Origin of the sequence: Rathayibacter sp. AY1A4 (genome assembly GCF_002930955.1) — a bacterium.
GTDB lineage: Bacteria > Actinomycetota > Actinomycetes > Actinomycetales > Microbacteriaceae > Rathayibacter.
Window position 1 is genome coordinate 1 of sequence record NZ_PSTN01000013.1, and the last position, 55,973, is coordinate 55,973.

Genomic DNA, 55,973 nt, shown 5'->3' on the forward strand with positions numbered 1-55,973 from the left:
GCAGAGCAGGCGAAGCAGCCGCGGTCCCTCAAGCGCCTCGGCGCGACGATCATGGACTTCGTGGTCAGCGTGTTCACGCCGATCATCCCGGCCATCGCGTACAGGGCGGTTGTTGCACCGGTGTCGGCATGATGGACCCGTGGACACTCTCGACGTCGTTGCGGCGGTCATCAGCGATCGCGGCCGTATTCTTGCCTGCCGTCGGCGGGCGGACAAGGCGGCGGGCGGGCTCTGGGAATTTCCCGGCGGCAAGCGAGAACCTGGCGAAACGGCTGAAGGCGCCCTCGCGAGGGAGATCCGCGAGGAGCTGAGCGTGGAGATCGAGGTCGGCCCCAAGCTGACGTCAGACGAAACGGAGGTCGGCGCTCTCTCCATTCGGTTGCACTGCTTCCGAGCCGTGGTTCGTGGCCCACGCCCCACGGAGAGCACCGACCACGACCAACTCCTCTGGCTCCTTCCGAGCGAACTCCCCGGACTGGAGTGGGCCCACCCCGATCTGCCGGCCGTTCGGCTTCTTTCCTCTACGGATCGATGAGGTCGAAGCCCTCGTCAGACCTGAACGCTGTGATGATCGAGAGGCTGCGGATGAGATCCAGCATGTCCTCTTCCGGGCGACCGGGAAGCAGGATGACGGGGACTGCCGCGTAGCCCTCGCGCTGCGCAAGATGGGCATAGTCGAGCACCTGCCCGATGGCCATGCGGACGAAGGACCGGGCGGTCGACTTCTTGGCTTCGACAATCCAGCCGCTCGATCGGACGTAGAGGTCCGGCTCGACCCGTGAGCTGCCAACCGGGAGGGTCAGACGACTGGGCGGCGTGCCGTTCTCGGTCAGCCAGAGCCCAAAGTCGGACTGCAGCTCGAACTCAATTCGGGAGACGACCCGGTCATCGAGAGGGCTGACATCCGCACCCGCGATGACGATGTCGGAGTGCTCGGGAGGCGTCCAGTCGCCGAGCGAGGCAGCGGACTCCTGCGTGCCACCATAGGTCGGCAGCCGAGTGATGTCCGCTGCGAGCGGCAGGAGAGTGAAGATGATGCCGCGTCGCTGCGTCCCTTCGGTGTCCGGGATGATCTCCCACCGGTAGGTCGGAGTCCCTGTCGTGAAGGCACCGATGTAGGTCACGCTCGTTCCCTGCACCGTGAAGAGCCGAAGCACCCGCCCATCCTGCGCCGCGTCCCGGAGAGCCCTGTTGCCGCGAAGAAAAACCTGGTCACCGACCTGCCCTTCTCCCGTGTATGAGTAGGACCCGTCCTCGCGAAGTCCCTCGAAGCGGTCGTAGCCGTATCGAGCTCCCTTCGCCGGATCGGTGAAGATGAAGATTTCACGGAGCGCTCGCGGCGTCACGATCCCCTGCTGCTGCTGCCCTCCGTAGGCGCGGTGAATATCACGCCGGAGGACCTGGTCGCCCACTTCCAAGGTGAACCGACGCTCGGTGGTGTCTCGTCGAAGCAGACGGGAGCGGACAGCCTCCGCCTGCGCTTCGGTCAGATCCCACCGAGATTCCTCAGCCGGAAGAGTTCCGTAGGAGGAGCGGAGGAGGCTTCGGATTCGACGCTGAGAAACGCCTAGTTCAAGTGAGAGTGTGGCGGGAGTAACGGGAGGCATCTCGCGAGACTAGAAATGCTCGGAGCACGTTCTGTCGAGATGCACTCGTGTTAGCGACAGAGTTACTCATTTTGCGTAAGTGCTGAACTTTGTGCCGCATGGGTCCCAGAAAAGAGGTCACGGAAGAGACCATTACTCACTATTGTCTTAGTTGAAAGCCGCTACTGCGGTCGCGTCTGCCGCTGTTGCGGCGTCGGGACGACCCTCCATCAGAGGAAAGAGGTTCTCCCCCTCACTCCCCGCACCCCGCCAGCACCGCCTCCGACGCCGCCCGGTCCCGGGCGCCGATCCCGAGCCCGTAGTCGCTGAGCACCGCCACGAACTGCTCCACGTACCCGCAGCGCAGCTCCGCGGCCGGTGGCAGCCACTCCCCCGGGCCGGCGTCGCTCTTCGCGCGGTTCGTCTGCTCGGAGGCGGCGACGAGGTTCGCGGGATCGTTCGCGAAGGCCAGGCGCTGGTCGTCCGTCCACGACCAGGCGCCGTGGTGCCACGCCCAGCCGAGGGCGACGACGTGGTCGATCTGCACCAGGCGGGAGGTGTCGGTCCCGGAGACGAAGGCGACCGAGGCGCCGTCGTAGGGGTCGATCAGGGTGCCGGTGAGCACCTTGCAGTCGCGGGTGCCGGGCTTGAACACGGGGGCGAGCAAGTCGCGGCCGAGGACGTCGTTGCGGGTGTCGCAGCCGTTGCGGTCGACGTCCGACCACGCCTGTCCGAAGAGGTCGCGGTCGTAGGGGACGGCGGCGGGGCCTTCGACCGAGGGGAGAGCGGCCAGCGTCGCGAGGGACGGAGCGGACGGCTCCGTTTCCGGAGCGGACGGCTCCGTTTCCGGAGTGGACGGCTCGACGTCCGCCGAGGGGCTGCTCGGCGCGGGAGCAGCCGGACTGCTCAACGCCGCAGAAGCACCGGCCGAGGAGGACACCCCCTCCGGTCCGCCTCCTCCCGCCGTGTCCGACAGCGCGACGGCGGCGACGGCGAGCGCCGCGGCCCCCAGCAGAGCGAGGATCATTCCGGCCCGTCGACGAGCGCGCCGGCGCACAGGGGCGACCGACCAGTGGCGCATGATCGACCCCTCCTGCGACGAGACCCGCGGTGCGGTCGACGCGACGCGCCTCCTCAGTATGCGGAGTGACCCGCTCCGGGCTCGACGGTCGGGCGGAGCGTCGGGAACGGGGGTGGCGGCCGCGCGGAGCGACGGCGTCGACGGCCGGGATCGAGCGTCGCGGAGGCCACCTCGTCGCGCCCACACCGTCGACCCGCGCCTGCTTGACTGCTCCCATGGAGATCTTCATCGGAGTGGTCGGCCTGCTCGGCGGGCTGGTCATCGCCGGGCTCGCGGTCGTCGCGGTGGTCATCGGACGGCGGCGGGCGGTGCCGGCGTCGCTGGTCGACGTCGAGGTGCGGCTGACGCACGCCGGGGACGACTGGTGGCGGGTGGGCGCGCGGGTGCGCAACTCCGGCCGGTCGCTCGTGCCGGTGACGAGCTACAGCGACGGGCGGCCGATCTCGGTCGATCTCGGCGGGGCCGTGTCGGCAGAGTGGTACGGGTCGGCTCCCCGGTCGGACGCGTGGCGGATCGATCCGGCGGTCGGGCTCCTCCTCGGACCCGTCGCGCTGGAGCGCGGGGCCGACCTGGGGGCGACGATCGTCGTGCGCGGGCGGCCGCAGGTGCGGATCGACGCGCCGCTGCGCTACGTGCCGGTGCGCGAGAACGTGATCGAGTCGCAGACGCCGGACGCCGCTCCGGTCTGGGGCGTGTCCGAGGCCGCGGCCGCTCCGGCAGCAGCGCCGGCGCCGGCTCCCCCCGCGCCGATCCGGCCGCGTCAGCAGCGTCCGATGGACGCCGACCCGAGCCGCGCCGAGCGTGAGAGCGTCCTCCGCGGCGGCTTCGGAGTGTGGGCGGCGATGATCGCGGGCGGCGCAGGAGCCGTCGGCGTCGCGATCGGGATCGCCCTCGAGCTGGCCGGCGTCGAGGCGTCGGGGCTGGGCGGCGCGGGCATCATCCTGATCGCGGCCGCCTTCCTCGGCCTGGTCGGCACCCTCGTGATCCGGCTGCTGCGCCGCTGGCTCGAGCCGCCCGCCCTCTGGCGGACGCCCGCGCAGCGCCTCCGCCGCCCCGGGACGATCACCGTCCTCATCCTGAGCTACGCCGGGCTGGCGCTGTTCTGCACCGAGTTCGCGGCACAGTCGGTGACGGGCGACACGACCTGGGTGGCCGGTGTCGCCGTGCTGATGCTGATCGCCGCACTGATCGGCATGGGACTCGTCGGGTTCCTCCGCCTGGTCGTCCTGCTCGGCGTGCGCCGCGCCTCCCGGGAGACCCCGTGACCCGAGAGGTCGTCGTCGTCGGAGCCGGCCTGGTCGGAGCGGCGACGGCCCGCGCCCTCACCGAGCGCGGCGATCGCGTGGTGCTCGTCGAGCAGTTCGAGCGGGGTCACGACCGCGGCTCGTCCCACGGCGAGACGCGCATCTTCCGCCGCGGCTACCTCGAGGACGACTACCGCGCCCTCACCGGACGGGCCGGGCGCGCCTGGGCACGGTTGGAGGCCGAAACCGGCCGCCGTTTGCTGCACCCTGTCGGCGCGATCGACCACGGCGACCCCGCCGTCCTGGCCGCCGTCGAGGCTGTCCTCCTGCGCGACGGGATCCCCGTAGTGCGGATCGGGGCGGACGAGGCGCAGCCGCGCTGGCCGGGACTCCGCTTCGAGACCGACGTCCTGCTGCACCCCGAGGGCGGACGCCTCGACGCGGCGGCCGCGATCGACGCGATGCTCGACTCCGCCCTCGGACGCGGCGCCGTCCTCCGGACGCGGACGCGAGTGCTGGGCATCGAGGAGCGCGCCGACGACGTGCGCGTGCTGACCTCGGACGGCGCCCTCGACGCCGACGCGGTCGTCGTGGCCGGCGGATCCTGGACGCCGCCCCTCGTGGAGGGTCTCGTCCGCGCGGCCGGTCGACGCCTCCCTCCGCTGCGCGTCACGCAGGAGCAGCCCGCGCACTTCGCGACGGACCTGCCCCTCGACTCCTGGCCGAGCTTCGCCCACCACCGCGCCGGCCTGCCCGTCGTCTACGGGCTCGCGACGCCCGGAGTCGGAGTGAAGGTGGGCGAGCACGGCACCGGAGTCGTCGTCGATCCGGACGAGCGCACCTTCGAGCCCGAGCCCCGAGCGCTCGCCCGCCTCGTCGGCTACGTCGCGGAGTGGATTCCGGGCGTGGACGCGGCGAGCGCCACTCCGATCAGCTGCCTCTACGACAGCACGCCCGACGAGGACTTCGTGCTCGACCGCGTGGGCCGCGTGACTCTGGCGACCGGGTTCTCGGGGCACGGCTTCAAGTTCGGTCCGGTCCTGGGCGAGCTGCTCGCGGACCTCGTCGCCGGCGGAGCGGCGCGGGAGCGGTTCCAGCTGCTGCCGGCGTGAGGGGCGGGTGCGTCCGGAGGAGCGGCTTCCGACCGGGGAGCAGCGGATGGCTTCCGACGCAGCAGCGTCTGCTCAGCGGCCTGCGGGGCCCGTCCCGCGCTGCTCGCGGCCGTCCGGGTCGAGGAGCACGGCGTCGTCCCAGCCGCTCGCCGCCTCCGTCGTGCTGGCCTTCGCCGGCTGGCGCCGCGCGACCGCGACGACGATCAGCGCTCCCAGCATCACCAGGGCGGCGGTCTGCAGCGGCGGCGCGACCATCGCGAGCGCCTGCCGCACGTAGAGCTCCGGCGGGACCGTGATCGAGTCGCCCTGGTACTGGTTCGGCAGCAGGAGGACCACGACCGGGAGCGCGAGCACGGCGGCCCAGAGGACGACGGTGACCGCGATGGCGGCGGCCCAGAGCAAGCGGACCCGCGTCATCAGCGGGGAGCCCTCAGCAGCGGGACCACGACCGCCAGGCCGAGCGCGATCAGGCCGACGGTGAGGAACGGTCCGATCGCGTTGTCGCTGAGCACGCGCAGGTACTGCTCGGGCCCGAAGGCGCTCTGCGACGGCGAGTAGTCGTACCAGCTGTGGGAGCTGTTCCAGAGGGCGAGGAGTCCGACGAGGACGCTCACGCCGCCGACGACCGCCAGGGCTCCGGCGATGCGGCGAGTGGAGACAGCGGGGCGGGGGTCGGCGTCGGTCGCGTCGTGACGGTCACCGGAGTCGGGTGCCGCGTCGCCGGGAGCGGAGTCGGGATCGGCGGGGAGCGGGACGGTCGGCTCGGTCGGGAGAGGGGCTGTCGGCTCCGCGGGTCGCGGCGCGGTCGGCTCCGCGGGTGTCGGGACGGCCCGCACCGCCGCTCTCGCGCGCTCAGGAGCGGTCCGTCGGCCGGAGACTCGGGAGCCGGTCGGGCCGCCGACCGATCGCACGTCCTCCTGATCAGAAGCGGACCCGCCACCTCGCCGGCCGGCCGATCGCCCGGTGCCCGAGGTCCCGCCCGACAGGAACGGGGAGCGGAGGCGCTCCTCGCCGCTGCCGCGCCGCTCGGCCTCGCGTCCGTCGTAGCCGCGCTGGAAGCCCGCGTGGTAGCGCGGGTCGGTGCCGCCCTCGTCCGTCCCGCCGCTCTCGCGTGGGGAGCCGTCCGCTCCGGTGCTCCGCGCCATGCCGTCCCCCGCTTCGTGCAGTCGGGCCATCATGTCGCACCTCGCCCGCTGCGGGGAGGTGCCGGGCGGAGCTCGGGGTGCGGTCGACAAAGGCGGGGGTTCAGCGCCCGGCCGCGGTGGTGCGCGACGGGAGGCTGACGATCCCCGCTCCGACCAGCAGCAGGCCGATCGTCACTTCCGTCAGCGCCGGCCAGCCACCGGCTCCGACGGCCAGGCCGAGGAGCCAGCCGCCGGCGGCCGAGCCCGCGTAGAAGGCGATCGTGTAGACCGCGCCGGCGTGCCCGCGGAGTGCCGGAGCCGCCCGCGCTCCCGTCCAGGCGGCGCCGGTCGCGTGCAGGGCGAAGAAGCCGGCCGTGAAGACGAGGAGTCCGGCGATCACCACGGCGACGTTCTCGGCGAGCATCACCAGCAGTCCGACGATCATCAGGGCGACGCCGATCCGCATGACGAGGCGGGGACCGATCCGCGGACCCCATCTCCCCGCCAGTCGGGAGGAGACGGTTCCCGCGAGGTAGGCGGCGAAGAGGAGGGAGACGAGCGCGGGCGCCAGCGCGAACGGCGGCGCCTCGAGCCGGAACGCCAGGTAGTTGTAGACCGCGACGAACACGCCGACCGCTAGGAACGTCTGCAGCGCGATCGCGACGAGCATCGGATCGCGGAGCACCTGCGCCGTCTTCCCTCGCCAGCCGCCGGGAGCCGCCTCGCGCGCGCCGCCGCCCCGGGGCGCGAGCACGGCGAAGACTATCGCCGCCGCCGCGCAGACGGCCGTCACGACGAGCAGGGCTCCGCGCCATCCGAGCACCGCCGCGAGCGGTCCGGCGAGCAGGCGTCCGGCCGCACCGCCGATCGTGGTCCCGGAGACGTAGGCGGTCGCGGCGGCCGTCGCTCCGGCGCCCCCGACCCGGTCGTGGATCGCCGCGACGGCGAGCGCCGGGACGGCACCCAGTGCCGCTCCCCCGAGGAAGCGCAGGACGAGCAGGAGCTCGAAGGTCGGGGCGACGCAGGCGAGCAGCGCCAGGACCACGGACGTGAGGACCGCGATCCGCATGGATTCGAGCCGTCCGATGCGCTCGGCCACCGAGGCCCACGGCAGCACCGAGAGCGCCAGCCCGAGGGTCGCGGCCGAGACCGTGAGCGCGGCGTCGGACGGGGCGAGGGCCCACTCCCGCGCGAGCTGCGGGAGGACGCTCTGCACGGCGTAGAGCTCGGCGAAGGTCGCGACTCCGGCGGCGAGGAGGGCGATGGTCAGCCGCCGCTGCGAGAAGGGCGCCGCTGCGCGCATCGGTCGGGTGCCTGCGGCGGCGCTCATGATTCCAACGGTAGACCGCCTCCGGGTGCATGACTAATGTCCTTTCTCGTGCTGTTCATGCGTTCTGGTCATGTCCGGATCTAGGGTGGTGGCGTGTCCGACGACTGGCCCGCGACCCTCCGCCTCCTGCCCCTGCTCGTCGCGATCGCCCAGACCGGGAGCGTGACGGCGGCGGCCGCCGAGCTCGGGATCCCGCAGCCGACCGCGAGCCGGTCGCTCGCCCGGCTGTCCGCCCTGGTCGGCACTCCCCTGGTCCGCCGGGAGGGCCGCGGGGTGGTGCTGACGGAGGCGGGGACCCGTCTCGCCGAGGCCGCTCAGGACGGCATGTCGGTGATCCGCACCGGGCTCGCGGAGGTGCGGCAGGCGGGCGACGTGGAGCACGGCCGGATCGACCTCGCCTTCCAGACGCTCCTCGGGGAGAGCTTCGTGCCGGATGTGATCCGCCGGTTCCGCCGCCGCTGGCCGCAGGTCGGCTTCGGGCTCCGTCACGGCTCCCGAGCCCTCTGCCTGAGGGCCGTGGCGGAGGGCGAGTCCGAGCTGGCGATCGTCGCGGATCCGCCCGATCTCCCCGGCACCACCACGACGACCCTCTACTCGGAGCCTCTCCTCGCGGTCGTGGACCCCCGTCATCCGCTCGCCTCGCGGCGCTCCGTCACGGTGGAGGACCTCCGCGGCCTCGACCTGATCATGCTGGCGCCCGGCTACGGCCTCCACGAGTCGGCCCGGCGCCTGCTCGCCGTGGACGGCCGTGACCCCGTGCCGGCGTTCGAGGTCGGCGACTACCGCGCCGCCCGGGGACTCGCGGCAGCCGGCCTCGGACTCACGATCCTGCCGCCGAGCCCGTCCTCGGTCGACGACGACGTCCGCGAGATCCCGATCGACGATCCGGGCGCGAGCCGTGAGATCGGTGTGCTCGCCCGCGACACCGGGAACCCGGTCGTCCCCGAGTTCCTGCGGGCCCTGCACGCCGCGGCGGCCGCCCGGCGCCGGTGACCGCTGCTCGGCTCTGCTGTCAAGCACAGGAAGCGGAGGCCCTTCGTGCAGCAAGCTTCGAGAGGATCCCCGCACCGCCAGCGACACCCCCTCCCCCCGCTCCTGCACCACGTCACCGAGGACGGCCCCGGTCATGATCCTTCTCCGCACCCACGCCAACCGCTGGACCGCGCGCGCCCGCCGCAGCGGCGTCGTCCTCGGCATCATCACCCTGGTCTCCGACCTCCCCCGCCCGGCCTACCGGACGGTCCGCCTCGATCCGGCAAGCGGCGAGCGCGTCCTGCTCCGCGACACCGCCGAGCTCGAGGAGGCCTTCGCCGTGCTCCTCGCCGGGCTCGAGCGCTCGCGCATCGCGGCCTCGGCACCCCCGGCCGAGTCGGCTCCCCCGTGCGCCCCGGTCGACGCGCCCGTCGCAGTCGAGGACGACCTCGAGGAAGCCGCCTGACCCGACGGCGTCCTTGCGGGGAGACCCTCACCGCGCATCAGGTGCCGAGCTCTCCGCCCGCCTCCTTCACACTCGACGTGTCGGATCGACGTGCCGTGACACCTCGACCGGCGGATCCGTCCTCGGCAGGTCCCGCGGACCGATGACCCGTCGGAGCCGGGCCGGCCTGCGCGACCGCAGGAGAGCCCGGCGCCAGCGCGGATCGGTGCGGGCTCGGAGGTGGGGGTCGAGCGGGCGGAAGCCTCCCGCGGTCCGCTCCTCGATCAGCACGATCGTCGCGGTCGCGAGGTGCAGTCTCCGGATCGGCTCCCTCTCGGGATGCGGATGCCCGGAGCGCGTGCGGAGCTGCTGCTCCAGCTGCTCCGGGTCGGCGGACCACCAGGTGCTGACGCCGACGCGTCCATCGGGGAGAGGGAAGCGCTCGGTGATGCGGTAGGGGAGGCCGTGCTCGGTCATGCAGTAGTGCCTTTCGAGGAGAGGGTCCGAGAGCCCGGGCCGCGCTGCAGCGGCCCGGGCTCCGGTTCACGAGGTGCGGGTCGAGCGACGGCGCAGCGCCGTCAGGGCGCCGCCGGCCAGGAGCAGAGCGCCGGCTCCGGCCGCGAGGGGCCCGGCCGCCGCTCCCGTCGAGGCGAGGACCGTCGGCACGAGTCCGACCGGAGGCACCGCCACCTGGGCGCAGCTGGCTCCGCCGTCGTCCGCGCACGGGTGCAGGACGGTCGTCGGATCGAAGCCCTCCGGGACCTCGGTCAGGCGCGCCCGGTTGGGGATGGTCCACGCGTCCACGCCGTCGGCGACCCGTCCGGTCACGGTGAACGTCGTCGACGCTCCCGGGGCCAGAGACAGGTTCTCGACAGTCAGGTCGGACGACGCCGGGCCGCCGTCCCGGGAGATCGTGACGTCGCTCAGGTGCGCGAGCTCGGGGATGTCGGTGAGGGTCACCCCGTCCGCCGGCCGAGCCCCCTCGTTGGCGACCACGATCCGGAACCCGGCACGCCCGCCGTGGTCGACCTGATTCCCGATCGCCGTCTTCTCGATGGAGAGCCTTCCCTGGACGGGCGGCACCGGGATCTCCGCGCAGGACGACGTCGCATCGTCAGCGCAGGCGTTCTCGACCGTCGGCGGGTCGAAGCCCTCGGGCTGGTGGGTGATCGAGACGCGGTTGGGCAGGGTCGCGGAGTCGTACCCGTCGGTGACCCGGCCGCTGACGTGCAGCGACACCTGGCCGCCGGCGGGGATGTCGAGACCCGTGACGGGCTCCGTGGCCGGCTGCGTTCCTCCGGCGCCGTTCTCGATGGTCGCCTCGAGCAGGTGGTCGAGCGTCGGGACGTCGGTCACGGTCACGTCCGTCGCGTCGACCGTTCCGGTGTTCGCCACGACGATGTCGAAGCCCGCCGTGCCGCCGTGCTCGGCGCTCGCCTGGGACGCGGTCTTCCGGATCAGGAGCGACCCCTCGCCGATGTCGTGCGGGACGGTGGCGCAGGGGTTCGCGTCGGTCCCCGTGCCGGACGAGGCGGGAGCGAAGGGCGCATCGGCGAGGCAGGCCGTGTTCGTCAGCGCGCGGTCCCCCTCGCCGGTCACGATCACGTCGAAGGTCAGCTCGGCCGTCGCCCCGACCGGCAGGCTGCCGGCCGCCCAGGAGATGCGGCCCGTCTCCGCGTCGATCGTGGCCGTGCCCTGCGAGGCGCGGAGGGAGTCGGCGTCGAGCTCGGCGTCGTCGAGCACGCCCTTGTCGAGGTAGTCGATGACGGCGGCGTCGGTGTAGTCCCCTGTCCCGTCCGAGGTCAGCGTCACCCGGTAGGGCACGCGGGCGCCGCGGAGCAGCGGAGTGGCGGAGTCGACCGACGAGGTCTTCGCGATGGTCACGTGCGGCGCGAGCGGATCGAGGCGTGCGACCGCGACCGCACCGTCCGAGCCGTAGGCCCAGGCGTCGATCGCCCGCAGGTCGCCGTAGGAGCCGTGCACCGAGTCGTTGGCGTTGGGGACGCGGCCCCGCCCGGAGTCGTCGCCCTCCCAGCGGTGCACCCCGCCGGACGAGTCGGTGCCGCCGTCGCCGGACGTCACCGCGGAGGTGCCGGAGTACCGCTCCGAGTTCGATCCGGCGAGGAGCGAGTCGTCCCAGTGGACCATCGACGGGTCGTCGCCGCCGCCGGTCGACCTCACGACGGACACGCCGCCGGCGGACGTCTCGGCGTCGACCCGCGTGAAGTGGAACTCGTTCGTGCGGCCGATGGAGGCGCGGAAGGTGACGTCGGGGTCGGTCACGTCGACCGTCCCGCCCTTCGCGTCCCGTCCGTCCCAGTCGACCGAGAAGGGACCGGTCGTCCCCGCGATCCGGGTGAGGTGCACGTCGCGCTCGCCGTCGTAGGAGCCGTCCCCGTCCGCATCGACGTCCACGACGACGGTGCCCGGCTGCGTCCCCAGGACGCCGGTCAGCGTGCCCGCGTCGGAGCCGGCGGTCGACCGGCGGAAGGCGAGGCCCTCGATCGTCGGCCCGCGGTAGGCCGGAGCGATCGACTCCGGCAGGTCGGACGACGGCGGGTCCAGGAAGAGCTTGTAGGTCTGCAGGCCGTCGATCCCGGAGCGTCCGGACGCCTGCACGTACTGAGCCCCGATCCCGCCCGCCTCGCTCGACTGCGGCATGGGGACCGAGAGGTAGGACGGATCGGACGACCCGACCTTCACGTTGCCCTTGTTCGTGGCCTGGACCGTCGAGGCGACCCCGTCGTAGCCGCGCAGCCCCAGCTCGTAGCGGGCGCCCGTCTCCGTGACGGCGTGGAGCGTGAAAGACGAGCGCCGCTCCTCGGGCGAGGAGTAGGACTCCTTCGCCCCGGACTGGATCGCATAGGAGTCGGACCACACCCGGCCCGCGACCGCCGCGCCCCGCGCGTCCTGGACGCCGATGCTCCAGACGAGGTTCACCGGCGCCGTCACGTCGTCGTCGGACACCCGGATCTGGAAGACGCCGGTCTCGTCCGCCACGAACGAGCCGCCGGCGGACACCGAGGGCGCCGCTCCGGGCGCGAAGTCCTGCTCGTCGAGGACGGCCCCGCCCGGAGCCGTCACCCGCGCGGTACCGCCGCCGGTCTCGCCCTCGCCGGCGCCCGAGCCCGCCTGGAGCGGGTGGAGGTCCACCCGGAGCGTCTCGCCCTTCTGGACCCAGGCCGAGACGGTCGTCACTCCGGCGTTCGTCGCGCCTCCCTGCAGGAGGGTGTTCTCGATCGTCGTGTGAGGACCGTCGGCGGCGAGGGCGGGCGGCGGCGCGAGGCCTCCGCCCAGCAGCCCGCTCACGAGCACGCAACCCACCGTCGTGCCGACCAGCGCTCGCGCCGTCCGCGCTCGGGGTCGTCCGCGCTCGTCCTGCCCCGACTGTTCCGTTCGACTCATCCGATGTCCTCTCCTCTGCCGACCGAGCGCACTGCGTCGGCGGCGACCGTTCAGCCCCACGGAAGGAGAGTATTGCTCGGTTCGACGTCACCGCGGCCGGGACGGCTGCATCCGTGGAGAACGGCGCGAGATGGGCGCTGTGGAGGAGGAAACGGCGCGCGAGAAGAGCCGAGCGGCGTGCTCGCGACGGGTGATCGCGGAGCCTGCGCGGAGTGACCGCGAGCGCGGGCGAGGACTGATCGCGGATGCGGGCGGAAGACGGTCGGCGCCATCGACGGCGCGAAGAGGCGTCCTGCGAGGCGGAGGACCGGCCGTTCCGCCGCCCCGCGCTCTCCGGGAGACCGACGCCGACGGCCACCGGAACGAGCGACCGTTAAAACGAGAACGGCCCGCCGAGGCGGGCCGTTCTGCTCTGTCTCAACCAGAGTGCGCCCGGAGGGATTCGAACCCCCAACCTTCTGATCCGTAGTCAGATGCTCTATCCGTTGAGCTACGGGCGCAGTCCATCGCGTGGGCCAGAGGCGCACGCAACGAGGTACGACTATACATGCCGGGAGCCCCCTCCGCGAATCGGCGGCGGCGGCGCAGACGGCTCCCTCTCGGGACGCCGCCGCAGCCACGAGGACCCAGGCTCCGTCGCGGTGTCCCGGAGCGCCTCGCAGAGCCTCCGACCGGCGGACGCCGCTGCTCCCCCTCACGGCGTACCGTGGGCTCATGGAGGCCGCCGCGATCGAGCTCGTGGGCTTCGTCGTCTCTCCGCTGCACCGCTACGAGGGCCGCCCCGCCGATGGCCCGATGCCGTCCGAGGGCAACGAGCAGCCCGAGCGGATCGAGATCCGCGCAGGCCTCGGCATCGTCGGCGATCGCTTCTTCGCCCAGCGCGCGCACCGCCCCGCGGCGATCACGCTCTTCGCGGTCGAGACCCTCGAGCACATCGCCGCCGAGCTCGGCGCAGGGCCCTTCGACCCCGCCGACACCCGCCGCAACATCATCGTCCGCGGCGCCGACGTCGATGCGCTCGCCGGCCGCACGTTCGCGATCGAGCAGGGCGGGGAGCAGATCGAGTTCCAGGGCGGACGACCAGCGAACCCCTGCGCCTGGATGGACGTCGTGCTCGCCCCCGGGGCGTTCCGGGCGATGCGGAGGCGCGGCGGCGTCCGGACCGCCCCCCTGACCAACGGCGTCCTCCACACCGGGCCGGCCCGTCTGATCCTCCACAGGTCGGACGACATGCTGATCTGAGCCCGGCGGCGAGCGCCTAGGCTCGCAGCGACCGACTCCCCCGATCGAAGGAGGCCCCGTGCTCCGCCCGAGCGACCTCCTCCCCACCCTCGCCACGACCCTCCGGCGCGGAGTCCGCGACGTCTTCGCGACCACGCGCTCCCGGGGGCGGGATCCGCACCGCCGCACCCGCAGCACCGACGTCTCGGTCCAGCGCGTGCACCACCGCGACGTCTGGGCGCGGGTGAGCACAGTGGGGCGCGACGGCGAGCGCACGTTCGTCCTCGTGCCGGGGATCGGAGTCGCGGCCACCTACTTCGAGCGCCTCGCGCCCGCGCTCAACGAGTTCGGCCCGGTTCACGCTCTCGACCTGCCGGGCTTCGGCGGCGTGCCGCACCCGATCGACGCGCGGCGCATGGACATCGGGGACTACGCCGAGCTAGTCGGCGCCGTCATCGACGAGCTCGGCCTCGACGATCCCGTCGTCCTCGGCCACTCGATGGGGACGCAGGTGGTGGCCGAGCTCGCCGCCCGCCGTCCGGAGCTGACCACCATCGTCCTGCTCGGACCCGTGATGAACCGGCACGAGCGCCGCCTCCCGACCGCCGCGCTCCGCTTCGCCCAGTCGAGCGTCCGCGAGCCCCTCAAGGTCGCGATCCTCGCCGCGGGCGCCTACCTCCTCTGCGGACCGCGCTGGTTCTCCCGCGTGCTGCCCGAGATGATGCACTACCGGATCGAGGAGACCGTCCCCCGGATCCGCGCGTCCGCCCTCGTCATCCGCGGCGAGTTCGACCGGCTCGTTCCGCGCGAGTGGGCGGAGGAGATCGCCCGGTCGATGCCACATGCGCGGGCCTGGGAGATCCCCGACGCCTCCCACTCCGTGATGCACGCGCACGCGGAGGAGGTCGCCCGCCTCTGCGTCGAGCACGCGCGGGCGCCGCAGCCCGACCGGGACGAGGCCGCCCTCCGTCGCTACCCCGACTCGGAGGTCGACCACTCCGAGGAGGACGCGCCCACCGAGGACCCGATCGGCGCTCTCCGGGGACGCATCACCGAGCTGGCCGGGATCCTCGTGGACGACGACTCCCTCATCGCCGAGGGCAAGACCCTCCACGCCGAGGCGAGCGATCCCGAGGCACTGCACCAGGTCGCTCCCGACCCGGGCGACGGCGAGCTCGTCGAGGGCGGCGGATCGAGGGAGGACGGCGAGCAGGACGGCTGACCACCGCAGGCCACCACGAGCCGCAGGTCGCGCGGCGTGAGACGCCGAGCGCTCGCGAGAGCAGACCTCCCGCCGACGTCACTCGGCGCCCGCCCGTCAGGACTCCGCGCCGACGATCTCCTCGCGGATGCGCCGCAGGTCCTCGGCGAGCGCCCCCAGCAGGATCCAGTGCTGCGGGTGCGGAGTCGCGATCACGAGCGGCGCGGTGAGAGCGGGCAGCTCGTCGGTGATCGCCTCCGGCTCGGGAACGTCGACCGAGGACTGCACGAGGAGCCGCAGATCGTGGGCGGCCCGGTGCAGCTGGACGGCGATGTCGGCGATCGTCGGCTCCCCGACGAGCTCGTCGTCGTAGAGGTCGTGCACGGTCCGCGTCATGCCGCGGACCCGGGTCACGATGCGCCCCAGCCGCGGGACGACGGAGTCGAGGGCCAGTAGCCGGTCGCGGTGGGCGGAGCGGCGCGGGTTGAGGCGGAGGGACTCCTCGCCGGTCGCGATCGCCTCCTCCGCCTTGCTCTGCATGGTCTGCAGCAGCCGGGCGTTGATGAGCAGCTCGTCGAGCCGGCGTCGCGGGACGGGGGCCTGGAGGGCGTCGCCGAGGTCGTCGAGGGCGGCGGCGAGCTGAGCGGTGAGGTCTCCGATCGCCCGCTCGGCCGGCGCCAGCACGACCGGAGGGACGATGAGCACGTTGATGACGACTCCCACCGCCGCGCCGAGGAGGGTCTCGAGGATGCGGTCGAGCGCGTAGTTCGGCGTGACCGCGCCCACCGAGAGCACGAGCATCGCGCTGATCGGGATCTGCACCGCGGAGGCGGGGGTCAGGCGCACGGCCCACCCGACGGCGATCGCGGCCACGATCGCGAGGAGAACGATGATGCTCTCGCCGCCGAGCACCGTGCCGATCACTGATCCGACGATCACGCCGATGATGACGCCGACCGAGCGCTCGAGGGCCTTGGAGAACGACTGGTTGATGCTCGGCGCGACGACGAGGAGCGCGGCGATCGCGCCGAAGACGGGCAGCGTCCCCGGGAAGACGACGCCGGCGAGGAGCCAGGTGACGACCGTGGCCGCCGCCGTCTTGACCAGCTGCAGCACCGGCGGCCGCGTCGGCACGGTGAAGCTCGAGGTCAGGCGCATGGGACCACGGTAGCGAGCGCCCGCAGCCTCGCAGTCCCCACGCGGGTCACCGGCTCGCGGCCGCCTCGACGCTCGCGAGCACCGCGCGGAGCGAGCGCGACGCCTCCGCCCGCAGATCGGCGGGCACCCCCGAGAGCAGCGCCCGCTCGGCGTCGAGCACCTCGGGGAAGGCCCGGTCGACCAGCTCCTCCCCCTCGCGAGTCAGCGTGATGAGCGAGCCGCGCCCGTCCGCCGGGTTCGCGGCGCGCCGCACCAGGCCCCGCCGCTCCAGCGAGTGCACGCGCTTGGTGATCGCGGGAGCGGAGGCGAGGGCGATCGTCCGGAGGGTCGTCGGCGACTGCGGAGCGCCGGCGCGACGCAGCGTGGAGAGCACGTCGAACTCGCCGCGGGTCAGCCCGTGGGCGGCGAGCAGCTCCTCCGTCGCCCGCACGATCAGCGCGGAGGCGCGGATCACCCGCCCGACGACGTCGACGGCGGAGGTGTCGAGCTCGGGCCGCAGCACCGCCCAGCCCGCCCTGATCTCGTCGACCGCGTCGCCCGGCTGGCTTTCAGACTGATTCACACGTAAAGTATATCTGCTTCATCCGTGAAACACTTCTCCGGCCGCCGCCGCTCGGACCCCGATCAGAGGACCCGATGGCCGCCACCCCCGTTCTGCCCCACCCACGCGAGCTCCTCGCCTTCGGCCCGCACGCCGGCGCCCATCGCGTCGCCCTGCGCGCCGGCGTCTCGATCGCCGTCCCGCTGCTCGTCCTCTGGGCGCTCGGCCGCACCGATCTCGCCCTCTATGCAACCTTCGGCGCCTTCACGGCCCTCTACGGACGCCAGCACACGCACCGGCCGCGCCTGCTGATGCAGCTGTCGGCAGCCGCGTTCCTCGTCACCACCGTGACCCTCGGCACCGTCGTCTCCCTCTCTCCTCACCGCGACTGGCTGATCATCCCCGTCGTGGTCGCCGTGACCGTCGCGGCCGCCTATCTCAGCGACGCCCTGCACTGGCATCCGCCCGGCCCGCTGTTCCCGGTGTTCGCCGTCACGGCGTGCGCGTCCGTCCCGTCCGAGCCCTCGCGGATCCCGCTCGCCGTCGCTCTCGCCGCGGGCTCCGCCGCCTTCTCGCTCGTCGTCGGCCTGAGCGGTCTCGCGCTCCCCCGCGCACGCCGCCTCGCCCCGACGCCGTGGCGCACCTCGTTCCGCGCGGCGGCGGCCCGTCCGGCGACGCGCGCCGCCCTGCTCCGCTTCGGGGCCGTCGTCCTGGTGGCAGGCACCGTCCCGACCGCGACGGGCCTGGGCCACCCCTACTGGGCGATGGTCTCCGCCGTCGCAGCCGTCTCGGGAGCGGACGCGGGCGCCCGGCTCGTGCGCGCGGGCCACCGGATGCTCGGCACGATCGTCGGAGTGCTGATCGCGGCCGCGCTCCTGGCCCTGCCGCTCTCCCCGCTCGCCGTGATCGTGGTGGTGGTGCTCCTCCAGATGACCGCCGAGCTCGTCGTCGGCCGCAACTACGGCCTGACCCTCGCCTTCGTCACTCCGCTCGCGATCCTCATGGTCGAGCTCGCGCATCCCGTCGACGAGCTCGTGCTGCTGCGCGACCGGGCGCTCGAGACCGCGCTGGGCGTGCTCGTCGGAGTCGTGGCGACGCTCCTGACCCACGCCGCCTCGCAGCGCTCGCGCTCCCGCTCCTAGGCTCAGGAGGATGGACCGCACGATCCCCGCTGTGCTCGCCGAGATCACGGCGGCCGTCGCCGAGGTGCGCGACGTCGCACGGTCGCAGCAGGACGGCGCGCGGGCCCGCGTCGCGGACCGGCTCGACGAGCTGTTCGCCGGAGCGACGACCCGCCGAGACGTCCGGGCGGCGGCCGCCGACGCGCTCGGGCTCTGGGGCGGGGCGGGCTCCTTCTCGGACGTCGGCTCGGCCGAGGCCGACCACGCGATCAGGCGCCTGTACCGGGCCCTGCGCGCCGGCCGCTCCTGGCTGCTCCACACCGGCTGACCCGCACGTCGCGACCGCCGCACGACGCCGGGAACGACGAAGGCCCCCTGCTTCCGTGGAAGCGGGGGGCCTTCTCGTTGGCGGTACCGGTGGGATTTGAACCCACGGTGGACGCAAGCCCACACATGTTTTCGAGACATGCTCCTTCGGCCGCTCGGACACGGTACCGGGGTCGAGTGTACGCGACGGCCGGAAGTCGCGCCAATCGAGCGGACGGGCCGCCGTCAGGCGGGGAGGAGGAAGCCGAGCACGCGGTCCCACTCCGGGATCGCGAGCAGGTGGCCGCGGCCGGGCACGACCTCGAGGCGGGAGTCGGGCAGCCGTGCGGCGTACCACTCGGCGTGGCGGCGGCCGGCGACCGCGTCCTCGGCGCCGTAGAGGAGGAGCGCGGGCGGCTCGGCGGACTCGACGGCGAAGCCCCACTCCTGCACGCCGTAGCCGATGAGATCAGCGGCCATGCCGAGGGCGCCCTGGGCGACGGCGCGCTCGAGCATGCGCGAGAGGCGCTCGCGGACGCCGGGGGTCTCGAGCACCGCGGTGTCGGCGTCGCCGGAGCCGAGCATCCCGAGCAGGGCGTCCGGGGCGGGGGTCGGGCCGAAGGCGCCCTCGAGCGTGCGGGTGAGCGAGCGGACGGCCTCGTCGAGCGGGAGGTCGGCCAGGCGGGCGAGCTCGGCGCGGTTCTCGTCGCCGACCCATGGCACGGCGTCGTCGGGAGCGGGCGTGCCGATCACGGCGACGCGCTCCACGAGGCCGGGGTAGTTCGCGGCGAGCGCGAGGGCCACGCGGCCTCCCGCCGACCAGCCGGCGACGCTGACGGAGGCGATGCCGACGGTCGCGAGGTACTCGGCGATGTCGGCGGCGGCCTGCTCGGGGCTGGCGCCGACGCCCGCTCCGGCGGGGTCGAGGTCGGTCAGGAGGGAGGAGGCGCCGTAGCCCGGGCGGTCGAACGAGAGCAGGCGCACCCCGTGGCGCGCGGTCGCCTCCGGGTCGGGGTCGAAGTCCGAGGAGCCGGGAGCGGGATGCGCCAGGACGACGACCCGCTCGGAGCCCTCGGGGCCGGACCAGCTGACTCCGAGCGGGCGGCCGGACTTGAGGACGTGCACTGTCGAGGGCATGTCCCACAGTCTCCCGCAGACGTCCGACGCCGACGGAGCGGCGCTCGGGAGTCGTTCTCCGAGGCGCGATCCTCCGCCTCCGCCCCTCCACGACGACGCTCCTCCACAGACGGCTTCCACGAGACCTCTCCCCCGGCCTGGCGCGCCCCGCTCGCGGCGTCGGTGGTCGACGGTACTGTCGAAGACACGTTCGAACGAGCGGCGGTGTCGGGGGTCCCCCGTAGCGTCGCGCTCGTCCCCCTCCTCCGCCCCGAAAGGACCTCATGGCCTCCTCGAAGACGCGCACCGCCCCGTACCGCTGCTCGGAGTGCGGATGGACGACCGCGAAGTGGGTGGGCCGCTGCGGCGAGTGCCAGCAGTGGGGCTCCGTCATCGAGAGCACCGAGCGCACCGGCCTCGTCCGCGCGGTCGCCGCTGTGGCTCCGGCCGCCGGCCGCATCGCGCGGCCCATCACCGAGATCGAGACCACGTCGGCGGCGCACCGCCCCACCGGCGTAAGCGAGCTCGACCGCGTGCTCGGCGGCGGGATCGTCTCCGGCGCGGTCGTGCTGCTCTCGGGAGAGCCCGGCGTGGGCAAGTCGACCCTCCTGCTCGAGGTCGCGAGCCGCGCCGCGGCCGAGGGCCAGCGGGTCCTCTACGTCAGCGCGGAGGAGTCGGCCGCGCAGGTGCGCATGCGGGCCGAGCGCACCGGCGCGATGCACGACAGCCTCTTCCTCGCGGCCGAGACCGACCTCGCCACCGTGCTCGGCCAGATCGACGAGGTCCGGCCGGACCTGCTCATCGTCGACTCGGTGCAGACGGTCGCGAGCGACACCGTCGACGGCCTGCCCGGCGGTCCCAGCCAGGTCCGCGAGGTCGCCGCGACCCTCATCCGCGTCTGCAAGGAGCGGGCGCTCCCCCTCGTGCTCGTCGGACACGTCACGAAGGACGGCTCCATCGCGGGGCCGCGCCTGCTCGAGCACCTGGTCGACGTGGTCTGCCACTTCGAGGGCGACCGGCAGACGGCGCTGCGCTTCGTCCGCTCGCTCAAGAACCGCTTCGGCCCGACGGACGAGGTCGGCTGCTTCGAGATGACCGCCGAGGGCATCGCCGAGATCCCCGACCCGAGCGGTCTGTTCCTCAGCCGCACCCGCTTCCCCACCCCGGGCATCTGCGTCACGGTCGCGATGGAGGGACGCCGCGCGCTCCCCGTCGAGATCCAGGCGCTCGTGATCGCGAACGACGGCGAGCACCCCCGCCGCGTCACGAACGGAGTCGACGCGTCCCGGGTCGCGATGATCCTCGCGGTCCTCGAGCGGCAGGCGGGCATCCCCCTGCGGCGCTGCGACGTCTACGTGTCGACCGTCGGCGGCGTGAAGCTCATGGAGCCGGCGGCGGACCTGGCGATCGCGGTCGCCATCGCCTCCGCCCACGCCTACACGCCGCTGCGGCCCGGGATCGCCGCGTTCGGCGAGATCAGCCTCTCGGGAGACATCCGGCCCGCCTCAGGAGCGAAGCAGCGCGCCTCCGAAGCGACACGACTCGGGCACTCCTCGCACCTCGACTCCAGCGCCTTCACCCTCTCGAGCGCGATCACCCACGCGCTCGTCCCCGTTCCCGAGCGCATCCGTCCGGAGCGGGTTCCCACGCACTGACGGCCGCGTCCCCGGCCCGCTGCACAGGCACCCGTCCACCGCTCGGAGCCGCGGGTGCCCCCGTCCACCGCATCGTCGAGCATCGACACCGGAGGCGAACACCGGCTCCGTGGGCACTTCCCGACGGCTCCCCGCGACCACCGCACGCGTCCGATCCGCCGCGGCCGCCCGTCGCAGCCTGCCCCTAGACGCCGCCCGCGCCGCCGCTCGAGGAGCTCGACGAGGATCCGACGTAGCTCGACGTCGACGACGAGAACGAGGACACGCTGCCGGCGAAGGCCGCCGCGTGGAAGCCGTTCGGTCCGGAGTACCAGACCGGCTCCTCGCCGGTGCGCTCGTAGGCCGATGCGAGCTCCGCCGACCACTCCTTCTCGAGACCGAAGAGCACGGCCCACGGCAGCAGGCGCTCCGTCACCTCGACCACCTCGACCGGTCCGACCGTGCGCCGGTCCGCCCCGCGTGGTGACTGCAGCATCGCGATCCGGTCGGCCTCGGCCAGGCGGATGTACAGCTCGAGCCCGCGCAGATGGTCGCACAACTCCGCGCCCGCGGCCGTCAGCGGCACCCTCGAGACCAGGATCGTCCCGACGACGGCCGCAACGATCGCGACGAGCATCAGCACGAGCGGGAGCGCTCCGCCGAAGGAGCGGGTCATCAGGAGGATCGCGCCCAGGAAAGCGGCCATGACACCCAGCAGCAGCGGGACGATCACGAGCACGCTGCCGCCGATCGTCCCGGCCTTCTTCAGTCCCGCCTCGGTCACCCTGTTGCCCAGCGCGGTCTGGAACTGTCCGACGGCCTTGCCGAACTCCTTGTCCTTGCCCGAGAGCTCACGCACCGTCCCCGGCACCCGGCCGAGGGCGATGTCGAGGAACTCGCGGTCGTCGGAGGCGAGGGGCCGCGGGCGTCCCGCGCGTCGCGTCGGCGTCGTCGCGGGGTCCAGCACCCGCACCGCGTACTCCTGCTTCCGCCCCTCCCCCGTCTCCTCGATGCGCACGAGACCGCGGACGGCGGCGTCCAGGAGTCCGGCCGCGGGGGCCTTCGACGTCTTCCGCAGCAGCGCGGCGGAGAGGAACAGCCCCTCCGCGGGCGGGTCGTACTCGGCGACGACGGTCGGGCGGCCGGGAGCGTCGCGGAGCACGGTCCGGCGGCGGTGCACGGCGAGCGCGAGGCCGATCAGGACCGCGGCGAGGCCGCCCAGCTGCACCCAGGACCAGCCGGAGGCGAGGTAGCGGTCGTCCCGCGGCGTGAAGGTCCCGGGAGCGAAGCCGATCGCCACGGTCACGTTCTCCCCCGGAGCCAGCGACTCCCCCGATGCCGTGACGACCGCGCCGTCGCGGCCGATGGGACAGGGGGTCGTCGAGCCCTCCGGTCCCCGGTAGCAGCTGACGGTCCCCGTCGCGGCGGAGGCCAGCGACCCGGCGAGCTCGACGCGCACGTCGTAGCGGTCGAAGGACTGGCGCCAGCCCGTGCCGTTGACGTCCCAGTAGAACTCGTCCTCGCCGCTGCGCGTGCCGGATCCAGGCAGGGTCGTGTTGTGCTGCGTGTAGGTGAAGACGTAGGTCTGGCTGCCGCTGACGAACTCGTCCGCCGCGCTGGTGACCAGGAGGAAGCCGTCCTCGCGCTCGGTGTCGACCGGCCGCGCCTCCCCGTCGCCGTCGGTGACGGACACCAGGTCGACGTCGGTCGGGTGCCCCTCGTAATCGAGCGGGATCGCGCGCTGCATGCCGCGGTTCTGCGACGGCGGGAACTCGGCGACGAAGGTCTCGACAGTGGTCAGCGTCGAGCGGCCCTCCTCGTCGCGGTCGAGACGGAAGTCGGCCGAGTACTCCGAGAACCGGAAGCCGTCCACATCCGCGCGCACGACACCCGCGACGGGCTGCGCAGCCGCGACGGGCTGCGGAGCCGCGACAGGGTGCGGAGCCGCCACGGCCTGCGCCGCCGCTCCGCCGACCAGCAGCGGGACCGCGAGGGCCACGGCCGCCGCGCGCCGCGCGACCACCCCCGCCCGGCCGGTCGAGGCGGACAGGATCGTGCCGAGCAGCCCCCACATGCCTGCGATGCTACGCGCCGACGCACGCCCGGCACGTCCCCCGGGCGGACTACTGGAGCAGGAACTGCGTGGGCGAGCCCGAGGGGATGCCGGCGACCGACACCGACAGGTTGTAGGCGGCGCCGCCCGCCTCGACCGCCTCGCGTCCGCCGGAGCAGGTGTCGGCGGAGGAGCGGGTGCGGTCCCACGTCAGCGCGCTGCCCATCACCGAGCGGCCCGCCTGGAGGAGCACCGGCAGATCGGCCGCGCCGGTCTGGCAGTCGGTCGAGGTCCAGATCTGCTCGGAGCCGCTCGTGATCGTGAAGACCTGCTTGCTCGTGCCCGCGTCGATCACGCAGTCGGTGCTCGAGATGTTGGCCAGCGAGAGCGAGAGCTGCGGATCCTCGCCGGGCGCGTAGCTCGTGGCGTCCGTGACCGCGGTGACGGCGACGGAGTCGGCCGTGCAGGCGGGTGCGGCGCCGGGCGTCGCACCGGGCGAGGTGGTCGGGTAGAGCGTCGGCAGCACGACGGTCGGCGTGGGGCTCGACGCGGCGTCGGAGCCGGTCATCCGCGGGAGCAGCGACAGCACCACCGCCAGGCCCGCGACGATGACGACCAGCGCGAGCAGCACTCCGGCGCGGCGTCGCCGGTAGACCCGGGAGGGCAGGCGGCGAGGCGGCGGAGTCACCGGGACAGGCTACGACGTGGCGGCGGTCAGAGCGTCTTCAGCATGCGGGTGTTGCCGAGCGTGTTCGGCTTCACCCGGGCGAGGTCGAGGAACTCGGCGACTCCCTCGTCGGGAGAGCGGAGCAGCTCGGCGTAGACCTCGGGGTCGACGACCTTCTCGCCGATCGGCTCGAAGCCGTGACGGGTGAAGAAGTCGACCTCGAAGGTGAGGCAGAACAGGCGCTTCAGGCCGAGCTCGCGCGCGTCGTTCTCGAGGCGCTCCAGGATGTGGTGGCCCACACCCCTCCCGAGCCAGTCCTGCGCGACCGCGAGGGTGCGCACCTCCGCGATGTCGTCCCACATCACATGCAGCGCACCGCAGCCGATCGCCGTCCCGTGGCCGTCCTCGGCGATGCGGAACTCCTGCACGGCGCCGTAGAGCACCACGCGGTCCTTGCCCAGGAGGATGCGCTCGTTCACGAGCGGCTCGCTGAGCTCCTGGATGAAGGGGACATCGCTCGTGCGCGCGCGGCGCACCGGGTACTTCCAATCGGCCATTCGACAAGCCTAGGCCGCACCGGGCGCGGGATCCTGCGAGCAGGCGCCCACCCCCCGGACGACGACGTGCCCGCCCCCTCGCGAGAGGGGACGGGCACGGGGTCGTTCGGCAGCCAGCTACGACATCAGGTCGGGCGTCGCCGGGCCGGCCGTGGCCGCTCCGGTGGACGCGCCGGCGCTGATCGAGATCAGACGCGGGGTCGTGGTGAAGACGAACCTGTTGTCGGCGAAGTCCACGTGGATGTGGTCTCCGGCGCCGAGCTCGCCGTGCAGGATCCGCTCGGACAGCTGGTCCTCGATCTCGCGCTGGATCGCCCGGCGCAGGGGGCGCGCACCTAGGGCCGGGTCGAACCCGACCTCGATCAGGCGCTCCTTGGCCGGCTGCGTCAGCTCCACCGTCATGTCGCGGTCGAGCAGACGGTCGCCCAGGCGCTTGATGAAGAGGTCGACGATCTGGAGCAGCTCGGGCTTCGACAGCTGCGGGAAGACGATGACGTCGTCCACGCGGTTGAGGAACTCGGGCTTGAAGTGCTTCTTGAGCTCCTCGTTGACCTTGCCGCGCATGCGGTCGTAGCCGGTGGCGTTGTCGCCCTCGATCTGGAACCCGACGGGACCACCGGCGATGTCACGAGCACCGAGGTTGGTGGTCATGATGATGACGGTGTTCTTGAAGTCGACGACACGGCCCTGGCCGTCGGTCAGTCGACCCTCCTCCAGGATCTGGAGGAGCGAGTTGAAGATGTCCGGGTGCGCCTTCTCGATCTCGTCGAAGAGGACCACGCTGAACGGCTTGCGGCGCACCTTCTCGGTGAGCTGGCCGCCCTCCTCGAAGCCGACGAACCCGGGAGGGGCGCCGAACAGCCGCGAGACGGTGTGCTTCTCGCCGTACTCCGACATGTCGAGCGAGATCATCGCGTTCTCGTCGTCGAAGAGGAACTCGGCGAGCGCCTTGGCCAGCTCGGTCTTCCCGACGCCCGTGGGGCCGGCGAAGATGAACGAGCCCGAGGGGCGCTTGGGGTCCTTGAGGCCCGCGCGGGTGCGGCGGATCGTCCGCGAGAGTGCCGCGATGGCCTCCTCCTGGCCGATGACGCGCTGGTGCAGGGCCTTCTCCATGAAGACGAGCCGCGAGGACTCCTCCTCCGTGAGCTTGAAGACCGGGATGCCCGTCGCCTGGGCGAGGACCTCGGCGATCAGGCCCTCGTCGACCACGCCGGTGGCCTTGACGTCGCCCGACTTCCACTGCTTCTCGAGGCGCAGGCGCTCACCGAGCAGCTGCTTCTCCTCGTCGCGGAGCGACGCGGCCTTCTCGAAGTCCTGGTCCTCGATCGCGGCCTCCTTGGCGGAGCGGACCACGGCGATGCGGTCGTCGAAGTCGCGCAGCTCCGGCGGCGCCGAGAGGATCGAGAGGCGCAGGCGTGCGCCTGCCTCGTCGATAAGGTCGATCGCCTTGTCGGGGAGGAAGCGGTCGCTGATGTAGCGGTCGGCCAGGTTGGCCGCCGAGACGATCGCGCCGTCGGTGATGGACACCTTGTGGTGCGCCTCGTAGCGGTCGCGCAGGCCCTTGAGGATGTTGATCGTGTGGGGCAGCGACGGCTCCGCGACCTGGATCGGCTGGAAGCGGCGCTCGAGAGCGGCGTCCTTCTCGAAGTGCTTGCGGTACTCGTCGAGCGTGGTCGCGCCGATGGTCTGCAGCTCGCCGCGGGCGAGCAGCGGCTTGAGGATCGAGGCGGCGTCGATCGCGCCCTCAGCGGCCCCTGCGCCGACGAGGGTGTGGATCTCGTCGATGAAGGTGATGATGTCGCCGCGGGTGCGGATCTCCTTCGTGACCTTCTTCAGGCGCTCCTCGAAGTCGCCGCGGTAGCGGGATCCGGCGATGAGCGAGCCGAGGTCGAGCGTGTAGAGCTGCTTGTCCTTCAGCGTCTCGGGCACGTCGCCGCGCACGATCGCCTGGGCGAGGCCCTCGACGACGGCGGTCTTGCCGACGCCGGGCTCGCCGATCAGGACGGGGTTGTTCTTGGAGCGGCGGGAGAGGATCTGCATGACCCGCTCGATCTCCTTCTCGCGCCCGATGACCGGGTCGAGCTTGTTGTCGCGCGCCGCCTGGGTGAGGTTGCGTCCGAACTGGTCGAGGATCTGCGATCCCCCCTGAGGCTGCTGCTGCTCACCGCCCACGGCGACCTGCTCCTTGCCCTGGTAGCCGGAGAGCAGCTGGATGACCTGCTGGCGCACGCGGTTCAGGTCGGCACCGAGCTTGACCAGCACCTGAGCGGCGACGCCCTCGCCCTCGCGGATGAGGCCGAGCAGGATGTGCTCGGTCCCGATGTAGTTGTGGCCGAGCTGCAGCGCTTCGCGCAGGGACAGCTCGAGGACCTTCTTCGCCCGAGGCGTGAAGGGGATGTGGCCGGTCGGCTGCTGCTGCCCCTGGCCGATGATGTCCTGCACCTGCTCGCGCACAGCGTCGAGCGAGATCCCGAGGGACTCGAGCGCCTTGGCGGCCACTCCCTCGCCCTCGTGGATCAGGCCGAGCAGGATGTGCTCCGTGCCGATGTAGTTGTGATTGAGCATCTTGGCCTCTTCCTGGGCCAGGACGACGACGCGCCGCGCGCGATCGGTGAATCTCTCGAACATGCTGTCACTCCCTACAGAACCCGCAGGGGTGGGCTCCGATACGTCGACTGTAACCAGCGCTCCCCCCGGTGAGCAGGCCTGTTCGCCCTGGGCGTGCACGCGATCCGGAGGGGTGCGGGCGGCGGTCCCGTCCACCGGTCCATGCGAAGGCATACACTTCCCGCATGAGCAACCTGGAGGAGCATCCCGACGAGCTCCCCGTCGCCGCGGAGCCGGTCCCTCGCGAGTCCGGCGCGGTCGAGATCCTGGAGGCGCGACTCGTCCCGCTCGGCGGTCCGCGCGCGATCGAGGTGCGCCGCACCCTCCCCCAGCGCTCGCGCTCGACGATCGGCGCATGGTGCTTCGCCGACCACTACGGCCCGGTGCGGCTCGGCGAGGAGGCCGGGATGGACGTCCCGCCGCATCCGCACACCGGCCTGCAGACCGTGAGCTGGCTCTTCGAGGGCGAGATCGAGCACCGCGACAGCGTCGGCAGCCTCGCCGTGGTGCGCCCGGGCGAGCTCAACCTGATGACGGCCGGACGCGGCATCTCGCACTCGGAGGTCTCGACCGGGGGCGCGCCCGTCCTGCACGGGGTGCAGCTCTGGGTCGCGCTGCCCGAGGAGGCACGGCTCGTCGATCCGTTCTTCGAGCACCACCGCGGCGTTCCCGTGGAGCTGCCCGGCGCGCTGGTGCGCGTCTTCGTCGGAGGGATGCTGGGCGCGTCGGTGCCCGCGAGCACCTTCACTCCGCTGGTCGCGGCGCAGATCGACCTCGAGCCGGGTGCCCGGGTCGAGCTGCCGGTCGAGGAGTCGTGGGAGTACGGCGTGCTCGTCGACGCCGGCCCCGTGGCGGTCGAGGGTGCGGACGTCCCGCGCTCGGACCTCGCCTACCTGGCGCCCGGCCGCTCGCACCTGGTGCTGACGGCCGGGGACGCGGGAGCCCGCGTGGTGCTGCTCGGCGGCGAGCCGTTCGCCGAGGAGCTGGTGATGTGGTGGAACTTCGTCGGCCGCAGCCACGACGACGTGGCGGCCGCCCGCGAGCGCTGGCAGTCCGACGTGATCGCCTGGGCGGATCCCGCGGGACCGTTCGGCACCGTCGACGGGTACGGCGGACGCGCGCTCCCCGCGCCCGTGCTGCCGACCGTGCGCCTCAAGCCGCGCCGCCGGGCCTGAGCCGAGACCGTCAGGCCGAGGCGCTCCGAGGCGGGGCCCACGACTCGGGAGCGCGGGAGTCGCGATGATCCCGCTCGACCACCGCGACTCCCGCGCTCTCACCGGCGCGTCAGGACGCGTCCGACTCCTTCTTCGCGGCGGCCTTCGCCGCGGCCTCGCGATCGGTGGCCTCGGCCGTCTCGCGGAAGGCGCGGCGCGGGTCCTGCAGCGCGCTCATCGGCGAGAGGTCGCGCGGAGTGACGGCGTCGACGAGCCAGCCCGTGATGATCCGCCACTTGCGGTCCAGGGTCGGCATCGCCGCTCCGTGGTAGGCGCGGTGGGCGAGCCAGGCGGGGAGGCCGCGCAGCTTCACGCCCTTGATCAGGCCCGCGCCCTTGCCGATGCCGTACTCGGCGACGGTCCCGACGGAGGCGTGGCGGTACTCCTCCACGGTGCCTCCGGTGAGGTCGGCGATGATGTTGCGCGCCAGGAGCTTGGCCTGCCGAACCGCGTTCTGCGCGTTCGGCGGGTAGTACGCGGGCTGCTTCTCGCTGGTGAGGTCCGGCACCTGCGCGCCGTCGCCGGCCGCCCAGGCGCCGCCCACCGGCTCGCCGTCCTCGCGGATGACCCGCAGGCGCGCATCCGCCATGACGTGGCCCTTCGGCCCGCGGGGCGCGTCGGTCGCGTCGAGGATCGGGTTCGGCTTCACGCCGGCGGTCCACACGATCGTGGCCGTCGGGATGCGCTCGCCCGAGGAGAGCTCCACGACGCCGTCCTCGCAGGAGGGCATCGTCGTCTTCAGGTGCACGTGCACGCCGCGCGAGCGGAGGTGGTCGAGCGTCCACCTCGAGAGCTCGGGACCGACCTCGGGGGCGACCCGGTCCAGCGCCTCGACGAGGTGCCAGGTCACGTCGCCCATCGAGAGGGAGGGCTGTGCGGCGAGGGTCTTGCGGCTGAGGTCGAGCAGCTCGCTCAGCGCCTCGACGCCGGTGTAGCCGCCGCCGACGAAGACGAAGGTGAGCAGGCGCCGGCGCTCGGCGGGATCGGTGGTGAGCGCCGCCTTCGCGATGTTCTCGATGACGCGGTCGCGCAGGTGCGCCGCCTCCTCCACCGTCTTGAAGCCGATGCCGTGCTCGGCGAGGCCCGGCGTGGGGAACGTGCGGGTGACGGCTCCGAGCGCGAAGACGACCTGGTCGAACTCGATCGTGCGGGTGGAGCCGTCCATCGCGGCGACGGTGGCGCTGCGCTCGGCGAGGCTCACGCCGGTGATCGCGCCGCGGATCACGCGGGTGCGCTTGAGCGCGGAGACCAGCGGCACCGTGACGTGGCGCGGCTGGACGTGCCCGCCGGCGACCTCGGGCAGCAGCGGCTGGTAGGTCATGTAGGGGTTCGGCTCGACGACGGTGACGTCGATCGGCGCCTCCCCCCGTCTCTTCTCGAGGCCCCAGGCCGTGTACAGGCCGACGTAGCCGCCGCCGAGGATGAGGATGCGCGTCGTACGGGATGCCGTCATGTCCGTTCCCTTCTCGAACCCGGCGCCGGGCAGGCGGAACCGGATGGTGCTGAGGACGCTCCGACGCTACGCGGGGCGCGGCGGCCCGCACAGGGCCTTGCGCGACGAGCCGGGGCCGCGCATCCTCCGCCTGCGGGCGGACGGGAGCCGCGCTACTGCAGCGCCGAGGTGAGCCGCGCCAGGTTGTCGAGCAGGGTCGAGCGGAGCGGCTGCTGCCGCCACTCGCGGAGGGTCAGCTCGCGGGAGTGCTCGCGGTAGTCCTGCTGCACCTGGCGCAGGTCCTCGACGAACTCCGAGCCGCGCACCATCAGCGAGACCTCGAGGTTGAGCGTGAAGGAGCGCATGTCCATGTTGCTCGAGCCGATCACGGCGACGTCGTCGTCGATCGTGAAGTGCTTCGCGTGCAGGATGGTCGGCTTGCGGTACATCCAGATGCGCACGCCCGCGGTCAGCAGCGTCTCGTAGTACGAGCGCTGGGCGTGGTAGACCACGGCCTGGTCGCCGATCTCGGAGACGAAGAGCTCCACGTGCACGCCCCGCCGGGTCGCCGTCGTGATCGCGTAGAGCATCGCCTCGTCGGGCACGAAGTACGGGCTGGTGATGATGATCGACTTCTGCGCCGAGTAGAGCAGCGTCAGGAACAGGCGCAGGTTGTTCTCGCCCTCGAACCCCGGGCCGCTCGGCACCACCTGGCAGTCGATGGTGTCGCGCTGCTGCAGCGCCTCCATCGGCTCCGACTCCCGCAGGAGCAGCTCGTCGGTCTCGCTGTACCAGTCGGTGATGAAGATGGCGTTGATGCCCTGCACCACCGGCCCCTCGAGGCGCACCATCAGGTCGTGCCAGTGCAGGCCGCGGCGGATGTTGCCGCGCTTGTTGTAGCTGGAGTCGACGACGTTCTGCGAGCCCATGAAGGCCGCGTTGCCGTCGACGATCAGCAGCTTGCGGTGGTTGCGCAGGTCCGGCCGCTGGTACTGCCCGCGCCACGGCCGCACGGGGAGCATGTACGACCACGAGGCGCCCGCCCGCTCGAGGGCGCGCAGCCGGCGGTGGGTGCCGCTGTAGTAGCCGGGCACGCGGATCGACGCGATGTGGTCGAGGAGGATCCGCACCCGCACCCCGCGCGCCACCGCGCGGTCGAGCGCGTCGAAGAAGGGCGCGGTGGTCGAGTCGGCGGCGAGGATGTAGAACTCGCAGTGCACGTACCGGCGGGCGCGGTCGATCTCGGCGGCCATCGCGCGGATGGTCTGCTCGTAGTCGCCCTGGAGGCGCGCATCGTTCCCGCCGACCAGCGGCATCGCGCCGAGGTTGCGGTTGAGGGTGACCACCGACTCCAGCCACTGCGGCCACGGGTGCTCCCGGGCGACGCGGTCGATGCCGTCGGTCGACTCCAGGATGAACCGGTTGATCTCCTGCTGCTTCCGGCGGCGCTTGCGCGGCAGCCGGTAGCTCCCGATGAAGAGGAACAGCAGGATGCCGACGTACGGGATCAGGAAGATCGCCATCAGCCAGGCGAGGCCGGTGGTCGGACGACGGTTCCGCGGCACGACGATCACGGCGATCACGCGGACCACGAGCTCGACGACGACGGCCGCGATCGGGAGGATCACGGCCCAGTCGGGTGCGGGCACCGCGCCTCCTCGTTCGTCGTGCGGAGCCGATCAGCGGGCGCGGGAGGCACTCGCGAGGCGGCGGTGGTCAGGAGGCGTCGCGGGGAGGCAGGCCGCGGCGCTCGCGCTCGCGGGCCTCGATGCGGTCGTACGCGCGGCGCTCGTTGCGGTCCGAGCGGATGAGGGCGCGCATCACGAACCAGAAGATGGCTCCGACCGTGATCGTCGGCACGAGGGCCCACAGCCCCTGGTTCCACAGCTCCCAGTCCATGCGGCGATCCTACCCGCGGCACCGGCGCGGGAGCCGTGAGCCCGGAGGCCCGTGCGCCCAGCGGCCTTCGCGGGCGCTGGGCGCTACTGGCTCTCGACCGACTTGTTCAACGCCGCGGCATCGGAGTTGAGGCCCTCCAGCTCCGAGCGCAGGCCGTCGTACACGGCGATGTCCGCGTCGATGGCGGCCCGGGTGGCGTCGACGGCCTGGCTGCGGGCGAGCAGATCGGCGCGCTCCGTCTCGAACTCGGCCGTCGATCCGAAGTCGCCGCTGTCGGCGCGCGAGTTGAAGTCGTCGATCTCGACGTTGAGCGCGTCGTACTCGGCGTTGTTCGCGTCGACCCGCGCCGTGAGGTCGGCGTACATCGTCTCGATCCGGGAGACCAGGTCCTCGATGCGGTTCTCGAGATCGGTGAAGACCGCCTCGTAGCGGGCGTTCAGGCCCACGACGACCGAGCGGTCGTCGAAGAACTCGGCGTAGTGCGCCTCGAGCGCCGGCGGCAGGTCGGCCACCTCGGTCCCCAGGATCGAGTGCAGCTCGTTGACGCGCTCGCCGAGGCCGCCGGTGCGGTACAGCTCGAGGCGCTCGGCGATCGTGCCGTCCTGCGGGAGGGTCTCGTACGCGGCCTCGAGCTCGTCGCCCAGCTCGGCCTGCTCCTCCGCGTCGAGCCGCACCCACGCGGCGTGCAGCATCTCGTGGGCCGCCGTCACGTCGCGGATCCCGTCGAGGTCGGGGTTGGCGACGTCCGAGATGTAGATGCTGGTGCCGGTGTAGCAGCCGAGGACGATGTCGTCGGAGGCGCCGTAGCCGCAGAGGTCGTTGAAGCCGGCGGTCGGCTCGACCGACGGGCTCGACGCGTAGTAGAGGGCGCGGCCGCGGTCGGACATGGCGGTCCGCTCCGCGAAGCCGGCGATCGTGGGGTCGGGCGTGAACGCCTCGGCCGCCCGCCGGTCGGCCAGCGCGGTGCCGACGTCGCCGGAGGAGGTGAGGACGCTCGCGGCGACCGCGGTCCCCACTCCGAACTGCGCGATCGTGAGGACGCCCGCCGCGACGGCCGCGACGATGCTCGATGCCCTGACCATGTCTCCCCCTCGGCTCCTGCGACCCTACTTGACGAGCGGGAAGAGGATCGTCTCGCGGATCCCGAGGCCGGTGATCGCCATCAGGAGGCGGTCGATGCCCATGCCCATGCCGCCGGTGGGGGGCATGCCGTGCTCGAGGGCGCGGAGGAAGTCCTCGTCCAGGCGCATCGCCTCGTCGTCGCCGGCGGCGGCCTGGCGGGCCTGCTCGACGAAGCGCTCGCGCTGCACGACCGGGTCGATCAGCTCGGAGTAGCCGGTGGCCAGCTCGAAGCCGCGGACGTAGAGGTCCCACTTCTCGACGACGCCCGGGATGCTGCGGTGCGCGCGCACGAGCGGCGAGGTGTCGACGGGGAAGTCCATCACGAAGGTCGGACGCGTCAGGCCGCCCTTCACGAAGTGCTCCCACAGCTCCTCGACGTACTTGCCGTGCGTGGGGACGTGCACCTCGACGCCCTCGCGCGCGGCGAGGGTCTCGAGCTCGGCGAGCTCCGTCTCCGGCGTGATCGCGATGCCTGCCGCGAGCGACAGGCTCTCGTACATCGAGATGCGGTCCCACCGGCCGCCGAGGTCGAACTCGGTGCCGTCGGCCCAGGTGACCACGTGCGAGCCCGCGACGGCCTGGGCCGCGTTCTGGATCAGCTCCTGGGTCAGGTCGGCGATCGAGTTGTAGTCGCCGTACGCCTGGTAGGCCTCGAGCATCGCGAACTCGGGCGAGTGCGTGGAGTCCGCGCCCTCGTTGCGGAAGTTGCGGTTGATCTCGAAGACCCGGTCGATGCCGCCGACGACCGCCCGCTTGAGGTAGAGCTCGGGCGCGATGCGCAGGTACAGCTCGGTGTCGAACGCGTTCGAGTGCGTGGCGAAGGGGCGGGCGGATGCGCCGCCGTGCATCACCTGCAGCATCGGGGTCTCGACCTCGAGGAACTCGTGCGAGGCGAAGGTGTCGCGGAGGGAGGCGTTCACGCGGGCGCGGGTGACGACCGTCTCGCGGGCCTGGGGGCGCACGATCAGGTCGAGGTAGCGCTGGCGCATCCGGGTCTCGTCGCCGAGCTCGTTGTGCAGGTTCGGCAGCGGCAGGATCGACTTCGCGGCGATCGTCCACTCCGACACCCACACGCTCAGCTCGCCGCGCTTGCTCGAGACGACCTCGCCCTCGACGAAGAGGTGGTCGCCCAGGTCGACGAGCTCCTTCCACGCCGCGAGCGACTCCTCGCCCACGTCGCCGAGCGAGACCATGGCCTGGATCCGCTCGCCGTCGCCGGCCTGCAGGGTCGCGAAGCAGAGCTTGCCCGTGTTGCGCTGGAACACCACGCGGCCCGCGAGGCCGACGCGCTCGCCGGTCTTCACGTCCGGCTCGATGCCCTCGTGGCGCGCCCGGACGGCCGCGATGGTGTCGGTGACTCCGACCGCGACGGGGTAGGCGCCGGCGCCGAGGTCGTCGCCCGCGAGCTCGAGCAGGCGCTCGCGCTTGGCGAGGCGGACGGCCTTCTGCTCGGAGGCCTCCTGCTGCGCGGCCCGCTCGGCGGCGGCCTGCTCGGAGTCGGACTGCTCGGCGGCGGGGGTCGTGGTCTCGGGGACGTCGGGGGTGTCGGCCATGAGGGGTCGCGGTGCTTTCGGTTCGGGGCGGACGGCCGCGATCAGGCGAGCAGGATCGGGGCGTTGTCGAGGAGGCGGGTGGTGCCGACGATCGCGGCGACGAGCACGAGTGCCGGGCCGCGGTGGTCGGCGTCGACCGGGAGGAGCGTCGCGGGATCCACGACGACGAGGTAGTCCAGCTTAACGAGCGGCTCGGCGTGCGCGACGGCCTCGGCGGCCTCGATCGCCGCGGCGGCACCGCGGTCCGCGGCTTCCGCGGCGGCCGCGAGGAGGCGCGGCAGCACGAGGCCCGCGCGGCGCTGCTCCTCGTCGAGGTAGCGGTTGCGGCTGGAGCGGGCGAGCCCGTCCTCCTCCCGCACGATGCCGACGCCCTCGATCTCCACGGGCAGGTCGAGGTCGCGGACCATGCGGCTCACGAGGAACAGCTGCTGCGCGTCCTTCTGCCCGAAGACCGCGACGTCCGGCTGGGCGATGCTCAGGAGCTTGGCGACGACGGTGAGCATCCCGTCGAAGTGGCCCGGCCGCGCGCGCCCCTCGTAGAGGCCGCCGACCTCGCCCGCGACGACCCTCGTGGAGGACGGCCCGTCGGGGTACATCTCGGCGACTCCCGGAGCGAAGAGGAGGTCGGCCCCGGCCGCGTCGAGCAGGGCGGTGTCGCCCTCGAGGTCGCGCGGGTAGCGGTCCAGGTCCTCGGTCGGACCGAACTGCAGCGGATTCACGAACACCGACACGACGACGACGTCGGCCAGCTCGCGCGCCCGCTCGACGAGGGCGAGGTGCCCGGCGTGCAGGGCGCCCATCGTCGGCACGAGCGCGATGCGCCGACCGGCCCGCCGCGCCTCCTGCAGCCGCTCGCGGAGGTCGCCGATGCGGTGGACGGTGCTGATCACCCGACGATGCTACCGGCGGTCCCGCGGCCGCCGGGGCCCTCGGCACCGGGACGCCGTGCTCCTCCGCGAGGCACCGCCTCCCGAGCGGCGTCCCACCCGGGGAGCGGCGTCACGAGCGGCGCCGCGCGTCAGCCCGCCGCGCGGCGCAGGGCGTCGTCGACGGAGGAGCGGACGAGGCTGGAGAGGAAGAAGCCCGGCTTCTCGACGCCGATGCCCGCCAGCAGTCCCGCCGCCTGGTCGACGATCGCGGTCGAGAAGGTCGTGGCGGTCGAGACGGCCTCCGCGTAGGCGGCGCGGTCGGACTCCGCCACGGTCACCGGCTCCCCGCCCATCTCGACCACCAGCGCCTGCGCGATCGGCAGCACCGGGCCCGGTGCCGACACGGCGAAGTAGGTCTCGGCGAGGCGCGCCAGGTCGAGGCTGGTGCCGCTGAAGGCCATCGCCGGGTGGACTGCCAGGGGGATGACCCCGGAGGCGAGCGCCGGAGCGAGCACCCCGTAGCCGTGCTCAGGCGCCGTGTGCAGCACCAGCTGGCCGGGCTGCCACGCTCCGGTCGCGGCGAGCCCCGCGACCAGGGCGGCGATCTCGCTCCCGGGGACGGCGACGATCACCAGCTCGCTGCGCTCGACGAGCTCGGGGATCGCGAGCACGGGGACTCCGGGGAGCAGCGCGTCGGCGCGCTCGCGGCCGCTCTCGCTGGTGGTGGCGATCCCGATCACGGCGTGGCCGGCCCCGGCGAGCGCGGCACCGAGCACCGGGCCCACGCGTCCGGCACCGATCACGCCGACGCCCAGGCGTCCGTCGCGGCGGGTCTCAGGCATGCGGTTCCCCCTCCGGAGCGGGCCAGTCGGGCAGGGCGGGTGCGGCCGCCCGCCGCCCCCACTGGTGGCTCGCGTCGCGGTCGGCGGCCCGCACTCCGGCCGTCGCGAGGCTCTCGAAGAAGGCGAGTCCGTCGGCTGCGCTCATCACCGGCACGAGCGGAGTGACGGGGCCGGCCACCGTGTGCACGCGCGCCGAGGCCAGCCCGAGCAGGCGCTGGAGCGGTCCCTGCTGGACCCCGACGCTCTGCATCCGCGCCAGGGGCACCACGGCGACCCGCCGCCAGACCGCTCCGCTGCGCAGGATCGCGACCTCGTCCGTCAGCCGGTACCCGGTCCTCCGGAACGAGAAGGGGCGGAGCCACACCGCCGAGCGCGGCGCCCGGGTGAAGCCGGCCGCGTCGCGGTGCCGGAGTGCGTCTCCGACGGGCGTCGACTCCGCTCCCTCAGCCGGTCCGGGCAGCAGGAGGGCGAGGACGCGCTCGACCGCGGCGAGGTCGCCGACGGGCAGGATCGTGGTGTTCGGCTCGCCGTTCGCCCCGCGGGAGGCCGCGTGGCCGGCGCGGTCGATCCGCACCTGCCACCAGCCGAAGGGGCGCCAGAGCAGCGGCTGAGTGATCTCGACGGCGTGGATCCGGCCGGGCGGGATCGTGTCGCTGCTGGTCGAGAGCACGCCGTAGCCGACCCGCACGCCGTCGGGCGTCGCGGCGATCGAGTACCGGAGCGAGCGCACGAACTGGCGGACGTAGTAGCTGCCCGAGCCGATCAGGCCCGGCAGGATCGCGAAGAGCACGTAGGGCGAGCCGTAGACGGCGACGAACACCACGGCGACGACCGAGGCGGCCAGGAACAGCGTGAAGCCGCTGAAGACGAGCGAGCCGAGGAGTCGGCCCGGCGGGATCGAGACGACCGACTCGGGCGGCGTCTCGTCCTGAGGCTCACCGAACTCCTCCAGCCGGCGCGCCAGGAACCCGCCCGCCGGAGCCGCACCGTCGACCGTCGCCTCCCGCTCGCGCACCCCGGAGGCGAGCCGCAGGATGTCGCGGCGCAGGGCGTCCACCAGCCGCGAGCCGAGGTACGACAGCTGGACGTTCGCGTCCTGCCCGGCCACGCTCACCTCGAGCTTCGCGGCCCCGAACAGCCGGGCGAACAGCGGACGCTGCACCGCGATGCCCTGGATGCGGTCCAGCCGCGCCCGCCGGTTGGTCCGGAAGAGCACGCCGGAGCGCACCTCGACGACCTCGTCGGTGATGCGGAAGGTGTGCATGCGCCAGGACAGCCAGAACGCGAAGACGGCGACCGCCAGGCCCACCGCGACCGCCAGCAGCGCCCAGCCGACGAGGCCGCGGCGCAGCAGCTCATCGACCGGATCGCCGCTCTCGAAGCCCTCCGGCCCGGGCAGGAACAGCTCGACCAGGCGCTCGCGGAGGTTCGTGATCACGATGCCGAGGACGACCAGCAGGCCGATCCCGCCCTTGAGGACCGGGGTCGCGGGATGGAGGCGGTGCCACTCCCCGTCGGCGAGGTCCGTCTCGACGGCGCGGAGCTCGGTCACAGGCCGGCCCGGCGCGACTCGGCGAGCTCGACCAGGCGGTCGCGGAGCTCCTCCGCGTCCTGCTCGGCCAGGCCCGGGATGCTGACGCCGGTCGCCGCGGCGGCGGTGACGAAGCGGAGGTCGGCGAGGCCGAGCGCCCGGGCGAGCGGCCCGCGGTTGACGTCGATGAGCTGCATCCGCCCGTACGGCACCGACACGAAGCGCTGGAACATGATGCCGCGGCGGAAGAGCAGGTCGTCCTGGCGCAGGAGGTAGCCGTAGGCGCGCGCACGGCGCGGGGCCACGATCAGGAGGGTCACCGCGAGGGCGGCCGCGGCGGCCAGCGGGATCCAGCCCCACGGCAGGCCGATCAGCATCAGCACCACGGGCACGGCGAGCAGCAGCACGCTCGACACGACGGCCGACACGATCTCGACCGCGACGTACCGGGGCGAGACGCGGCGCCACTCCCCCGTGATGTCGAGACGGTCCCGCCGGCGTCCCCTCGCGTCGCGGCGGGTCGTCGGCGACGCGCCCTCGGGCTCGGCGGGCATGGCGTCGTCCTCACTGCCCGCGGCGGTCCGGGCGTCGGCGTCAGGCGTGGTTCACCTCGCCGACGGCGGTGTCGTCGTCGTCGCTCGGCGGGATGGTGCACAGGTGCTCGGCGACCAGGCCGGCCACCAGCAGGACGAGCGCACCCACGATGGTCGCGACGTCCTGCCACACGGAGCCTAGCGAAGGGATCGCACGGCTCAGCAGGTACACCAGGATGCCGCCGGAGGCTCCGAGCAGCAGAGCACCGACGTGGCTGGACGCCTTCGCCAGCACCACGACGCGCATCGCCCGGAACGGATCGATGGGCCGGCGCAGCGTGCCCTTCGTGGCGCGGTGGATCGGGACGGCGAAGCCGAGCACGAGGGCGGCGACCACCATCAGGGTCAGCGGAACCGTCAGCGGCGGGATGAGCACGGGGCGGCCGGCGGCGGCGATCGCGAGGTCGAGGAGGAACCCCGCGACGGCCCCGGCGAGGCCGAGTCCGAGCAGGGTGCTGATGCGGGTGCGCCTCACGGGGTCCTGCTCTCGGGGTCGGCGGTGCTGCCGCGGGCGGAGTCGCGCCCCGGCCAGGTCAGCCCGGCCGGGTGGTCGGTCACGCGGTCGGTCGCCCGTGCGCGCAGCTCGGCCACGGGTCCGGCTCCGGGAAGGACCGCCGCCGGCTCGGCGTCGAGCCAGGGCTCGAGCACGAAGGCCCGCTCGGCCGCCCGCGGGTGCGGGAGGGTCAGGTGCGGGTCGTCGCGGAGCACGCCGCCGACCGCGATCACGTCGATGTCGAGGGTCCGGTCGCCCCAGCGCTCCTCGCCCTCGCCGCGGATCCGGCCGCCGGCCGATTCGATCGCCGCCGTCGCCGCGAGCAGGTCGTCGGGCTCGAGGACGGTCGAGCCGGTCACGACCGCGTTGAGGTACCCGGGCGCGTCCTCGTCGACGCCCTCGGGCTTCCACGCGGGCGACTCGACGACCTTGGACACCGCTTCGATGCGCAGGCCCGGCGTCGTGGCGAGGGCCCGCAGCGCCTCCTCGAGGTGCGCGAGGCGGTCGCCGAGGTTGCTGCCGAGCGCGAGCACGACGTGGCGCACCGGGCGGACGCGCTCCTGCCGCGGCCTCACGAGCGGGTCCTCGTGATCTGCACGGCGACGTCCTCGAAGGGCAGCGGGATCGGCGCGTCCGGCTTGTGGACGGTGATGCGGACGACGTCGGCGGCGGCGAAGCCCAGGGCCACCCGGGCGAGGCGCTCGGCCAGGGTCTCGATGAGGTCGACCGGGTCGCGGGTCACCGCGTCGGCCAGGGCGATCGCGAGCTCGCCGTAGTGCACCGTCTCGGCCAGCGCGTCGCCCTCGGCCGCCGGCGCGGTGTCGAGCCACACCGTCGCGTCGATCACGAAGTCCTGGCCGTTCTCGCGCTCGAAGTCGAAGACGCCGTGGTGCGCGCGCACGCGCAGCCCGGTGAGGGTGATGGAGTCGCGCACGGCGAGGGCGGCGGGGTCGATCGCGGTCACGGGGTCTCCTCCTGGAGTCGGGCGGCGAGGGCCAGGGCGCGGGCGGACGAGCGGACGTCGTGGACCCGGACGCCCCAGGCGCCGTGCCCGGCGGCGACGAGGCTCAGCATGGCGGAGACCTCGTCGCGCTCGGCGGCCGGGGCGCCGGCGGGGGCGAACGGAGCGAGGAACCGCTTGCGCGAGTGGCCGACCAGGACCGGGAAGCCCAGCGAGACGATCGCGTCGAGCCCGGCCAGCAGCGCCCAGTCGTGCGCGCCGACCTTCGCGAAGCCGAGGCCGGGGTCGAGCAGGAGGCGGTCGTCCCGGATCCCGGCCTCACGGGCGGCGTCGACGCGGCGCTCGAGCTCGCCGCGGACGTCCGCCACCACGTCGCCGTAGGACGCGAGAGCGGTCATGCCCGCGCTGTGCCCGCGCCAGTGCATCGCGATGTAGACGGCGCCGCGCTCGGCGACGAGCGGGAGCATCCGCGGATCGGCGAGGCCGCCGGAGACGTCGTTGACGACGACGGCGCCCGCGTCCAGAGCGGCCTCCGCTGTGGCGGCGCTCATCGTGTCGATGCTGACGCGCACCCCCTCCGCGGCGAGGGCGCGGACGACGGGCAGCACGCGGCCCTGCTCGGCGGCGGAGTCGACGCGCGCCGCACCGGGGCGGGTGCTCTCGCCGCCGACGTCGACCAGGTCCGCGCCGAACGCGGCGGGTCCGTCCCCGGCGGGCCGGGTCAGGTCGAGGCCGTGGCGGACGGCGTCGTCGACGGACAGCCAGCGTCCGCCGTCGCTGAACGAGTCCGGAGTGACGTTGAGGATCCCGAGGAGCGCGGCGCGGCCGGTCGGCGTGAGGTCGGCGACGGTGGTGGCCACGTCACTCCCCCCGCGCGGCGCCGATCAGCGCGATGATCTCGGCGCGGGCGGCCGGGTCGGCGAGGGAGCCGCGGGCGGCGACCGTCACGGTCGAGCTCGCGGTCTGGCGCGGCCCGCGCATCCGCACGCAGCCGTGCTCGGCGTCGACCACGACGAGCACTCCCTCGGGAGCGAGGCCCTGCTCGAGCGCGTCGGCGATCTGCTCGGTCATCCGCTCCTGGATCTGCGGTCGCGACGCGACCGTCTCGACCACGCGCGGCAGCCGGCCGAGGCCGACGACCCGATCGCGCGGCCGGTAGGCGATGTGCGCGACGCCGAGGAACGGCAGGAGGTGATGCTCGCAGACGGAGCGGAATGCGAGGTCGCGCACGATCACCGTCTGGTCGAGCGGCGCCTCCTGGCCGCCCTCGACAACCGCGAACGTCTCGGTCAGCTGGGCCGCGGCGTCGTCGTCGAAACCGCCGAAGAACTCCTCGTACGCCTCGGCGAACCGCCGCGGCGTGTCGAGGAGTCCCTCGCGGCCCGGATCGTCCCCGATGGCCGCGAGGATCTCGGCGACGGCCGCCTCGATGCGCGCCTTGTCGACGGGCACGCGCGCGCTACGCCGTCGCGGGGCGCGGGTTGATCAGCGGCGGACGCTTCGGCGCGACCTCGTCCGCACCGGCGGAGGAGACTCCCCCGTCGGTCGCACCCGAGTCGATCGGCGCCTTGGCGACCGGGACCGCGATGGGCGGCAGGTCGGACAGGGGGCGCTTGTCGCTCGAGAGCCACTGCGGGCGCTCGTCGATGCGGCGGACGTCCTTGAAGATCTCGGCCAGCTGGTCGTGGTCGAGCGTCTCCTTCTCGAGCAGCTCCATCGCGAGGCGGTCGAGGATGTCGCGGTTGTCGTTGATGACCTGCCACGCCTCGTCGTGCGCCTGCTCGATGAGCTGGCGCGTCTCGGCGTCGACCGTCTCGGCGATCTGCTCGGAGTAGTCGCGCTGGTGGCCCATGTCGCGGCCGAGGAACATCTCGCCCGACGACTGGCCGAGCTTGACCGCTCCGACGTTCGCGGACATGCCGTAGTCGGTGACCATCTTGCGGGCGATGGAGGTCGCCTTCTCGATGTCGTTCGACGCTCCGGTGGTGGGGTCGTGGAAGACGATCTCCTCCGCGACGCGACCGCCCATCGCGTACGTGAGCTGGTCGAGGAGCTCGTTGCGGGTCGTGGAGTACTTGTCCTCCAGCGGGAGCACCATCGTGTAGCCGAGGGCGCGACCGCGCGGAAGGATCGTGACCTTGGTCACGGGGTCGGTGTGGCGCATCGCCGCCGCCGCCAGAGCGTGTCCGCCCTCGTGGTAGGCGGTGATCAGCTTCTCCTTGTCGCGCATGACCCGCGTGCGGCGCTGCGGCCCCGCGATGACGCGGTCGATCGCCTCGTCGAGCGCACGGTTGTCGATCAGCTGCGCGTTGGAGCGGGCTGTGAGCAGCGCGGCCTCGTTGAGGACGTTGGCCAGGTCGGCGCCGGTGAAGCCCGGGGTCTTGCGGGCGACGACCTCGAGGTCGACTCCCCCGGCGAGCGGCTTGCCGCGGCCGTGGACCTCGAGGATCCGCTTGCGGCCGAGCAGGTCGGGGGCGTCGACGCCGATCTGGCGGTCGAAGCGGCCCGGACGCAGCAGTGCGGGGTCGAGGATGTCGGGGCGGTTCGTCGCCGCGATCAGGATGACGTTCGTCTTGACGTCGAAGCCGTCCATCTCGACCAGCAGCTGGTTGAGGGTCTGCTCGCGCTCGTCGTGACCGCCGCCCATGCCGGCGCCGCGGTGGCGGCCGACGGCATCGATCTCGTCGACGAAGATGATGGCCGGCGAATTCTCCTTGGCCTGCTGGAACAGGTCGCGGACACGGCTCGCGCCGACGCCGACGAACATCTCGACGAAGTCCGATCCGGAGATGGAGTAGAAGGGGACGCCCGCCTCGCCCGCGACCGCGCGAGCCAGCAGGGTCTTGCCGGTGCCGGGAGGGCCGTAGAGCAGGACGCCCTTCGGGATGCGGGCGCCGACGGCCTGGAACTTCGCGGGCTCCTTGAGGAACTCCTTGATCTCGTGCAGCTCCTCGATCGCCTCGTCGGCGCCGGCGACATCGCCGAACGTGACCTTGGGCGACTCCTTCGAGACGAGCTTCGCCTTCGACTTGCCGAACTGCATGACGCGGTTGCCGCCGCCCTGCATGCCCGAGAGCATCAGCCAGAAGAACGCGCCGATCAGCAGGATGGGGAGCAGGAAGCCGAGAGCCGAGAGGAACCAGTTGGTCTGCGGGACCTCGTCGTTGTAGCCGGTGCTGCCGAGATCGGCCGCGGACACCGCGTCGACGACCTCCGCGCCGCGAGGGGCCACGTAGTAGAACTGCACCTGGGTGCCGTTGTCTCCGTCGGCCTGCTTGAGCGTGAGGTCGACGCGCTGCTCGCCGTCCACGATCTTCGCCGAGTCGACCTTGCCGTCCTTCAGGAGGTCGAGACCCTCCTGCGTCGTGACCGGCCGGAAGCCGGACATGGTGATCAGCGAGGAGCCGATCCACACCGCGACGATCGCCAGGACGACGTAGAGGATGGGACCCCGGAAGATGCGCTTCACGTTCATGCTTGTTGCGGGTGCGACACCCGGCGCCTTTCTGACGAGGAGATTGTGCCTGCCAGGCTACCTCCCGCACTCTGAGCGCCGCCCACGCGTTCGCCGTGGGCCGAACGGCCGCGGGCTGTGTCGTCTGGCGGGGATGCGGCGGGCCGCATCCCCGCGCGCGGTCGGCTTCGCGAGATGGTGCGTTCCGCAGAGCGGGGTGCGTCGGACTGCCGGGAAACGCTGGCACGCGTTTCCCGGTCCGCGTCCTCTGCCTTGCGGGTGGGAGCGAGTGCCTCATGGGCAGGACGGGCCGCGAGATGGGGCAGCAGGCGCGGACGGACCGGGCCCGCACAGCCCGGATCAGGCCGACTCGAGGAGGGGCTCCGGGTCGCGGAGGACGGGCACGAGGCCGCGGCGGCGGCGGGCGGCGGCCAGCACGGTCACGGCGAGCGCCCCGACCAGCCAGAGCACGAGCACCAGGACCGCGTGCGCGACTCCGATGCTGCCGCCGGCGATCAGCGAGCGGAACGCCTCCACCGTCCAGGTCAGCGGCAGCACGCCGTGGATCGCCTGGAAGAAGGCGGGCGCGGTCTCGACCGGGTAGGTGCCTCCGGCCGAGGACAGCTGCAGCACGATCATCAGCAGCGCCAGGAACCGGCCCGGGGCGTCCAGCAGCGCGATCAGCGCCTGGTTGATCGCCACGAAGGTGAGGCTCGTGAGCACGGCGATCCCGATCAGCCCGGGCAGGTTCGACGCCTCGACGCCCACTCCGAAGCGGATGACGAGCGCGGCCAGGACGCCCTGGGCGACCGCCATCAGCGCGCCGGGCAGGTAGCTGCGCAGCGCGATGACCCAGGCGGGACGGCGCGCGGCGAGGAGGCGGGAGCTGAGCGGGGCGCTCATCAGGTAGAAGGCGAGCGCGCCGACCCAGAGCGCGAGCGCCATGAAGTAGGGGGCGAGGCCGTAGCCGTAGGACGGCACGCGGTTCATCCGCTCGGCGTCGATCCCGACCGGGGCGGCCGCGACGGTGCTGAGCTCCTGCGCCTGCTCGCCGGTGTAGGTGGGCACGTCGTCCGCGCCGTCCGAGAGCTTCGTGTCGAGGGTGCGCGATCCGGAGGCGAGCGAGTCGATCCCGTCGGCGAGGTCCTGCGAACCGGTGGCCGCGTCGGCCGAGCCGGTCGCGGCGGTCTCGGCGCCGTCCGCGAGGTCCGAGGCGCCCGTCGCGAGGGCGGCCGTCCCGGAGGCGAGGTCGGAGGCGCCGGCGGCCGCGGAGGCGATTCCGCTGGTGAGCGGGCCGACCGCGCCGGAGAGGGTGTCCACTCCGCCGGCGACCTGCGCGGCTCCGCCGTCGAGGGTCGCAGCTCCCTGGGCGAGGGCCTGCGCACCGGTCTGCAGCTTCTGGGCGCCGTCGGCGGCGGAGGTCGCCCCGGTGGACAGAGCGGCGGTGCCGGTCGCGAGGTCGGAGGCTCCGCCCGAGACCGTGGCGGCACCGGCGGCGAGCGCCGTCAGTCCGCTGCCGTCGTCGCCGACGAGCGCGGTCGCGCCGGAGGCGAGCGTCTGCGCGCCCGCGTCCGCCGAGGCGGCTCCGCCCGCGAGAGCGGCCGCACCCTGCTCGAGGGCGGTCAGCTCGGCCACGCGCTGGGCGTCGGACAGCGAGTCGTACCGCGAGAGCAGGGAGGCGAGGCCGGAGTCGACTCCGGTCGCTCCGGTGGCGAGTTGCGGAGTGGCGGTCGCGAGCGCTCCCGCGCCGGTCGCGAGCTGCTGGGCTCCTGCGAGGGCCTTCCCCGCTCCGTCGGAGAGGGAGGCGGACCCGGTGGCCAGCGCCTCGGCGCCGGACGCCGCCGAGGCCGCGCCGTCCTTCAGGGTCGACGTCCCCGCGGCGAGGTCGGTGGCGCCCGAGGCGAGCGACGCCGCTCCGCCGTCGAGCTGCTGGGCGCCGTCGGCGACCGTGCGGGCTCCCGTGTCGAGCGCCGCCGCCTGGTCGGGCAGCTGCCCGGTCCCGCTCGCGATCCGCTGGAGTCCCGACGAGAGGTCGGACGCTCCGGAGGCCGCGCTCCCCGCGCCCGAGCGGAGGGAGTCGGCGCCGGTCGCCAGCTGCGCGGTGCCGTCCTGCAGCTGCGCGAGCCCGACGACCAGCTCGGAGGAGCCGGACGCGGCGGTCCCGGCGCCGTCCGCCAGCTGAGCGGCGCCGTCGGCCGCCTGCTCGAGGCTCGAGTGCACATCGGTGAAGCCGAGGTAGACGTTCTCGAGGTAGGTCGCGCCGACCTTCTCCTCCAGCGTCTTCGTCACGGTGGTGCCGATGGTGGAGGCGATGTTGCCGACGATCAGGTTGGCCGCGTCGTTCGTCTCGATCGACAGCTTCGCCTGCACGGCCGCGGCGGGGTCGTCGCCGCCGACAGAGGCGACGTCGGCCGAGAAGCCGGCCGGCACCGTCAGCACGGCGAGGACGTCGCCGGAGGCGAGCTCGCGGGACGCCTCGTCGGCACCGGTCGCCGTCCAGGCGAAGTCCGAGCCGGACGTGTCGGTGGTGAGCTGCTCGGTCAGGTCGTCGCCGAGGGCGAGCGCGGAGCCGTCCGAGGCGGTCGCGCCGGTGTCCTCGTTGACGATCGCGGCGGGCACCGTGTCGAGGTGGTGCGTGGGATCGAGGTTGGCCGAGGTCAGCAGTCCCGCGTAGATCAGCGGGATGAGCGCGATCGCGGCGAAGACGACGACGAGGCGCGGGTTCACGGCGCGCAGGGCGCGGCGGAGCGGGGAGGTGGTCATGGTCCTTCTACTTCGTGGAGTGCAGGGCGGCGAGCCGCGGCGAGGCGACCCCGGTGACGAGGAGCTCGGCGATGTCGGCGGAGGCCGAGGCCGCGGGACGGCGGGCGTCGCCGTCGAGGAGCCAGCCGACGACCAGCCAGGTGGTACCGGCGGCGAGGAGGACGGCGAAGCGCTCGACGCGGGCGTGGTCGCCGCCGCCCGATCCGCGCTCGGCGAGGGGCGAGAAGGCGAGGAGCCGCTGCGCGAGGAACGCGACGACCGACTCCTGCACGGCGCGGGCCGTGCCTCCGCTCAGCACGCGGCGGTAGAAGTCGGCGTGCACGAGCAGGCCCTCGAGGAGCCCGCGGACGATGCGGGGGACCGCGCCCTCCCAGTCGGCGGGGGCGGTGCCGGGAGCGACGTCGCCGAACAGCGCGTGCATCCGCTCCACCGCGGCGGCCTCGATCAGGGACGGCAGATCGCCGAAGTGCTGGTAGAACGTGGGGCGGCTGACGCCCGCGGCGCCGCAGAGCTCCGTGATGGAGGGCTGGTCGTCGCCCGGGCGGTCGAGGGCCGTCGTGATCGCGGTGAGCAGGAGCTCGCGCGAGCGGGTGAGCCGCGGATCGGTCACGGGGTCCTTCTTCCCGGCGCGAGGAGCGCCTTCTTTACGTCCGTCAGATAACTTACAACCGTAAAGAAGAGCGCGCAAGCATCAGGAGGAGGGCGGCTCCGGGAGCAGCGTCGCGATGGCGGACGTGTCGACGATCACCGAGTCGTGCGGAGTCAGTCCCGGGCTCCGGGGCGTCGGCACCGGCAGGCGCACGAGCAGGGCGCCCGGATCCACGCCGAAGCGCCCGGAGCGGGTGCGGCCGACCGGATCCCCGTCCAGCTCGGCGAGCACCGGCTGGTCGAGCTCGAACGAGAACTCGCGGCCGGGCCACTGCCGGAGGGAGGCGAGCCCGTTGCGGTTGCCGGTCGCGACATCCAGCGCGAGGCCGAAGCGCCGACGCAGCAGCACCAGCTCCAGGTCGCCGTCGTCGAGCACCGCGCCCGCGGCCAGCTCGATGTTCGCCACCACGGAGCTGCAGTTGCAGGCCAGCACCATGAAGCAGCGCTGCGGAGGCTCCTCAGCGCCGTCGATCGTGAGGGTCACCTCGAATCCGGCCTTGAACATCGCCGGCGCCCCCGCCGCGAAGTAGGCGCCCCAGCCCACCCGCTTCTTCAGCTCCTCGTCCGTCTTGTCCATGATCTCGGCGTCCAGGCCCACCCCGCCCATCACCATGAACACCCGCTCCTCGCCGTCGTCGAACGCGGCCGTGCCCACGTCGATCGCGCGGTCCTGCCCGAGCAGGGCGATCTCGACCGCCTCGGGCAGCGAGCCGAGCGGGATCCCGAGGTTCCGCGCGAGGAGGTTGCCCGTGCCGCTGGGCAGCAGGCCGTAGGGGACGCCGGTCCCCCGCAGCACCGTGGCGACGGCGCGGACGGTGCCGTCGCCTCCCATCGAGCAGACCAGGTCCGGGCCCGCCTCGAGTGCGGCGCGGGCCGCGGCGGCACCGGAGTCGCCCGGGCTGGTCTCGAACCAGAGCGGCTCGTTCCAGCCGTGGCGGCGCGCGATCGTCGCGACCAGGTCCTCCGCGGCGCCGACGTCGTCGAACTTGCTCGGGTTGATCACGACGGCGACGGTGCGCTTCTCGGGTGCCTTCACCCCGTCAGTCTGACGGCACCGGCGACCGGTCCAGTCGCGCTGACGCCTCCAGGGCGAGCACGGCGCCGATCTCGGCCGAGAGCGTGGCGGGCAGCGACGGAGGCGCGTCCCAGCGGGGCCCGGCCAGCAGCACGCCGCGGCGGACGCTCGAGCCCTGCAGCGCGGCGACGCTGCCGGCGACGAAGCCGCGGACGCGAGCCGCCACCGCGGGCGCGACTCCGCTCGTCGTGGCGAGGTCGACGAGGTGCCGGTAGGCGATGCCCCCGAACAGGGCGCCGTCCCCCGAGCCCTGGTCGACGAAGACGCCGTCGGGGGCGAGCCGGTCGAGCAGGTCCTCGGCCGTGCGGGAGGCGTGAGCGACCAGGCGGGGGTCGGGCCGCAGGCGGTGCAGGGCGAGCGCCGCCCCGATGTAGACGGCGTGGTTGTAGCTGAAGGCCCAGTCGTCGCGGGCAGAGTCGCCCTCGCGGCCGATGCCGTCGGCGACGAAGCCGGTGTCGTCGTCGCGGAGGCGCACGTGCATCCAGTCGAGGGCGGCGCGCGAGAGCTCCTCCCGGCCGTCAGGCCGCAGCCGCTCCAGGCGCGCGCCGAGGATCGCGAACGGGCCGTTGGCGGGCGCGTTCTTGTAGTCCAGCTGCCGGCGGCGCCAGGCGAGGCTCGCCCCGTGGCGGAGGTTCCAGCCCTTCGCGACGGCGAAGCGCCACAGGCGGTCGGCCAGGTCGAGGAAGCGCGGGTCGCCCGAGGCCTCCCCGAGGCGGGCGAGCGCGCCGCCGAGCCACATCATGTCGTCGAAGTAGCCGTTCACCAGGCGCCCGCCGTTGCGGAGGCGGATCGCGCGGTGGATCCGCCGGGCCCGCTCCAGGTGCGCCTCGTCGCCCGTGCGCTCGAAGGCGTCGACGGCCGCGTCGATCGCGTGCGCGAGCCACCAGTAGTTGAACTCGAGGTCGGCCCGCAGCGAGGTCGGGTAGCTCATGTGATAGCCCAGCAGCGGCACCGCGAAGAGCCGCTCGAGGCTCTCCTGCGCGGTGTCCGCGGGGCTACTCGTAGACGTGCGGGGCGAGGACGGCGACATCGCGGAGGTTGCGGTAGCGCTCGGCGTAGTCGAGCCCGTAGCCGATCACGAACTCGTTCGGGATGTCGAAGCCGACGTAGGCCACGTCGACCTCGACCTTGGCGGCCGCGGGCTTGCGGAAGAGCGCGCAGATCTCGACGGACTCGGCGCCGCGGCTGCGGAGGTTGCCCTGCAGCCACGAGAGCGTGAGGCCGGAGTCGATGATGTCCTCGACGATCAGCACCTTGCGGTTCGTGATGTCGGAGTCGAGGTCCTTCAGGATCCGCACGACGCCGGAGGACTTGGTGCCGCTCCCGTAGGACGAGACGGCCATCCAGTCCATGACGATGTCGAGCTTGAGCTCGCGGGCCAGATCGGCCATCACCATCACGGCGCCGCGCAGCACCCCGACGATGAGCAGGTTCTCGCCCGCGTAGTCGCGCTCGATGGCGCGGGCCAGGTCGCGGATCCGCTCGTGGATCTCGGCCTCGGTGTAGAGGACCTCGGTGATGTCGTCGGCGATGTCGGCTGCTTCCACCCGGCCACTCTACGGGTGCCCGGCCCCCGTCTCCCCTCCGCGAGACTCCGCTCCTATACACCTCCGCCGGCGAGTCGCGTGCCGGAGCGGCATCTCGCGGGGAGGGGTCGGGCGTCGCGCGGGGACCGGGGGTCGCGGGAACGGGTCAGGGGGCCGCGGGTGCGAAGACGAGGGTGGTGCCGCGGCGGGTGGCGAGGACGCCGGGGAGGTCGACGCCCTTCTGGCCGTGCCAGTCGGTGACCAGCGCGGCGACCGCCAGCGTCTGCGAGCGCGAGAGCGCGACTCCGAACTCGTTCGCCACGACCAGGCGGATGATCCGCTGCCGCAGCGCCGGCGGGTCCGCGGCGAGCCCGCGCGCGTCGACCGTGACGTGCCCCGCCTCGTCCTGGCCCACCAGCTCGAGCGCCCAGTCGAGAGCGAGCGCGTCGAGCGCGTCCCCGTCCTCCCGCAGCTGCTCGGCCGTGCGCGCCAGAGCCTGCGCCACTCCCGGCCCCAGCTCGTCCTCCAGCACCGGCAGCACGCGGTTCCGCACCCGGACCCGCGAGTAGCGGGGGTCGTCGTTGTGCGGGTCGTCCCACGGCACGAGCCCCTGGTCGGAGCAGGCGAGGCGGGTCGTCTCGCGCCGCAGGCCCAGGAGCGGCCGCCTCAGCGGCCCGCTGACCGGCGCCATCCCGTGCAGCGAGGCCGCACCGGCTCCGCGGGCGAGCCCCAGCAGCACCGTCTCGGCCTGGTCGTCGAGGGTGTGGCCCAGGAGGACCGCGGCGGCGCCCGTCGCGGTCAGCGCGTCGTCGAAGGCGCGGTAGCGCGCGCTGCGGGCGGCCGCCTCCGGACCGCCCTCGGCGGACACCGTCACCACCTCGCGCAGCACCGGCGCGAGCCCCAGCCCGTGCGCCTGCTCCGCGGCCCGCCGCGCGACCTCCGCCGACGCCTCCTGCAGCCCGTGGTCGACGATCACCGCGCCGGCCCGCCTCCCGCCCCGCGGGGCCTCGAAGGCGACCGCCGCCGCGAGCGCGAGCGAGTCCGCTCCCCCGCTCAGCGCGACCAGCACGAGCGCTCCGGGGTCGAGCCCGTCGAGGCTCTCGCGCACCGCCCGCCGCAGATCGGCGACGGCGGGGGTCAGGCGGGGGCGATCGGGCACATCAAGTAACGTAATGCCAGCGATCCGCCCCTCCCGCGCGCGCACCCGCGCGAGCGTTCCGGAGGCCGATCCGTCCGCCGATGCGCCGCTCACGGCGCCACCGACTCAAGGAGAGAGCATGGCCGCATACGACGTCGTCGTCGAGATCCCCAAGGGGAGCCGCAACAAGTACGAGGTCGACCACGAGACCGGTCGCGTCTACCTCGACCGCGTGCTCTTCACCTCCTTCGTCTACCCGACGGACTACGGGTACTTCGAGAACACCCTCGGCCTCGACGGCGACCCCGTCGACGCGCTGGTGCTGCTCGAGTACCCCGTCTTCCCGGGCGTGGGCGTCTCCGTCCGCCCGGTCGGCGTGCTCAACATGAGCGACGAGGCCGGCTCCGACGCGAAGGTGATCGTGGTCCCCGCGAAGGACCCGCGCTGGCAGCACATCCAGGACATCGGCGACGTCCCGGAGCAGACGAAGAACGAGATCAAGCACTTCTTCGAGCGCTACAAGGACCTCGAGCCCGGCAAGTGGGTCAAGGTCGACGCGTGGGGCGACGCCGCCGAGGCGGAGCAGATCGTCCAGGACGGCATCAAGAAGCTGGCCGAAGAGGGTCACTGACCCCTCGCATCAACGAAGGAACCCCCTCCCGTCGTCTCGACAGGAGGGGGTTCTCTCGTTTCGCGGTGCGGCCGCGGCTCAGGCGGCCGGGCGGCCGACCATGCCGGCGGGCGTGCCCCAGGTGTTCCAGATGCGCACGGGCTTGCCGTAGTCGGCTGCCTCGATGATCTGGTTGTTCCCGAGGTAGATGGCCACGTGGTAGTAGTCCCCGCCGCCACCCCAGAAGATCAGGTCGCCGCGCTGGCGCTGGCTGTAGGGGACGAGCTTGCCGGCGCCGGCCATGGTGTTGTACTGGTTCGTCGCCGAGTGGGTGCCGATGTAGATGCCCGAGGACGCGTACGAGGCCTTGGTGAGGCCCGAGCAGTCCCACTGGTCCGGGCCCATGCCGCCGAGGACGTACTCCTCGCCGAGCTGAGCCATCGCGTACGAGATCGCGTTCTCGACGGCGCCGCTGGTCGGCACCAGGACCGGAGCGGTGACCGGCTGCGGGAGCGGCTGAGCCGCCGGCTGGGCGATCGGCTGAGCAGCGGGCTGGGCCGGAGCCGGAGCCGGAGCCGGCTGCTGCTGCGCGGGCTGCGGAGCGGCGGGCTGCGGGAGGGACGCGGTCTGACGCGACGGGGCGGCGGTGTCGGCCTGCGCCGAGGACTGCTGCTGGGGGGAGCGGGCGGTGGACTGCGCCTGAGCGGCGGCCTCCGCCTCGGCCTGCGCCTGGGCGGCGGCCTCGTCGGCCTGGCGCTTCTGCTCGCCCGCGAGGTACTGGGTCTCGGCCTCGACCGAGGAGTCCTTCAGCAGCGCGAGCTGGGCGACCAGCTCCTGCGACTTCTCCTCCTGCGCCGAGAGCGACGCGCGGGCCGACTCGGCGGCGGCGTCGGCGTCCTTGCGCGCGGCGTCGGCCTCGTCCGAGAGCGCCTGGTGCTCGGTGACGGCGCGGTCTGCCTGGTCGCCGAGCGACTCCGCGTTCTGCTTGTCGGCGAGGGCGTCGGCGTAGACCTTCTGCGACTGCTCCGAGAGCTGCGACATCGCGCCGAGCTGGTAGAGCAGGTCGCCCGCGTCCTTGCCCTTGGCCACGAGGCTGGCGGAGAGGTCGCCGCCGGCGGCGCGAGAGAGGTGCGCGGCCAGCAGGCCGGCGCGCATCTTCGAGGTCTGGGCCTTGGCGGAGGCGGTGGTCGCCTTCTCCTCGAGGTCGGCGACGGCCTTCGCAGCGGCGTCGAGCGCCTCCTTGGCCTGGCGCCAGGCCTCGGCCTTCTTCATCGCGGTGATCGACTTCTCGTCGACCGCGGTCTGCAGGCTCGCGATGAGGCCGGTGATCGAGTCGATCTCGGCCTGCTTGCTCGCCTCGTCCTTCTTGGCGTTCTGCACGTCGTCCCACGAGGGGTACTTCGCGTCGTCGGCGAGGGCCGGGGTGATGCCGAGGGACGCGGTGACCGCCGTGACCGCGAAGGCGGCGGAGATGACGAGCGGGAGGCGGCCCTTCCAGGCGCGCTCCCGGGGTGCCGGGGTGAAGGTGCGTGCGGTCGTCTGTGCGTCAGCCAAGGGTGACTCCTCGTTGGGCCATGAAAGGTTGGGCGTCGACGGCGGAGCCGTTGACGCGGGTCTCGAAGTGCAGGTGGCAGCCGGTGGAGGCGCCGGTCGAGCCGACGGCGGCGATCTGCTCGCCCGCCTGGACCTGCTGGCCGACGCGGACGAAGATCCCGCCGGACATGATGTGGGCGTAGCCGGTGCTGATGCCGCTGCCGTGGTCGATCAGAACCCAGTTGCCGTAGGTGCCGTTGGGGCCCGCGTAGGAGACGGTGCCGCTGTGCGCCGCGAAGATCGGGATGCCGCAGCCGCCCGCGAGGTCGGTGCCGCGGTGGTACGAGCCGGAGGACCCTCCGCCGGTCGAGATGCTGTCGCGCGGGCCGAAGGTGCCGGTGATGCGGCCTCCGGCAGGGCGGACCCAGCCGGAGTCGCTGACGGCGCTGGAGCCGCCGCCGCCCGAGGGGGCGACGTACCCGCCACCGCCACCGCTGCCGCCGCTGGATGCGGCTGCGGCCCGAGCGGCCTCGCGGCGCGCGGCCTCGGCCTGGGCGGCGGCCTGACGGGCGGCCTCCTCCTCGGCGAGCTTCCGGAGGCGCTCGGCCTCGCGGGCGGCGACGCCGGCCTCGTACTCGGCCACGGTCTTCGACTCGGTGTCGCGGAGCGCGGCGAGCTGCTGCTCGAGCACGACGCTCTGCTCCTGCTGCTCGGCGAGCGCGGCCTCGGACGCCTCCTGAGCGGCGGTCGCCTCGGCCAGCTTCTGCTCGGCGGCGACGCGGAGGCGCTCGCGCTCCGTCTGCGCGACCTCGGCCTGGTCGGCGAGGGACGACGCGGTGTTCCGGGCGGTGCTGGCCTGCTCGTAGATCGCGGAGGAGCGCTCGACCAGCTTGGTCATGCTCCCGATCTTCGACAGCAGCTGGTCGGCCTGGCCGGCCTTCTGGTCGAGGAAGATGTTGACGGACAGGTCGGTGCCGGTGCTGCGGTAGAGCTGCGCGGCGAGCAGGCCCGCCTGCTGCGAGGCCTTGTCGGCCTCCTCGGCGCTGGCGGCGGCCCGGTCCTCGAGCTTCTTCGACTGGTCCGAGGCCTCGTCGAACGCCTGCTGAGCGGCGAAGTGCTCGTCGCCGCGCTGCTGCGCGAGCTGCTGGGCGGAGGCGACCTCGCTCTGGAGGTCGCCGATCAGGGACGTGATCCGGTCGACCTGAGCGGCGGCGGCGGCGGTGTCGCCCTTCGCCGCCTCGACGTCGGCCCACGACGGGTACTCGACCGCCTGGGCGGGAGTGGCGACGAGCAGGCCGGCGACGAGCGCGACGACGGCGGAGGCCAGGGCAGCACCTCGGAGTCGCCCGAGTCGCGGCGCGCCGGGGAGGCGGGCGGGACGCGGACGGCGCAGGGAGTGGGGCATGGGACCTCGGGGATAGGGGGCCCTCCCTCCGCGGCGGTGCGGCTCCGGCGCGCGGGTGGGGGGAAGAGCGATTCCGCCCCACCCTAACCGCGGCCCTGCCCGATCTCCTAGACCCGGGTCAACCCCGGACGGGGTGCACGGCGCCTGCGGAACCGTCGATTTTGCATCCTGCGCCGCGGCCCCCTATGCTTGCGTGTCGGTAGTCATGGGGGGTCGGCCGCAGGGTCGCCCCGCGAGTCTCCGGCCCCATCGTTTAGTGGCCTAGGACACCGCCCTTTCACGGCGGCAGCACGGGTTCGAATCCCGTTGGGGTCACGGATGGGTCGGCACTACCAGCACCACCAGAAGTACCAGCACCACCGGAAAGTGCGCCGGCTCGAGAGGGTCGGGGCGTGAAAATAGAACAGCCTCGAAGGCAGTATGCTTGTCTTCGCAACGAGGCCCTGTAGCGCAGTTGGTTAGCGTGCCGCCCTGTCACGGCGGAGGTCGCGGGTTCAAGTCCCGTCAGGGTCGCAAAGAGGCCCTTCCGAGAGGAAGGGCCTTTTTCAGGAGATCACCTCTCCAGCGACATCACGTCGCAACGGCTCTGTAGCTCAGTTGGTAGAGCGCACGACTGAAAATCGTGAGGTCACGGGATCGACGCCCGTCGGAGCCACTGGAACCCTCGCCTAGCTTCTACATGGCGGGGGTTTCTTCGTACCCGGAGGTTCCCGCCGCCGCGATCCGCGACGTGCGCCCGTCCTGCCGATCCGGACCGCGCCGAGCAGTGACTGCGGCCCGGATCCCGTCCAGGCGGTCTGCGTAGGCTGGCCCGGCCATGCAACCCGACGCCTTCCCGCCGCCCGATCCCGCGACGCTCGCGCCCGACTCCGCTGCGACGACGTCGTGGCCGGCCGAGCCCCTCCCCTCGGTCCACGCGCCCTACTCCTCCCTCCTCTACCTGCCCGATCCTCGGGTCCGCTGGGGCCTGCCGACCGCCGTGCTCACGATCGTCGGGATCGTCCTGCCGCTGGCCGTGCTCATCCTGCTGTTCGGGTTCGGCGTGCTCCCCTACTCCGCCGGACTCGCCTTCGCGGGGGCGCTCGCGAGCTACCTCGTCGCGCTGATCGTCCCGTTCGCGGCGTCTCGGCTGCGCGGGCTGGGCACGATGGCGGCCGACTTCGGCCTGCGGTTCCGCTGGATCGACGTGCCCCTCGGGATCGGGCTCGGCATCGCGGTGCGCGTCGTGATCCTGTTCGTGCTCGCCGCGTTCGCTCCGCTCCTCCAGGACGCGCAGGGGAACCTCGACATCGACCCCGACCCGCTGTGGTTCGTGCTGAGCTCGGTCCTCATCCCCGTCGTCGTCGCGCCGCTGGTCGAGGAGGTCCTCTGCCGCGGCGTCGTGATGCGCGCGGTGCGGAACCGGATGCTCCGGGGCTCCGCGGAGTCGGCGACGCCCACCCGCGGCCGCCGCGTCTGGGCGATGGTGTTCAGCATCCTGGCGTCCACGGCGGTCTTCGCCCTGCTGCACGGGCACCAGATGGTGAACCCGGCGACGATCGTGACGCTCGGCGTGACGACGGTCACCGCGGGACTCGCGCACGGCTGGATCGCGACGATCACCGGGCGGCTCGGTGCGGCGATCGTCTCGCACGCGACGCTGAACGGCTCCGCGGTGCTGCTGCTGGCGCTGCTGCCGCTGCTGACTCCGTAGGGGGATCTCGAGAGGCCCGCTGCGCGGGGCGCTCGATCGGCAGGAGTCGGGGCGGCCCGATCGGGGGCGTGGGGCTGCGCGTCAGACGTCGTAGGTGCGCGCCCCGGGCAGCGGGCCGCGGACCTGGCGGTGGAGGCGCTCCATGTCGGCGTCGAGGGTGGCGGCGGTGCGGGCCGCGTCGGCGAGGCCGTCGAGGAGCTCCTGCGGGACCTGGCGGTCGTACTTGTAGTAGATCTTGTGCTCCAGGCTCGCCCAGAAGTCCATCGCGATGGTCCGGAACTGCACCTCGACGCAGACGTCGACCGATCCGCCGGAGAGGAACACGGGCACCTCGACGATCGCGTGCAGGCTCTTGTAGCCGTTCTCCTTCGGCTCGGCGATGTAGTCCTTCACCTCGAGCACCGTCACGTCGGACTGCGAGGTGAGCAGGTCGAAGACGCGGTAGACGTCCGAGACGAAGCTGCAGGTGATCCGCACGCCGGCGATGTCGGTGATCGCGTCGGCGATGCCCTCGAAGGTCGTCTCGCAGCCCTTGCGCTCGATCTTCTCGATCAGGCTGTCGGCCGACTTGAGCCGGCTGGTGACGTGCTCGATCGGGTTGTACTCCTGCAGCTCGCGGAACTCCTCCTGCAGGATCGACACCTTCGTGACGATCTCGTCCATCCCGAACTTGTACTGGAGCATGAAGCGCGCGAAGTCGTCGCGCAGGGCGCGGATCTCGGCGACGGTGGTGGCGTCGAGCGCTTCGGCGACGGCATCCGTCAGCGGAGGGACGGCGTGCGCGGGTTCGGGGATGCGGGATTCCACAGTCGGACACCCTACGCGCGGAGTCGTTCGAGACCGGTGGGAGGCGCCCGGCCTAGCCTGGGAGCGTGATCACCGAGCCCCGCCCGCTGCGCTTCTGCGCGTTCGTCATGAACACCGCCTCCCACATCCAGCACGGCCTCTGGCGCCACCCCGACGCCCGGCAGCACGAGTTCGACGACGTGCAGCTCTGGATCGACCTCGCCCGGACGCTGGAGCGCGGCCGCTTCGACGCGATGTTCTTCGCCGACGTGGCGGGGCTCTACGGTCCGGCGGACGGCGACTGGGACGTCAACGCCCGCGAGGGGCTGCAGCTGCCCAGCAACGACCCGTC

General features: G+C 73.0%; 52 protein-coding genes and 5 tRNA genes (1 of these 57 running past the window's edge). 17 read left to right on the top strand and 40 right to left on the bottom strand.

The window, feature by feature from the left end:
• Window positions 1-139 precede the first annotated feature (139 nt).
• Window positions 140-535: a (deoxy)nucleoside triphosphate pyrophosphohydrolase gene (locus C5B92_RS09305; RefSeq protein ID WP_104274496.1), complete on the top strand. Its 396-nt coding sequence runs from the start codon at window positions 140-142 to the stop codon at window positions 533-535.
• Here C5B92_RS09305 and C5B92_RS09310 read toward each other — a convergent pair.
• Window positions 522-1,412: a hypothetical protein gene (locus C5B92_RS09310; RefSeq protein ID WP_258060464.1), complete on the bottom strand. Its 891-nt coding sequence runs from the start codon at window positions 1,410-1,412 to the stop codon at window positions 522-524. The two genes, C5B92_RS09305 and C5B92_RS09310, sit on opposite strands and share 14 nt — an antisense overlap.
• Window positions 1,413-1,839: 427 nt before the next feature.
• Entirely contained in the window at window positions 1,840-2,613 is a 774-nt protein-coding gene (locus C5B92_RS09315) for an HNH endonuclease family protein (protein ID WP_181028783.1), read from the bottom strand.
• A 269-nt stretch (window positions 2,614-2,882) separates the two neighbouring features.
• On the opposite strand from C5B92_RS09315, the gene C5B92_RS09320 reads away from it, so the two are divergent.
• Complete coding sequence (locus C5B92_RS09320; protein ID WP_104350323.1) at window positions 2,883-3,932, top strand: hypothetical protein; 1,050 nt, start codon at window positions 2,883-2,885, stop codon at window positions 3,930-3,932.
• Window positions 3,929-5,023, top strand: coding sequence for an FAD-dependent oxidoreductase (locus tag C5B92_RS09325; RefSeq protein WP_104350324.1), 1,095 nt, complete (start codon window positions 3,929-3,931; stop codon window positions 5,021-5,023). Before C5B92_RS09320 ends, C5B92_RS09325 begins: the two co-directional genes overlap by 4 nt.
• Window positions 5,024-5,095: 72 nt before the next feature.
• Here C5B92_RS09325 and C5B92_RS09330 read toward each other — a convergent pair whose 3' ends face one another.
• From C5B92_RS09330 to C5B92_RS09340, 3 genes are all read right to left on the bottom strand, one after another.
• Window positions 5,096-5,440: a hypothetical protein gene (locus C5B92_RS09330; protein ID WP_104350325.1), complete on the bottom strand. Its 345-nt coding sequence runs from the start codon at window positions 5,438-5,440 to the stop codon at window positions 5,096-5,098.
• Window positions 5,440-6,201, bottom strand: coding sequence for a hypothetical protein (locus C5B92_RS09335; RefSeq protein ID WP_146079289.1), 762 nt, complete (start codon window positions 6,199-6,201; stop codon window positions 5,440-5,442). The genes C5B92_RS09330 and C5B92_RS09335 overlap by 1 nt, the downstream gene beginning before the upstream one ends.
• Window positions 6,202-6,268: 67 nt before the next feature.
• Window positions 6,269-7,477, bottom strand: coding sequence for an MFS transporter (locus tag C5B92_RS09340; RefSeq protein ID WP_104350327.1), 1,209 nt, complete (start codon window positions 7,475-7,477; stop codon window positions 6,269-6,271).
• A 93-nt stretch (window positions 7,478-7,570) separates the two neighbouring features.
• On the opposite strand from C5B92_RS09340, the gene C5B92_RS09345 reads away from it, so the two are divergent.
• Window positions 7,571-8,470 carry a LysR family transcriptional regulator gene (locus C5B92_RS09345; RefSeq protein ID WP_104256277.1) on the top strand — a complete coding sequence of 300 codons (900 nt, stop codon included), beginning with the start codon at window positions 7,571-7,573 and terminating at the stop codon, window positions 8,468-8,470.
• Window positions 8,471-8,603: 133 nt separating this feature from the next.
• On the top strand, window positions 8,604-8,915 hold the full coding sequence (locus tag C5B92_RS09350; RefSeq protein ID WP_104256278.1) for a hypothetical protein: 312 nt from the start codon (window positions 8,604-8,606) through the stop codon (window positions 8,913-8,915).
• Window positions 8,916-8,981: 66 nt separating this feature from the next.
• Here the strand turns inward: C5B92_RS09350 and C5B92_RS09355 are convergent, their stop codons facing one another.
• From C5B92_RS09355 to C5B92_RS09365, 3 genes are all read right to left on the bottom strand, one after another.
• A complete protein-coding gene (locus C5B92_RS09355; RefSeq protein WP_104256279.1) occupies window positions 8,982-9,371 on the bottom strand; it encodes a hypothetical protein in 390 nt (129 codons plus the stop codon).
• Between the two features lie 66 nt (window positions 9,372-9,437).
• Entirely contained in the window at window positions 9,438-12,209 is a 2,772-nt protein-coding gene (locus C5B92_RS09360) for a DUF11 domain-containing protein (protein WP_146079290.1), read from the bottom strand.
• Between the two features lie 517 nt (window positions 12,210-12,726).
• A tRNA-Arg gene (locus tag C5B92_RS09365) sits at window positions 12,727-12,799 on the bottom strand.
• A gap of 214 nt (window positions 12,800-13,013) precedes the next feature.
• On the opposite strand from C5B92_RS09365, the gene C5B92_RS09370 reads away from it, so the two are divergent.
• Entirely contained in the window at window positions 13,014-13,541 is a 528-nt protein-coding gene (locus tag C5B92_RS09370; protein WP_104350329.1) for an MOSC domain-containing protein, read from the top strand.
• Window positions 13,542-13,599: 58 nt separating this feature from the next.
• Complete coding sequence (locus C5B92_RS09375; RefSeq protein WP_104239287.1) at window positions 13,600-14,742, top strand: alpha/beta fold hydrolase; 1,143 nt, start codon at window positions 13,600-13,602, stop codon at window positions 14,740-14,742.
• 96 nt (window positions 14,743-14,838) lie between these two features.
• Here C5B92_RS09375 and C5B92_RS09380 read toward each other — a convergent pair whose 3' ends face one another.
• Window positions 14,839-15,879 (bottom strand): aromatic acid exporter family protein, encoded by a 1,041-nt coding sequence (locus C5B92_RS09380; protein ID WP_104225996.1) that lies wholly within the window; start codon window positions 15,877-15,879, stop codon window positions 14,839-14,841.
• 46 nt (window positions 15,880-15,925) lie between these two features.
• On the bottom strand, window positions 15,926-16,441 hold the full coding sequence (locus tag C5B92_RS09385) for a MarR family winged helix-turn-helix transcriptional regulator (protein ID WP_104337356.1): 516 nt from the start codon (window positions 16,439-16,441) through the stop codon (window positions 15,926-15,928).
• A gap of 74 nt (window positions 16,442-16,515) precedes the next feature.
• Here C5B92_RS09385 and C5B92_RS09390 point away from each other — a divergent pair, with 74 nt between their 5' ends.
• Both C5B92_RS09390 and C5B92_RS09395 read left to right on the top strand, forming a co-directional pair.
• On the top strand, window positions 16,516-17,562 hold the full coding sequence (locus tag C5B92_RS09390) for an FUSC family protein (RefSeq protein ID WP_104225998.1): 1,047 nt from the start codon (window positions 16,516-16,518) through the stop codon (window positions 17,560-17,562).
• A 10-nt stretch (window positions 17,563-17,572) separates the two neighbouring features.
• Window positions 17,573-17,869, top strand: coding sequence for a hypothetical protein (locus C5B92_RS09395; protein ID WP_104262352.1), 297 nt, complete (start codon window positions 17,573-17,575; stop codon window positions 17,867-17,869).
• A 78-nt stretch (window positions 17,870-17,947) separates the two neighbouring features.
• On the opposite strand, the gene C5B92_RS09400 is transcribed toward C5B92_RS09395, so the two are convergent.
• Both C5B92_RS09400 and C5B92_RS09405 read right to left on the bottom strand, forming a co-directional pair.
• Window positions 17,948-18,037: transfer RNA gene (locus C5B92_RS09400), tRNA-Ser, on the bottom strand.
• Window positions 18,038-18,093: 56 nt separating this feature from the next.
• A complete protein-coding gene (locus C5B92_RS09405) occupies window positions 18,094-18,984 on the bottom strand; it encodes an alpha/beta fold hydrolase (RefSeq protein ID WP_104350330.1) in 891 nt (296 codons plus the stop codon).
• Window positions 18,985-19,247: 263 nt separating this feature from the next.
• On the opposite strand from C5B92_RS09405, the gene radA reads away from it, so the two are divergent.
• Entirely contained in the window at window positions 19,248-20,618 is a 1,371-nt protein-coding gene (gene radA / locus C5B92_RS09410; protein WP_104350331.1) for a DNA repair protein RadA, read from the top strand.
• 184 nt (window positions 20,619-20,802) lie between these two features.
• Here radA and C5B92_RS09415 read toward each other — a convergent pair whose 3' ends face one another.
• The 4 genes from C5B92_RS09415 to C5B92_RS09430 form a co-directional block, all read right to left on the bottom strand.
• Complete coding sequence (locus C5B92_RS09415) at window positions 20,803-22,671, bottom strand: DUF2207 domain-containing protein (RefSeq protein ID WP_104350332.1); 1,869 nt, start codon at window positions 22,669-22,671, stop codon at window positions 20,803-20,805.
• 49 nt (window positions 22,672-22,720) lie between these two features.
• Entirely contained in the window at window positions 22,721-23,338 is a 618-nt protein-coding gene (locus C5B92_RS09420; protein ID WP_104226002.1) for a hypothetical protein, read from the bottom strand.
• Window positions 23,339-23,364: 26 nt separating this feature from the next.
• Window positions 23,365-23,874, bottom strand: coding sequence for an amino-acid N-acetyltransferase (locus C5B92_RS09425; protein WP_104234293.1), 510 nt, complete (start codon window positions 23,872-23,874; stop codon window positions 23,365-23,367).
• 117 nt (window positions 23,875-23,991) lie between these two features.
• The gene (locus C5B92_RS09430; protein WP_104234294.1) at window positions 23,992-26,502 is read right to left on the bottom strand and encodes an ATP-dependent Clp protease ATP-binding subunit; all 2,511 of its coding nucleotides are present in this window, start codon (window positions 26,500-26,502) and stop codon (window positions 23,992-23,994) included.
• A gap of 164 nt (window positions 26,503-26,666) precedes the next feature.
• Between C5B92_RS09430 and C5B92_RS09435 the strand changes: the two genes are divergently transcribed.
• A complete protein-coding gene (locus C5B92_RS09435; RefSeq protein WP_104350333.1) occupies window positions 26,667-27,656 on the top strand; it encodes a pirin family protein in 990 nt (329 codons plus the stop codon).
• Window positions 27,657-27,765: 109 nt separating this feature from the next.
• Here the strand turns inward: C5B92_RS09435 and C5B92_RS09440 are convergent, their stop codons facing one another.
• From C5B92_RS09440 to tilS, 21 genes are all read right to left on the bottom strand, one after another.
• The gene (locus C5B92_RS09440; protein WP_104255540.1) at window positions 27,766-29,148 is read right to left on the bottom strand and encodes an NAD(P)/FAD-dependent oxidoreductase; all 1,383 of its coding nucleotides are present in this window, start codon (window positions 29,146-29,148) and stop codon (window positions 27,766-27,768) included.
• A 152-nt stretch (window positions 29,149-29,300) separates the two neighbouring features.
• Entirely contained in the window at window positions 29,301-30,776 is a 1,476-nt protein-coding gene (cls, locus tag C5B92_RS09445; RefSeq protein ID WP_104224093.1) for a cardiolipin synthase, read from the bottom strand.
• 67 nt (window positions 30,777-30,843) lie between these two features.
• Window positions 30,844-31,026, bottom strand: a complete 183-nt coding sequence (locus tag C5B92_RS09450; protein ID WP_104224094.1) for a hypothetical protein — start codon at window positions 31,024-31,026, stop codon at window positions 30,844-30,846.
• 83 nt (window positions 31,027-31,109) lie between these two features.
• Window positions 31,110-32,108, bottom strand: a complete 999-nt coding sequence (locus C5B92_RS09455; RefSeq protein WP_104255539.1) for a hypothetical protein — start codon at window positions 32,106-32,108, stop codon at window positions 31,110-31,112.
• A gap of 24 nt (window positions 32,109-32,132) precedes the next feature.
• On the bottom strand, window positions 32,133-33,701 hold the full coding sequence (gene lysS, locus C5B92_RS09460) for a lysine--tRNA ligase (protein ID WP_104255538.1): 1,569 nt from the start codon (window positions 33,699-33,701) through the stop codon (window positions 32,133-32,135).
• Window positions 33,702-33,742: 41 nt separating this feature from the next.
• Entirely contained in the window at window positions 33,743-34,591 is an 849-nt protein-coding gene (panC, locus tag C5B92_RS09465; RefSeq protein WP_104255537.1) for a pantoate--beta-alanine ligase, read from the bottom strand.
• Between the two features lie 128 nt (window positions 34,592-34,719).
• A complete protein-coding gene (locus C5B92_RS09470) occupies window positions 34,720-35,412 on the bottom strand; it encodes a Rossmann-like and DUF2520 domain-containing protein (protein WP_104255536.1) in 693 nt (230 codons plus the stop codon).
• Entirely contained in the window at window positions 35,405-36,964 is a 1,560-nt protein-coding gene (locus C5B92_RS09475) for a PH domain-containing protein (RefSeq protein WP_104248064.1), read from the bottom strand. Before C5B92_RS09475 ends, C5B92_RS09470 begins: the two co-directional genes overlap by 8 nt.
• Complete coding sequence (locus C5B92_RS09480; RefSeq protein ID WP_104255535.1) at window positions 36,961-37,497, bottom strand: PH domain-containing protein; 537 nt, start codon at window positions 37,495-37,497, stop codon at window positions 36,961-36,963. The genes C5B92_RS09475 and C5B92_RS09480 overlap by 4 nt, the downstream gene beginning before the upstream one ends.
• A 40-nt stretch (window positions 37,498-37,537) precedes the next feature.
• A complete protein-coding gene (locus C5B92_RS09485; protein ID WP_104255534.1) occupies window positions 37,538-38,011 on the bottom strand; it encodes a DUF3180 domain-containing protein in 474 nt (157 codons plus the stop codon).
• Window positions 38,008-38,604, bottom strand: a complete 597-nt coding sequence (gene folK, locus C5B92_RS09490) for a 2-amino-4-hydroxy-6-hydroxymethyldihydropteridine diphosphokinase (protein ID WP_104255533.1) — start codon at window positions 38,602-38,604, stop codon at window positions 38,008-38,010. Before folK ends, C5B92_RS09485 begins: the two co-directional genes overlap by 4 nt.
• Window positions 38,601-38,993 (bottom strand): dihydroneopterin aldolase, encoded by a 393-nt coding sequence (gene folB, locus C5B92_RS09495; protein WP_104347803.1) that lies wholly within the window; start codon window positions 38,991-38,993, stop codon window positions 38,601-38,603. Before folB ends, folK begins: the two co-directional genes overlap by 4 nt.
• The gene (folP, locus tag C5B92_RS09500) at window positions 38,990-39,850 is read right to left on the bottom strand and encodes a dihydropteroate synthase (protein ID WP_104238405.1); all 861 of its coding nucleotides are present in this window, start codon (window positions 39,848-39,850) and stop codon (window positions 38,990-38,992) included. Before folP ends, folB begins: the two co-directional genes overlap by 4 nt.
• A gap of 1 nt (window position 39,851) precedes the next feature.
• Window positions 39,852-40,442 (bottom strand): GTP cyclohydrolase I FolE, encoded by a 591-nt coding sequence (gene folE / locus C5B92_RS09505; protein ID WP_104255532.1) that lies wholly within the window; start codon window positions 40,440-40,442, stop codon window positions 39,852-39,854.
• 7 nt (window positions 40,443-40,449) lie between these two features.
• Complete coding sequence (gene ftsH / locus C5B92_RS09510) at window positions 40,450-42,465, bottom strand: ATP-dependent zinc metalloprotease FtsH (RefSeq protein WP_104224104.1); 2,016 nt, start codon at window positions 42,463-42,465, stop codon at window positions 40,450-40,452.
• Window positions 42,466-42,804: 339 nt separating this feature from the next.
• Window positions 42,805-45,207 (bottom strand): YhgE/Pip domain-containing protein, encoded by a 2,403-nt coding sequence (locus C5B92_RS09515; protein WP_104350334.1) that lies wholly within the window; start codon window positions 45,205-45,207, stop codon window positions 42,805-42,807.
• Window positions 45,208-45,214: 7 nt separating this feature from the next.
• Complete coding sequence (locus tag C5B92_RS09520) at window positions 45,215-45,817, bottom strand: TetR/AcrR family transcriptional regulator (RefSeq protein WP_104350335.1); 603 nt, start codon at window positions 45,815-45,817, stop codon at window positions 45,215-45,217.
• 81 nt (window positions 45,818-45,898) lie between these two features.
• Window positions 45,899-46,891, bottom strand: a complete 993-nt coding sequence (locus tag C5B92_RS09525; RefSeq protein WP_104234307.1) for a diacylglycerol kinase family protein — start codon at window positions 46,889-46,891, stop codon at window positions 45,899-45,901.
• A 4-nt stretch (window positions 46,892-46,895) separates the two neighbouring features.
• Window positions 46,896-47,861 carry a glycoside hydrolase family 76 protein gene (locus C5B92_RS09530; RefSeq protein ID WP_181028784.1) on the bottom strand — a complete coding sequence of 322 codons (966 nt, stop codon included), beginning with the start codon at window positions 47,859-47,861 and terminating at the stop codon, window positions 46,896-46,898.
• Between the two features lie 64 nt (window positions 47,862-47,925).
• Window positions 47,926-48,477: a hypoxanthine phosphoribosyltransferase gene (gene hpt, locus C5B92_RS09535; RefSeq protein WP_104224109.1), complete on the bottom strand. Its 552-nt coding sequence runs from the start codon at window positions 48,475-48,477 to the stop codon at window positions 47,926-47,928.
• A 145-nt stretch (window positions 48,478-48,622) separates the two neighbouring features.
• Complete coding sequence (gene tilS, locus C5B92_RS09540; protein ID WP_104350337.1) at window positions 48,623-49,615, bottom strand: tRNA lysidine(34) synthetase TilS; 993 nt, start codon at window positions 49,613-49,615, stop codon at window positions 48,623-48,625.
• Window positions 49,616-49,733: 118 nt separating this feature from the next.
• On the opposite strand from tilS, the gene ppa reads away from it, so the two are divergent.
• Complete coding sequence (gene ppa / locus C5B92_RS09545; protein ID WP_068255683.1) at window positions 49,734-50,225, top strand: inorganic diphosphatase; 492 nt, start codon at window positions 49,734-49,736, stop codon at window positions 50,223-50,225.
• A gap of 78 nt (window positions 50,226-50,303) precedes the next feature.
• Here ppa and C5B92_RS09550 read toward each other — a convergent pair whose 3' ends face one another.
• A complete protein-coding gene (locus tag C5B92_RS09550) occupies window positions 50,304-51,758 on the bottom strand; it encodes an NlpC/P60 family protein (protein ID WP_104350338.1) in 1,455 nt (484 codons plus the stop codon).
• Window positions 51,751-53,142 (bottom strand): peptidoglycan DD-metalloendopeptidase family protein, encoded by a 1,392-nt coding sequence (locus tag C5B92_RS09555; protein WP_104255528.1) that lies wholly within the window; start codon window positions 53,140-53,142, stop codon window positions 51,751-51,753. The genes C5B92_RS09550 and C5B92_RS09555 overlap by 8 nt, the downstream gene beginning before the upstream one ends.
• 242 nt (window positions 53,143-53,384) lie before the next feature.
• Between C5B92_RS09555 and C5B92_RS09560 the strand changes: the two genes are divergently transcribed.
• The 4 genes from C5B92_RS09560 to C5B92_RS09575 all read left to right on the top strand — a co-directional run bounded on the left by C5B92_RS09560 (window position 53,385) and on the right by C5B92_RS09575 (window position 54,835).
• Window positions 53,385-53,457: transfer RNA gene (locus tag C5B92_RS09560), tRNA-Glu, on the top strand.
• Between the two features lie 124 nt (window positions 53,458-53,581).
• Window positions 53,582-53,655, top strand: a tRNA-Asp gene (locus C5B92_RS09565).
• Between the two features lie 69 nt (window positions 53,656-53,724).
• Window positions 53,725-53,797 (top strand) — tRNA-Phe (locus C5B92_RS09570).
• 162 nt (window positions 53,798-53,959) lie between these two features.
• Window positions 53,960-54,835, top strand: coding sequence for a CPBP family intramembrane glutamic endopeptidase (locus C5B92_RS09575; RefSeq protein WP_104350339.1), 876 nt, complete (start codon window positions 53,960-53,962; stop codon window positions 54,833-54,835).
• Between the two features lie 81 nt (window positions 54,836-54,916).
• Here the strand turns inward: C5B92_RS09575 and C5B92_RS09580 are convergent, their stop codons facing one another.
• A complete protein-coding gene (locus C5B92_RS09580; protein WP_104234325.1) occupies window positions 54,917-55,519 on the bottom strand; it encodes a GTP pyrophosphokinase family protein in 603 nt (200 codons plus the stop codon).
• A gap of 230 nt (window positions 55,520-55,749) precedes the next feature.
• Here C5B92_RS09580 and C5B92_RS09585 point away from each other — a divergent pair, with 230 nt between their 5' ends.
• Window positions 55,750-55,973: the 5' portion of an NtaA/DmoA family FMN-dependent monooxygenase gene (locus C5B92_RS09585; RefSeq protein WP_374952927.1), read on the top strand. The gene runs 1,105 nt beyond the window's last position; the window shows 224 of its 1,329 coding nt (coding positions 1-224); its start codon is at window positions 55,750-55,752; the stop codon falls past the right edge of the window.

Excerpts from the sequence above, each read along its gene's own strand:
- C5B92_RS09315 (WP_181028783.1), bottom strand. The coding sequence starts at position 2,613 with ATGATCCTCGCTCTGCTGGGGGCCGCGGCGCTCGCCGTCGCCGCCGTC.
- C5B92_RS09320 (WP_104350323.1), top strand. The coding sequence starts at position 2,883 with ATGGAGATCTTCATCGGAGTGGTCGGCCTGCTCGGCGGGCTGGTCATC.
- C5B92_RS09330 (WP_104350325.1), bottom strand. The coding sequence starts at position 5,440 with ATGACGCGGGTCCGCTTGCTCTGGGCCGCCGCCATCGCGGTCACCGTC.
- C5B92_RS09335 (WP_146079289.1), bottom strand. The coding sequence starts at position 6,201 with ATGATGGCCCGACTGCACGAAGCGGGGGACGGCATGGCGCGGAGCACC.
- C5B92_RS09340 (WP_104350327.1), bottom strand. The coding sequence starts at position 7,477 with ATGAGCGCCGCCGCAGGCACCCGACCGATGCGCGCAGCGGCGCCCTTC.
- C5B92_RS09350 (WP_104256278.1), top strand. The coding sequence starts at position 8,604 with ATGATCCTTCTCCGCACCCACGCCAACCGCTGGACCGCGCGCGCCCGC.
- C5B92_RS09355 (WP_104256279.1), bottom strand. The coding sequence starts at position 9,371 with ATGACCGAGCACGGCCTCCCCTACCGCATCACCGAGCGCTTCCCTCTC.
- C5B92_RS09370 (WP_104350329.1), top strand. The coding sequence starts at position 13,014 with ATGGAGGCCGCCGCGATCGAGCTCGTGGGCTTCGTCGTCTCTCCGCTG.
- C5B92_RS09380 (WP_104225996.1), bottom strand. The coding sequence starts at position 15,879 with ATGCGCCTGACCTCGAGCTTCACCGTGCCGACGCGGCCGCCGGTGCTG.
- C5B92_RS09390 (WP_104225998.1), top strand. The coding sequence starts at position 16,516 with ATGGCCGCCACCCCCGTTCTGCCCCACCCACGCGAGCTCCTCGCCTTC.
- C5B92_RS09395 (WP_104262352.1), top strand. The coding sequence starts at position 17,573 with ATGGACCGCACGATCCCCGCTGTGCTCGCCGAGATCACGGCGGCCGTC.
- C5B92_RS09405 (WP_104350330.1), bottom strand. The coding sequence starts at position 18,984 with ATGCCCTCGACAGTGCACGTCCTCAAGTCCGGCCGCCCGCTCGGAGTC.
- radA (WP_104350331.1), top strand. The coding sequence starts at position 19,248 with ATGGCCTCCTCGAAGACGCGCACCGCCCCGTACCGCTGCTCGGAGTGC.
- C5B92_RS09415 (WP_104350332.1), bottom strand. The coding sequence starts at position 22,671 with ATGTGGGGGCTGCTCGGCACGATCCTGTCCGCCTCGACCGGCCGGGCG.
- C5B92_RS09425 (WP_104234293.1), bottom strand. The coding sequence starts at position 23,874 with ATGGCCGATTGGAAGTACCCGGTGCGCCGCGCGCGCACGAGCGATGTC.
- C5B92_RS09430 (WP_104234294.1), bottom strand. The coding sequence starts at position 26,502 with ATGTTCGAGAGATTCACCGATCGCGCGCGGCGCGTCGTCGTCCTGGCC.
- C5B92_RS09435 (WP_104350333.1), top strand. The coding sequence starts at position 26,667 with ATGAGCAACCTGGAGGAGCATCCCGACGAGCTCCCCGTCGCCGCGGAG.
- C5B92_RS09440 (WP_104255540.1), bottom strand. The coding sequence starts at position 29,148 with ATGACGGCATCCCGTACGACGCGCATCCTCATCCTCGGCGGCGGCTAC.
- C5B92_RS09450 (WP_104224094.1), bottom strand. The coding sequence starts at position 31,026 with ATGGACTGGGAGCTGTGGAACCAGGGGCTGTGGGCCCTCGTGCCGACG.
- C5B92_RS09455 (WP_104255539.1), bottom strand. The coding sequence starts at position 32,108 with ATGGTCAGGGCATCGAGCATCGTCGCGGCCGTCGCGGCGGGCGTCCTC.
- lysS (WP_104255538.1), bottom strand. The coding sequence starts at position 33,701 with ATGGCCGACACCCCCGACGTCCCCGAGACCACGACCCCCGCCGCCGAG.
- C5B92_RS09470 (WP_104255536.1), bottom strand. The coding sequence starts at position 35,412 with ATGCCTGAGACCCGCCGCGACGGACGCCTGGGCGTCGGCGTGATCGGT.
- C5B92_RS09480 (WP_104255535.1), bottom strand. The coding sequence starts at position 37,497 with ATGCCCGCCGAGCCCGAGGGCGCGTCGCCGACGACCCGCCGCGACGCG.
- ftsH (WP_104224104.1), bottom strand. The coding sequence starts at position 42,465 with ATGAACGTGAAGCGCATCTTCCGGGGTCCCATCCTCTACGTCGTCCTG.
- C5B92_RS09515 (WP_104350334.1), bottom strand. The coding sequence starts at position 45,207 with ATGACCACCTCCCCGCTCCGCCGCGCCCTGCGCGCCGTGAACCCGCGC.
- C5B92_RS09530 (WP_181028784.1), bottom strand. The coding sequence starts at position 47,861 with ATGAGCTACCCGACCTCGCTGCGGGCCGACCTCGAGTTCAACTACTGG.
- ppa (WP_068255683.1), top strand. The coding sequence starts at position 49,734 with ATGGCCGCATACGACGTCGTCGTCGAGATCCCCAAGGGGAGCCGCAAC.
- C5B92_RS09555 (WP_104255528.1), bottom strand. The coding sequence starts at position 53,142 with ATGCCCCACTCCCTGCGCCGTCCGCGTCCCGCCCGCCTCCCCGGCGCG.
- C5B92_RS09575 (WP_104350339.1), top strand. The coding sequence starts at position 53,960 with ATGCAACCCGACGCCTTCCCGCCGCCCGATCCCGCGACGCTCGCGCCC.
- C5B92_RS09580 (WP_104234325.1), bottom strand. The coding sequence starts at position 55,519 with ATGCTCCAGTACAAGTTCGGGATGGACGAGATCGTCACGAAGGTGTCG.